This window comes from Polaribacter sp. (assembly GCF_051251875.1).
GTDB lineage: Bacteria > Bacteroidota > Bacteroidia > Flavobacteriales > Flavobacteriaceae > Polaribacter.
The window spans coordinates 1-57,051 of record NZ_JBPOGL010000030.1; the positions used below are offsets into that span (position 1 = coordinate 1).

Sequence of the window (57,051 nt, forward strand, 5' to 3'; positions counted from 1 at the left end):
AGTCGAAATAACAAACTGGATAAAACAACAATTGTCACTTCGAAGCATTGAGAAGTCCCATAACAGTGAGAACACAATATTGAGCAGCATTATGAGATTTCTCCAAAAAGTCGAAATAACAAACTGGATAAAACAACAATTGTCACTTCGAAGCATTGAGAAGTCCCATAACAGTGAGAACACAAGGTTGAGCAAGATGATGAGATTTCTCCAAAAAGTCGAAATAACAGACTGGATAAAACAACCATTGTCACTTCGAAGCATTGAGAAGTCTCATAACAGTGATAACGCAATATTGTGCAGGATGATGAGATTTCTCCTAAAAGTCGAAATAACAAACTGAACAAAACAACCATTGTCACTTCGAAGCATTGAGAAGTCTCATAACAGTGATAACACAATATTGAGGAAGATGATGAGATTTCTCCTAAAAGTCGAAATGACAAACTAGACAAAACAACAATTGTCACTTCGAAGCATTGAGAAGTCTCATAACAGTGATAACACAACATTAACCAGGATGATGAGGTTTCTCCAAAAAGTCGAAATAACAAACTGTTTAAAACAACAATTGTCACTTCGAAGCATTGAGAAGTCCTATAACAGTGAGAACACAAGGTTGAGCAAGATGATGAGATTTCTCCTAAAAGTCGAAATAACAAACTGGATAAAACAACAAATGTCACTTCGAAGCATTGAGAAGTCTCATAACAGTGATAACGCAAGGTTGAGCAAGATGATGAGATTTCTCCTAAAAGTCGAAATGACAAACTAGACAAAACAACCATTGTCACTTCGAAGCATTGAGAAGTCTCATAAAAGTGAGAACACAATATTAACCAGGATGTTGAGATTTCTCCAAAAAGTCGAAATGACAAACTAGACAAAACAACCATTGTCACTTCGAAGCATTGAGAAGTCTCACAACAGTGAGAACACAACATTAACCAGGATGTTGAGATTTCTCCTAAAAATCGAAATAACAAACTGGATAAAACAACATTTGTCACTTCGAAGCATTGAGAAGTCTCATAACAGTGATAACGCAACATTAACCAGGATGATGAAATCTCTCAAAAAAGTCGAAATGACAAACTGGATAAAAATCAGAAGGAATTATTAATAATTCTTATTTTTACCAAATGTTAAAAGTAAATAACCTGTCATTCTCATATCACAAAAACAAAACTGTTTTAAAAGATGTTCACTTCTCTTTACAACAAGGAGAACATTTATGCATCATGGGAGAAAGCGGTTGTGGTAAATCGACACTTTTAAAAGCCATTTATGGCTTAGTAGATTTAAATGAAGGAACTCTTTTTTGGAAAGATGAACAAATTTTTGGCCCTAAAAAACACTTGGTTCCAGGTTTCGAAAATTTTAAATATGTAGCCCAAGATTTTGACTTAATGCCTTATATTTCTGTAGCGGAAAATATTAAAAAATTTCTTTCACGTTTTTATCCAGAAGAAAGTGAAATTCGCACACAAGAATTGCTAGAAGTAATACAAATGACTGCTTTTGCAAACACAAAAGTAAAAAATTTAAGTGGCGGACAACAACAACGTGTTGCCATTGCTAGAGCTTTGGCAAAAGAACCAGAAGTACTATTGCTAGATGAGCCCTTTGGACAAATAGACAATTTTAAAAAAAATTCTTTAAGAAGAAATTTATTTCTTTATTTAAAAGAAAAAAACATTGGGTGTATTGTGGCAACACATGATAAAAATGATGCGCTTTCTTTTGCAGACACATTAATTGTTATTAAAGATCACAAAATAATTGCAAACAATTCGCCATTTGAAATTTACAACAATCCTACTCAAAAATACATTGCCGCTTTATTTGATGATGTTAACGAAATTACCATTGCAGGTAAAACGGTTTTAGTATATCCGCATCAAATAAAAATTGTAAAAAAATCTGCCATTAAGGCAACTGTATTAAACACCTATTTTAAAGGATCTTATTGGTTACTAGAACTTGATTTAAATGGACAACCAATTTATTTAAATCATGCTACTGAATTAGAAAAAGGAAAGAAAATTCAGCTTCATTTTCAATATTAAAACAGGCTTTTCCCTGTAGTTTTTTTGATTCAAAAAAACTAACTTTGCTAACGTGTTTGTGTATGAAAAGTTGCATTGTTAATGAACTAAAGTGCGTAAATAAAACACAAACTAAAAAGGTTTGCGAGGATTTTCGCAAGTAGGCGAGTACTAGCAATTTTTTTACACGTTATTGTAAACTCGTACTTTATATCAGACTTCGATTGAAATATTTACTTTTCCGCCAAGTCCTTTTTCTACGATGTCAAATAAGGTTTTTAAAGTCAGATTACTGCCATTATTTTCCACACGAGAAATGTAAGTCCGTTTTTTGTCAATTAATTCGCCAAGTTGTTCTTGAGTCAGATTTTTTTCCTCACGCGCATTTCGTAAAAGCAAACCGATTTTAAACGATTCAAAATCTCTGTCAAGTTCGTCTCTGCGTTCAGTTCCTTTTTTTCCGTAAACTGTGTCTTTTATGTCTTTCCAACTTTTAGTTTCCATTACCTTTGTTTTTTTCTTCGTAATACTCTTTCATTAATCGGACAGCTTTGTCAATTTCTTTTTTCGGTGTTTTCTGCGTCTTTTTAGTAAATCCGTTCAAGAGTATAACTAATTTACCTTTATCGAAGAAGCAAAAAACTCGCCAAATATTCGAACCTAATTTAATTCGAGCCTCAAATAATCCTTTGTGAGTTTTCATTGGTGCCAAATATGTTTTCGGCACATGCTGATAAGTTTCGATTATTTCAATGACCTTAAATATTTTGTCCTGAACCTTTTTCGGTTGAGCAAGTAGAAACTCCTCGAAATAATTTTTGTATTGAATTACTTGCCTAACTTTTTCCATTTCGACAAAGGTAACTTAAAAGTTACTATTTTCAAAATTTCAGAGTTTGAATTTTAAGTTCCGAGCGTTTTTGGGTATGTCTTACAACTACTGATATAAAACATTGAAACGATTTTATATTAGCGTTAAAGTTAGCAAATTTTCAAAATAGACATCTCATTTCCGTTAAAAACAATCCTGTCATTTTCTTTCTTACCCAACAACAATTTTCCAATAGGCGAAGCAATTGAAATTGCAAAATAATGTTCATTTTCAACAGAAATCTGTCCGGCACTTATCGATAAAAAATACCTTGCTTTTTCTGTAAAAACAATGCTTCCTAAATGTGCTACTTTCGAGTTTTTATCAAACTTTATTTTTTCTAAAACCGTTTTCATTTCTGAAATTCCGGTTAATTGCTGACTTGCCTTTTCCATTTCTAACTGCAACATTGCTCTGCCTGTTTCATGTTTATCTCCAGCAGAACTTTTAGTTTCTGATTGCAATCCTTTTTGGTTGTCTGCAATAATATCTTCAATGGTCTGTAAACGACTATTTACATAACTTTTACAAAGATTTAATAATTCTTCTTTTAAATTCATATTATTTTAAAATTGCAAAACCGCCATAATTTCCATGATGTGATGTGGAAAAAGAAGCGTCTATTTTTTCATCATTTATGCACGCAAACGGTACACCACAAGCATTTTTTTTAATTGATGTTGCTCCTGTAAAATAAGTCAACAATTGAGCATTTATTATTTTGGTTTGAGAAGATTTTAAATCAATAAAAAAAAGTTTTGAAACCATTTCTAAATTATTTTCAACAGTTGCAACAGAATGTATGTAATTATCTGATATTAAAGTTTTTATATAATAAATTTTATCACCTATAATTACTTGTCCTTCTGAAAAAGAAATTACTTTACAACTAAATTTTTTTGGTGCAAAAAAACGTTTTTGAAATTCTTGTACATAACATTTATATGCCGCTTCTTTCATACTCCAAAACAACCAAACCTGTAAAAATGGATTTGTAGCTTTATAAATTTCTTGTTGTTCTTTTTCTGTAAATTGTTTTTCTAAAAAACCTTTTCGTTGCCAATTGCTTTGGGTTTTAGCCAACTGCAAATCAACAATATCATTGCCTATCATTTTAATGTTGAAAGTTTGGTTTCAATAATTTCAATTGCTGCTTTTACAGTAAGCATTTTCTCCATAGAATCATTATCTATTTCAATCTTAAATTCATCTTCTACATCTAAAATTATATCTACTAAATTGGCAGAATTTATGTGCAAATCATTGATGAAATCTGTGTCTTCTGTTAAATTTTTAAACCCTTCTTCATTTTGAACATAAGGTTTTACAATGATTTTTAATTTTTCTATAAATTGTTCTTTCGTCATTTTTTTTGTTTTACGTCTTATGTATCTTCATTTAAAGACACGTTTTATAACACCTTGTTTTTAAATTGACTTTTATTAGAAAATACCAAAACACTATTTTTCCGAAGCAAAAATCAACCTAAAAAACCAATTAACAAATACATAACAGTGGTAATAACACCGCCAATAATAGCATAAGGTAATTGTGTTTTTACATGATCTATATGATCACTAGCAGAAGCCATGGAAGAAATAATAGAAGTATCTGAAATTGGAGAGCAATGGTCTCCAAAAATTCCACCACCTAAAGTAGCAGCCACCACCATTGTTAATTCTGCACCATGAATATTTGCCATTGGTATAGAAATTGCCAACATAATTGCAAAAGTTCCCCAAGAAGTTCCGGTAGAAAATGCAATAAACGAACTTATTATAAAGACAACCGCTGGCAATAATTCTGGAGACAGCCATTCTTTGGTAACATTGGCAACATAAACACCCGTTTCTAATTCTTTACAAGCGTTACCAATTGCAAATGCTAGCAACATTAACAAAGCCAAAGGCATTAATTCGCTAATTCCTTTTAACGTTAGATTCACAGCTTCTTTAGGCTTTAAAATTCCTTGAATAAAATACATGAACATTGCCACTAAAATTGCTGTAATTACAGCGTATAAAACTGATGATGAACCAGAACCTTTTCCTATTGCTTCTGCAGCGTGTTCTAAAAATGACGTTGAGTTTTCAACAGAGTTCCACCCAGTATAAATGAGATTTATAGGCATCATAAAAACCATAACCAAAAGCGGAACAATCATATTATACGCTCTTGCCGGAATTCCTTCTTTTGGCGGAAAAGAAGTAATTTCATCAGAAACCATTGGTTTAGAACCTTTATTCATCAACAACCCCGTTTCTTTGGTTCTTTTTTCCGCTTTTTTCATCGGTCCAAAATCTTTCTTTGTTAAAATAACAATGAAAACAATTGCAATGGCTATTAATGGATAGAAATTGTATTTAATGGAAGCAATCATCACAGAAAATGGATTTTCTATTCCTTGTGTTAATAAAAGCCCCATTATAAAAGCTCCCCAAGCATTAAAAGGAATTATTATGGACGATGGAGCAGAGCTAGAATCTGCAATATATGCTAGTTTTTCACGCGGAATATTTAGTTTATCAAAAATGGGTCTGTATAAAGTACCCACCGTTAAAGAACTAATACTGGTTTCTACAAACAATAATAAACCTGTAACTGTGGCTAAAATTTGCACCACTACCCTACTAAATCCCGCTTTTTTATTTTCAAGTTTTACCAATCTTCTATTAATAATATTGATAAACCCTTCTACACCTCTAGAGTATTGAATAAAAATTAACAATGCACCCACCAAAGCACTAAACATAATGGTTCTTGTACTTCCTTTATCGGTAAAGACATCTACCATACCTTCTACCATTGCAATGGTACCATCTAACGGATTCCAACCTTTAATAATTAACCAAGAAAACCAGATTCCGAACAGCAATGCAATATAAACCTGCTTAGTTCTTAACGCTAAAATGATGGCCACAATTGGTGGTATTACTGATAAAAAACCGTATTCCATAGAAAATAAATTTATTTTGGCTAAAGGTACTTAAATATTGATATAATTTTTACCTCATATTTTGTAAATTGCTATTTTTTAAAAAAGAAAACTTACATGTCAAAATTTTATACAAAACTCACCCCAAGACTTCAAAAATTTATTGCAGCACAAAAAATGTTTTTTGTTGCTACCGCACCAAATTCTGGACGTATAAATTTATCTCCAAAAGGGATGGATTCTTTTAGAGTTGTTGATGAAAACCGTGTATTATGGTTAAATGTTACAGGAAGCGGCAATGAAACTGCGGCACATTTACTAGAAAATAAGCGAATTACAATCATGTTTTGCTCTTTTGAAAAAGCACCAAATATTTTACGTTTGTACGGTAAAGGAACAGAAATTAAACCCAATGATGCTCAATGGACCGATTTAATATCCCTGTTTCCAGAAACTCCTGGCGCTCGTCAAATTTTTGATATTTCTATTGATTCTGCTCAAACCTCTTGCGGCATGTCTATTCCTTTTTATGAATATAAAGGAGAAAGAGATGCTTTAAATGAATGGGCAAGTGAACAAGGTAAAGAAGGCATTAAAAACTATTGGGAAGACAAAAATCAAACCAGTATAGATGGCTTGCCAACAGGTATTCTTTAAAATTAAGCAGAACGTTTCTAAAACTAGAATCCATTCAGCACAAGAACTTCTTTCTACTTTTTATCCTTGAACTAGAAAATAAAGACCTATCTTATTTAAAACCAATAAGGCTAGTCAAAATACTTTCTTTATAATCAAAAAAATACCACATAAATTTAGAAAATATTGCTTGTGCAACGTATTACTAAATCTATGTGGTACAATTATAGATGCTGTTAAGAAACTTTTTTCAATTTACAAAGTATGAATCTGACAGCACTTTATGTATGTAACAATTTTTATTACTTACCAGAATAAACAGTACAATACCGTTAATAAAATACAAATAGCTATAGAACCCATATTAAACAAAGGTGTTGTTTTAAACAAGTCTTTACTAAAAGTAATTCCTTTAGGATCATCTTTACCATTATTTTGCAGATGACTTAACACCATAATTATAATAATTGTTAATACAGTTGTAATTCCCATTTGATGCATCCAAGGCTCAAATACTGCAATTGGAATAAATTTTAACGCCAATGCAATTGGAATTGATAAAACGGCTCCCCAAATAGCTGCATTGTTTGTTGTTTTTTTCCAGAATAAACCTAATAAGAAAACACCTAAAATACCCGGACTTACAATACCTGTATATTCTTGTATAAATTGAAATGCTTGATCAATTCCTCCTAATAAAGGAGCTACAATAACCGCAATTATTAAAGCTACAGCTGCAGAAATTCTACCCATATTTACGGTAGCTTTATCATCTGCATTTTTGTTGATGTACTGCTTGTAAATATCCATAGTAAAAATGGTTGATGTTGAATTTAACATAGAAGCCAAAGAAGAAACAATGGCAGCAGCTAATGCAGCAAAAGCAACACCTTTAAGACCTGTTGGTAAAAATTGTAACAACCAAGGATACGCTTTATCTGCTTGTTCTGCAGACGGTACATTTAACATTCCTACTTCACCTAAGTTTGCCATAATAGAAGGATCATTTACCATTACATAAGCAGCAATTCCTGGTATTACAACTATTAAAGGAATTATTAACTTTAAAAAAGCCGCTAATAAAATACCCTTTTGAGATTCTTTTAAAGATTTAGCAGCCAAGGTTCTTTGAATAATATATTGGTTAAATCCCCAGTAATATAAATTTGCTACCCACAAACCACCAACCAGTACCCAAATTCCAGGTAAGTTTACGTAGTTATCATTAGATTCTTCTAAAATCATGTGAAATTTTTCTGGAGCTGCTTCCCAAACTTTAGAAAAACCTGCTAACATTCCTTCTCCTCCAGAAACGGTATTTAATGCCAAGTAAGTGGTTACTAAACCACCAAAAACTAAAAAGACAACTTGTATAACATCTGTCCACGCTACCGCAGATAAACCACCATATAATGAATAGGCTGCTGCAAAAAGTGCAAGACCAATAATAGCATACATCATATCTACACCCATAATGGTTTCAATAGCTAAACCACCTAAATAGAGTACAGAAGCAAGGTTTACAAAGACGTACAAGCCTAACCAAAATACTGCTAAAATTGTTTTAAGATTGGTAGAGAATCGTTTTTCTACAAACTCTGGAATCGTATATAATCCTTTTTCTATAAAAATAGGTAAAAAGTATTTACCCACTATAATTAAAGTTAAAGCGGCCATCCATTCATAAGATGCTATTGCAATACCTAGTGCAAAACCAGAACCAGACATTCCTATAAATTGTTCTGCAGAAATATTTGCGGCAATTAAAGAAGTTCCAATTGCCCACCAAGGCAATGATTTACTTGCTAAGAAGTAATCTTCCGCATTTTTTTGATGTCCCTTTTTATCTCGAGAAACCCATAATCCTACACCTAAAATTAAAATAGCGTAAGCAATAAAGACTACATAGTCCCACATTTCAAATCCTGCTTTCATTATTGTTTGTTTTTGTTTAGTTAATTATTTTGAGCCAAATATATGTATAAAAATTCAAAAAATGTATCTCTAAAGCCTAATAAATGTGCTTCTTAGTACATTTTTATCAAACCAGTAGGGTGAGGTAGGTTTTATTACAAATTTTTACATATATTTGTATTCAATTATGATAAAAATTAAAAATAAAATAGGGATTCCGAAATACAAACAAATTATTAATGCTGTAGAAAATGCTATTTCTAAGGGTTTGTTAAAAAAAGGAGATCAATTACCTTCCATCAATACTATTAAAACAAAAAACAAACTTTCTAGGGATACCGTTTTAACCGCTTTTAATGATTTAAAAAACAGAGGAATTATACAATCTATTGTTGGAAAAGGTTATTATGTAGCAAGTGAAAATATTTATGTAGAACAAAAAATATTTTTACTTTTTGATGAATTAAATTCGTTTAAAGAAGACTTATACAATTCTTTTTTAGAGAATTTAAACCCAAACATACAGGTAGACATCTTTTTTCATCACTTTAATGAAACTATTTTTAAAAAGTTGATAAGAGACAACACTGGAGATTATAATTATTATGTTATAATGCCTGCAAATTTTAAAAACACCCTTGATACAATTCAGCTTTTACCAGAAGAAAAAGTATATATATTAGATCATGTGCATGATGATTTAACGAACTACCCATCAATTTATCAAAACTTTGAAAAAGCGATGTATCATAATTTACTGAAAGCATCTGCATATATTGAAAAATATACTAAAATAAACCTAATTGTTTCAATTCAAAAACAACCCGAAGGCAGCTTAAAAGGATTTAAAACCTATTGCGAGCAAAAGTCAATCCCTTTCGAAATCATTTTTAATCAATTAAAAGAAGCACCTCTAAAAAAAGGAGAACTTTACATTTTATTTGATGATAAAAGCTTGCTTAGAGTTATTAAAAAAATGAAGAGTCAACAATTTGTTTTAGCAAAAGATATTGGTGTAATATCTTACAACGACACCTTACTTAAAGAAATAGTAGAAGGTGGTATTACAACCATCTCTACAGATTTTAATGAAATGGGAAAAAGGTTGGCAGAAATGATTTTAAACAAAGAACAAGTAAAAATAGAAAACCCAAGTAATTTAATTATTAGAAACTCAATATAACAAAACAGTGTATACAATAAACCACCACTTAGAAACTAATATTTTAGAAGTAAAAAATGCTGAAAACACTGTTTTTGGTAAAATTTATCTAAACCAAGGAGCTAGTTTGCAAGAATTAACTTTAGAAGGAAAAGCTGTAATTCAAGATTTACATCCGCTAACCTATGATTCTACGTATGCTTCTTCTATTTTATTTCCGTTTGCAAACAGAATTAAAGATGGTAGATATTCTTTTAATGATACTATGTATCAATTAGAAACCAATCAAAAAGAAGAACAGAATGCATTGCATGGTTTTGTGTACAATAAAACATTTAAAATACTAGCACAAGAAACAACTTCAGAAAGTGCTAAAATAACTTTAGAATATATAGAAAAGGCCAAAACAATCGGTTTTCCCTACACTTACGCAATACTAGTAACTTATATTTTTACAAATAACACCGTAAGTTTAGCTATTAATGTTAAAAATACCGATGCAAAAGTTTTTCCATTTACATTAGGCTGGCACCCTTATTTTATAAGTGATAACTTATCTAAAAGTTCACTAAATTTTGATTGTAATAAAAAACTAATTATTGGTGATAGAAATATAACTACCGGAATAGAAGAGGTAAAATCTGTGATTAATTTAGACATCGAAAAAAAACAGCTAGATGATTGTTGGGAATTAAGTAATGATAAAGTAGTATTTAACACACCAACGTATCAATTACATTTTGAATCTTCTTGTCAAGAAAATTTTTTACAAGCATATACACCACCAAGATTAAATACAATAGCAATAGAACCAACAACAGGAGTTTCTAATAGTTTTAATAATAAAATAGGATTACAAACTTTAAAACCTAATGAAGAACATTCTATTATCTGGAAAATAACAATTAACTAATCATTAACTAAGCAATTATGAGTGCAACATTAATTAAGGATGTAAAAGAAACATTCATCAAAGAATTTAAAACAACACCTTTACTAATATTTTCTCCAGGAAGAATTAATATTATTGGAGAACATACAGATTATAACGGAGGTTTTGTATTTCCTGCAGCAGTAAACAAAGGTATTGCAGCAGCTATTCAAAAAAGTGATACTGGTAAATGTACAGCCATAGCTTTAGATTTAGACAGCACAATAGAATTTGAATTAGACAAACTAAAACCCTCTAAAGAAGGTAGTTGGGAAAATTATGTTTTTGGCGTTGTTGCAGAAATTCAGAATAGAAATAAAATTATAGGCGATTTTAACATCATTTTTAAAGGAAATATTCCTGGAGGCGCAGGAATGTCTTCTTCAGCAGCGTTAGAAAATAGTGTAGTTTTTGGTTTAAATGAATTGTTTGAATTGGGATTAACCAAAACAGAAATGATTTTAATTTCTCAAAAAGCAGAACATAATTACGTAGGCGTTAATTGCGGAATTATGGATCAATATGCCAGCATGTTTGGTATTAAAGACAATGCATTGCTTTTAGATTGCAGAACTATTGAAGCAAAACCATATAAAATAGATTTTAAAGACCATCAATTAATGCTGATAAACACTAATGTAAAACATAGTTTATCTGATAGTGCATATAATGATAGACGCTCTGCCTGTGAAAGCATTGCAAAATTATTGGGAGTAGAAACTTTAAGAGATGCTAATGAAAAAGATTTGGAAAAAATTATAGATAAAGTTACTCCAGAAAATTACCAAAAAGCATTGTACGTAATTCAAGAAATAGAAAGAACTCAAAAAGCAGCAAAAGCCATAGAAGAAAATGATCTAGAAACCTTAGGTGCTTTAATTTATGCTTCTCACAACGGATTGCAAAACCAATACAAAGTAAGTTGCGATGAATTAGATTTTTTAGTAAGTCAAGCTAAGAAAAACAAACACGTTTTAGGCGCAAGAATGATGGGTGGTGGTTTTGGTGGTTGCACCATAAATTTAATTGCAAATAAAGAAGCAAAGGCTTTTGCAGAATCTGCATCCAAAGCTTATAAAACAAAATTTAATAATGAATGTTCTGTTTATTTTATAGAACTTTCAGACGGAACACATATCATAAACTAACTACAATATCCATAAAATGAAAAATACAGATTTACAAGATTACTCACATAAAAGATTTAACATCTTAACGGGTGAATGGGTTTTAGTTTCTCCTCACAGAGCAAAAAGACCTTGGCAAGGGCAAAATGAAGAAATTTCTAATGAAGTGAGACCATCTCATGATCCTAGTTGTTATTTATGTGCTGGCAACACAAGAATTAATGGAGAAATAAATCCTAAATATGAAGATGTTTTTGTTTTTACAAACGATTTTGCAGCTTTACAAAACGACTCTCCAACATTTAATGTAAACGACGGACTTTTAAAAGCACAAAGCGAAACTGGTATTTGTAAGGTAATTTGTTTTAGCCCAGATCATTCTAAAAGTTTGGCAGACATGAGTCCGGTTGATATAGACAAAGTAATAAAAGTTTGGCAAAAAGAGTATACAACATTAGGCGCATTAGAAAACGTAAATAATGTACAAATATTTGAGAATAAAGGCGCTGTTATGGGCTGTAGCAATCCACATCCACACGGACAAATCTGGAGTCAATCTACATTACCAAATGAAGTAGAGAAAAAAGACAATAACCAAAAAGCTTATTTCGATAAAAATAACGCAAGTCTTTTAGGCGATTATTTAACGCAAGAATTAGCTGCTAAAGAAAGAATTATTTTCCAAAATGATGATTTTGTGGTGTTAACACCATTTTGGGCAGTTTGGCCTTTTGAAGTAATGATTGCTCCTAAAAAACAATTTAAAGACATTACAGATCTTTCTGATTCTGAAAGCCTTGCTTTTGCAGAAGCAATATCTGTTTTAACCAAAGTTTATGACAAGTTGTTTCAGACTTCTTTTCCATATTCTTCTGGAATTCATCAAGCGCCAACAAATGGCGAAGACAATAAACATTGGCATTTTCACATGAGTTTTTATCCGCCTTTATTAAGAAGTGCTACTGTTAAAAAATTCATGGTTGGTTATGAAATGTTTGGTACACCACAAAGAGATATTACTGCAGAACAAGCTGCCACAAGATTAAGAGATTTAATATAAATACAACAAGGTTATTTCCCTATATATAACCTTACTACAATACCTCTAAAATTTTTAAAATTTTGGAGGTATTTTTATACAAAAAAAAGAGTTTCAACAACTTGTTAAAACTCTTTTCTACCTTGGTTAGTTAACTTTTTATTAGTCTACTAAAGGTGGTATTCTTAAAACCTGACCAGGATAAATTTTATCTGGATGTGACAACATAGGTTTGTTTGCCTCAAAAATTACAGGATACTTCATTGCATTACCATAGTATGTTTTTGCAATTTTACCTAAAGTATCTCCACTTTCTACCGTATGAAATTGCGCCAAAGCAGCCTCTTCAATAACTTCTACTTCTGCAACTGTTAAATTATCTTCTACAGAAGCAACACCGTTTGTATTTCCAGCAACTAAAACTACTTTTTCTTTGGTTGCTAAATCTGCAGCTTCACCCCATAGTTTTACAACATCATCATTTACTTCTATAGATAAGTCTGCTACTTCTAATCCTAAAGAAGTAATAGCCTCTCTTAATTTTGAAGATTTTTCTGCGCTTTCTTCCTCAGTTGTTTTTCCGATACCAAATACTTTAGCACCCGCATTTTTAATAAATGAAAAAATTCCCATTATTTTACTTTTTTTTTAATTAATAATTTGATTTTTGTGTGTTGCTAATATACAAATTTTAAACAATTCAATTACATTTGTAACTATATCTTATTAAAAATGATAGTACACCACATTTCAGAAAAAAACTCTATTCTTAATAAATTTATTGCCGAAATTAGAGACGTAAACATTCAAAAAGATTCACTTCGTTTTAGACGAAACATAGAACGAATTGGTGAAATTTTAAGCTATGAAATCAGCAAAGAGCTCTCCTATTCTGTTAAAAATATTACAACACCTTTGGGCAATAAAAGTATAGATTTACCAAAAAATGAGATTGTTCTTTGTTCTATTTTACGTGCAGGTTTGCCGTTACACCAAGGCTTATTAAATTATTTTGACAATGCAGAAAATGCTTTTATTTCCGCATACCGTCATCATCCAAAAAATAATGAAGAATTTGAAATTGTTGTAGAGTATTTTGCATCACCCTCTATAGAAAATAAAACCTTGTTATTGGCAGATCCTATGTTGGCAACTGGGCAAAGTTTAGTAGCGGTTTATGAAGCTATTAAAAAGTACGGAACCCCTAAAGAGTTGCATATTGTAGCTGTAATAGGCGCAAAAGAAGGAATTGAATTTATAAAAAATCATTTTCCAAAAGACACTCATTTATGGATTGCTACTATTGATGATACTTTAAATGAGTACGGATACATAGTTCCTGGTTTGGGAGATGCCGGAGATTTGGCTTTTGGTCCTAAATTATAATAAAAACTGACACAACAATATTGCTACTAAAAAAGTAATTAAGATGAGGTTTTTTATCAAACTACTTTTCACAAGTTCTAATCCGTTTGCCATAATTACGGAAGCTGGAAATATTAAAAAAAGTACTTCTGATGAATTTTTTTGAGCCATAAAAACCACATAAAAAATGGCAATTATAAAATTAATTATTAAAATAATCCAGTTTCTTTTAAATGAGTTATTTACAGAAAATGCTTTTGGAGATTTTGCTATAATAGCCACCAAAGAAAGACCAACAACAGCCACAAAAAACCAAATAGTACTATTTTCTAATGTGCTTAAAGAGCTATTTATGCCATTAAAACTAAAAAGTTGTGTAAAAAACTCCGTTTTATCATACCAAAAACAATAGGTAAAATAAATAATTAAAGGTGCAACAAAACCAATAATTGGCGCTAATAACACACTAATTATTGTTTTTCTTTGAAAGTAAATAGCAGCATACAATAGGAACATAAACACGCCTGTAAAAGGTTCTATTACAAAGGAAACACCTAGCCAAAAACCACTGTCAAATACCTTTTGTAATACATTTTTTTTAGACTTTAAACTATATATTTTACGCAAGTAAAAAAAATGTAAAACCATCAACACCAACTCCTTATAACCAATTAACGTAGGCAATAAAAAAATTGTTAAAAGCAGATAAAAGTAAAATGCATATAGGTTATCAAACGTTAGTCTGTTTTTAGAAACAATAAAATTATATAGAAAAAACAGCACTATAAAAAGCACTAATAGTACAACACTTTTAAATAAATTATTTGGGTCAAAAGCTTCTAAAAAAAAGGATGCATATACTGCAAAAGAAAAGAAGCAAAAGAAAAAACAAAAAAGTATTATAAAAATGATGGGCTTAGATTTCCCTAAAAAATTGGCTAGCATTGTTTCTTTTATTATTTTTGCAAAGTAAAGATACTTAAGTTATGATAGCAAGCAATATTTTTAGATGGATTGGTACATTATTTACCGATTTTTTATTTATCCCTTTCGATTGGTTTAGAAAAGGAGATTTTAATTGGTGGTCTGCAAATACCGTAAACTGGATTTTTATGGTGGTTTTATTGGTTTTGTTTGCTTATTGGATGAAAGAATCTTCTCGTTTTCTAAAAGACGGAACAGAAGATAGAGGTTAATTTTCACTTTTGGGAAGCAAAAACAAACTTAAACGTTTCAAGGAAAATGAAACGTTTACTAATGTTATTCAGCCCACTAGAGAAGAAGTTGTTACCAACTTTTCTTTAAAAGGCAAATGGCATACTTTTTTTAAAAACAACAATCCTATTGTTGTTGAGTTAGGCTGTGGTAAAGGAGAATACACCATAGCATTGGCAAGAAAAAATCCGGAGAAAAACTTTATTGGTATCGATATTAAAGGCGCGCGTTTTTGGCGTGGAGCAAAAACTGCAATTGAAGAAAACTTAGAAAATGTAGCTTTTGTAAGAACGCAAATAGAGTTGGTTGATTTTATTTTTGCCCAAAATGAAGTTTCTGAAATTTGGATTACATTCCCAGATCCACAAATAAAATTTCAGCGCACAAAACATAGAATGACAAATGCTAACTTTCTTAAAAAATACCATCATATTTTAAACGAAGAAGGAATTATGAATCTAAAAACCGATAGCGAATTTATGCACGGTTATACCTTAGGTTTATTGCATGGCGAAGGTCATGAAATTTTATACGCAAACCATACCGTGTATAAAAACGAAGGCGCTCCAAAAGAAGTTACTGAAACACAAACTTTTTATGAAAATCAATATTTAGAAGTAGGAAAACCAATTACTTTTATTCGATTTAGATTAAACTATTAGTTTTCAATTCAGAAAATTTCTGCATTCTATTTTCTTATAATATTCCTATCTTCACACAGTGAAAGACTCTGACAACTTTTTTGAAAAAGTGTACAAAGTAGCTCGTTTAATTCCTTACGGAAAAGTAACAAGTTATGGCGCAATTGCAACCTATTTAGGTGCAGCAAAATCTGCAAGAATGGTAGGTTGGGCAATGAATAAAGCCCATAATTTAGAAGACATTCCTGCTCATAGAGTGGTAAACAGAAAAGGTTTATTAACCGGTAAACATCATTTTGATGGTACCAATTTAATGCAACAATTATTAGAAAATGAAGGCATTGTTGTTATAGAAAACCAAATTCAAGAATTTGAAAACGTTTTTTGGAATCCTTTAGATGAATTATCATAAAGAATTAATTCTTACAAGAAAAATTCTGAAACACCCATATTACAAGAGCTTTACAAGATAGAAAACTAAAAATCTTCCGTTACTTTTTCTAATAAATTAATTTGATTTTGGGTTTCTTTTATGAACACATATAAATCTTCATACACCCATTTTCCGTTTGTTTTTATTCCTCTCACCACAATAGAGCCTACTCCTTTTGTTCCTTTTATTGCGATGGAAAAATCTATATCTCCATCATCATTATTCAAAGAAATATTTCCAGACGGGATTCCGTATTTTTCCAAATCATTACCCAAAGCTTCTTGAACTTCTAAATTACTAAAAGCAAGTTCTGTAGCATATTTAATTGGTGTAGCTTCATTAAATGCTTGTGAAATACCAAAAAATGCTGCACCTATTCCAAAAATAAATAGTAAAATAATTACAACGCAGCCGCAACCACAGCCACCAACAGGAACAGCCCACATCCAATTTCTTTGAAACCAACTTTTTTGTTTTATTTCTTCCATTTATCTATTTTTTGACAAGGTACTGGTTTTTATTTTTTTATAAATTTAAACATTTTAAATAAACATTAAATCTTTTAGAAATCTAAAGGGTCTCAATTAGAAAAAGTATCTTTGTATGCTACATAATACGCTGTTAAATAAATAGATTATATATCCAAAAATTATCTGATGCTGCATAAAACTCAGCATAATAAAAAATGAAACATCCTATTTCCATAACATCCATAGCATCTATTTCTGCTTTAGGTAATAATCCAACAGAAATTTGGCAAAATTATTTATTAGACAAGCATTTTCTTTCTGAAAAAGACACAAACGGACAACCTGTTTTTGTTGGTCAATTATCCAAAGAAAGCCAGCAAAAAATAACCGAATTAAAAAGTTCAGATGTAAAGTACAGAAGTTTAGATGATTCTGTTTTGTTTGCCATCTATGTTGCTAGAGAAGCCGTAAAAAATGCCAATTGGATTTCAGAAAAGCCGTTAACCAATACCCAAAAAAAAGATTTTGGGGTTAATTTTGGCTCTTCTAGAGGTGCAACATCACTTTTTGAGAAATATCATAAAGAATTTTTAGACACAAAAAAATCATCAACGTTAAGTTCGCCAACCACCACTTTGGGGAATATTTCTTCTTGGGTTGCACATGATTTACAAACTTCTGGTCCAGAAATATCACATTCCATTACCTGTTCTACAGCCTTACATTCTTTGTTAAATGGCGTTGCTTGGATAAACTCCGGAATGTCTGATACCTTTTTAGTTGGCGGAAGCGAAGCTGCTTTAACAGATTTTACCATTGCGCAAATGCAAGCTTTAAAAGTATATGCCAAACATAAAGTTGATATAAATGCAGAAAGTGATTCTAAGTTTGTAGAAAAATACCCTTGTAGATCTTTTGATTTAAACAAGAGAAAAAATACAATGGTTTTGGGTGAAGGAGCCGCTGCAATTTGTTTAGAAAAAGGAAGTGTAAAAAATGCGTTGGCCACAATTTCTGGTGTTGGTTTTGCCACCGAAGTTTTAAAACACAATACTTCTATTTCTGCGGATGCAACTTGTTTTCAAAAATCGATAAAAATGGCTTTAGGAGAAACAAACCCAAATGAAGTTGATGTAATTGTTATGCATGCTCCTGGTACTATAAAAGGAGATTCTTCAGAAATGAATGCAATATCAAAAGTATTTTGTAACAAATTACCTTTCTTAACTACTAATAAGTGGAAACTGGGACATACTTTTGGGGCTTCAGGAATGTTAAGTCTAGAATTGGCATTGCTTATCTTACAACACCAAAAGGTTATTGCTGTTCCGTTTGCAGAGCCACAAAATCATCCAAAGGAAATAAAAAAAATATTAGTAAACGCCGTTGGTTTTGGTGGAAATGCAGTTTCTGTTTTATTGACAAAATAAGTGCTCATATTCTGTCTAAAATCTTTATATTTATTCACTTAAAATTGCATTGTTATGATAGAATGGTTTCAAGAGTTAACGTCTTTTCAAAAGACCTATTGGATAATTACAGGAATTTCTACGCTTCTTTTTATTATTGTTTTAATCAGCACTTTTGTAGGTGCAGATACCGATGATATTGGCGATGTAGATGCAGAAATAGATGCTGACACAGGTGCCGGATTTCAGTTTTTTACACTAAAAAATTTAGTGGCTTTCTTTACCATTTTTGGCTGGAGCGGAATTGCAAGTATAGATGCTGGAAACTCTAAACCGGTAACCGTAATTATTTCGTTTTTTTGTGGTTTGGTAATGATGTTTATTATGGCAGCAATGTTTTATTACATTAGTAAATTAACTTCTAGCGGGACTTTAAAAATGAAAAATGCCATAAATGCTATTGGTGAAGTGTATTTAACTGTTGGTGCCAGAAGATCTAAAATAGGAAAAGTACAAATAAAAGTGCAAGGTGCTTTAAGAGAATTAGAAGCTCTAACAGACTATGATGAAGACCTAAAACAAGGAAATGTAATAAAAGTGATTGAAGTAACAAACAACGGAATATTAATAATAGAACCTCAAAAATAAAAAAAATGCTAAGTTTAATGATTTTACAAAGTAACCCTTTTGCGGGTTTAATAGGAATAGGAATTGCAATTCTATTCATTTTTATGTTAATAGTAGCCATGATAAAGCGCTACAAAAGGTGTCCTTCAGACAGAATTTTGGTAGTGTATGGTAAAGTGGGTGGAGGAGAATCTGCCAAGTGTATTCATGGTGGTGCTGCATTTATTTTTCCTGTAATTCAAGATTATCAATTTTTAGATTTAACACCAATTTCTATTGAAGTAAATCTAGTAAACGCACTTTCTAAGCAAAATATTCGTGTAAATGTACCAAGTAGGTTTACAATAGGTGTTTCTACAGAACCAGGAATTATGCAAAATGCAGCAGAAAGATTATTAGGTTTAGATCAAGATAGCATTCAAGATTTAGCCCAGGAAATTATTTTTGGACAATTGCGTTTGGTGGTTGCATCTATGGATATTGAAGAAATTAACAATGACCGTGATAAATTTTTAACCAATATTTCGCAAAGTGTAGAAACAGAGTTAAAGAAGGTAGGTTTAAAGTTAATCAACGTAAATATTACAGATATTGTTGATGAATCTGGTTATATAGAAGCTTTGGGTAAAGAAGCAGCGGCACACGCAATTAATGCGGCACGTAAATCTGTGGCAGAAAAAACAAGAGATGGTTCAATTGGTGTAGCAGATGCTGTACAAGATGAAAGAATAAAAGTTTCTCAGTTACAAGCAATGGCAAAAATTGGAGAAGCCAAAGCGGCTCAAAATGAAAGAACATTGGTTGCGGCTTCTATGGCAGAAGCAAAAATTGGAGAAGCAAATGCAAATCAGAATGAAAGAGTGCAAACTGCAAATGCTATTGCATTGGCAAAAATTGGAGAAGCAGATGCTTTAAAAGCAGAAAGAATAAAAACTTCAGAAGCAAATGCACATGCAATTACAGGAGAGAATACGGCTAAAATTTCTATTGCAGAATCAGATGCATTAAGAAGAGAAAGAGAAGCAGAAGCAGAAAAAAGAGCAATAACAACGGAAAAGGTACAAGCGGCAAAAGCATTAGAAGCGGCGTATGCAGCAGAACAGGAAGCAGAAAATGCACGTGCATCAAGAGATAAAGCTACAAAATATGCAGATGTTGTTATTCCGGCAGAAATAGCAAAAGCCAAAGTAGAAATTGATGCAGAAGCCCAAGCAGAAAATATTAGAAGAATTGCAAAAGGAGATGCCGATGCTATTTTCTTAAAGGCAGAAGCAGAAGCAAATGGGTTGTATGAAGTTTTAACAAAACAAGCAGCAGGTTTTGATCAAATTGTAAAAGCCGCGGGTAACAATTCTCAAAATGCAGCATTATTATTAATTGCCGATAAGTTACCAGAATTGGTAAAAACACAAGCAGAAGCAATTAAAAATATTAAAATTGATAAAGTTACTGTTTGGGAAAATGGTGGCGGAAAAGACGGAAAATCATCAACATCTAACTTTATCTCTGGTATGTATAATTCTGTACCACCATTACAAGAAATGTTTAACATGGCAGGCATGCAATTGCCAGATTATTTAAAAGGAAAAGAATTGCCTGTTGAAACCATAGAAGATGTTAAAAATATAACAGAAAAAGGTACAGAAGATAGTAAATAAGTCTAGCCCTGATTGAAGTGGCATCCTTTTTTTATTTTTCTTAAAAAAAGATATAACGGAAAGCAGGAAATAGCTTCTAAAAATAAATAAAAAACCAATTAGTTTCGTTATTTTTGAGGTATCAAATAACTTTTATTATGAGTGAGGTAAGACACAATTGGACGAAAGAAGAAATATTAGAAATCTACAATAAACCCTTAATGGAATTGTTGTATGACGCAGCAACTATTCATAGAAAACAGCACGACCCAAATGTTGTGCAAGTATCTACTTTATTATCTATAAAAACGGGTGGATGTTCTGAAGATTGTGGCTATTGTCCGCAAGCAGCGCGTTATCATACAGATATAGAAGGAAACGATTTAATGTCTGTAAATCAAGTAAAAGCACAGGCTTTAAGGGCTAAAGAAAGCGGAAGCTCTAGAGTTTGTATGGGAGCAGCTTGGAGAAACGTAAAAGACGGACCAGAATTTGATGAAGTTCTAGAAATGGTTAGAGGAATTAATAAACTAGACATGGAAGTTTGTTGCACCTTAGGAATGGTTACAGAAAACCAAGCAAAGCGTTTGGCAGAAGCTGGTTTGTATGCCTATAATCATAATTTAGATTCTTCTGAAGAGTATTATAAAGAGGTAATTTCTACACGTGGTTATCAAGATAGATTAGATACTATTGAGAATGTACGTAAAACAAATGTTACTGTTTGTTCTGGTGGAATTATTGGAATGGGAGAATCTGCAGAAGATAGAGCGGGAATGTTGGTTGCTTTATCAACTTTAAATCCGCAACCAGAATCTACACCAATAAATGCGCTAGTTGCTGTTGAAGGGACTCCGTTAGAAGATGAAAAACCAGTTGAAATTTGGGACATGATAAGAATGGTAGCAACCACTAGAATTGTTATGCCAGAAACACAAGTGCGTTTATCTGCCGGAAGAACTCAAATGAGTAGAGAAGGACAAGCAATGTGTTTCTTTGCTGGAGCAAATTCTATTTTTGCAGGCGATAAATTATTGACAACTCCAAATCCGGATGTTGATGAAGACATGAAAATGTTTAAATTATTAGGTTTGAACACACAAAAACCTTTTACTAAAAAAGTACAACCACATACGGTAGAAGCTAGTGATTCTCAATACCAAGCTTTAGGAGAGAAACCAAAATGGACAAGACCAGAGCATAAAATTGATAGAAACGAAGCGGCAAAACAAAAAGGGAAAGCTATAAAAGTGTAGTTTTACTTAAAATATTTATTTAAAAAACATCACCTAAAAAAAAGGTGATGTTTTTTTTAGTCAATAATACACTATTACATAACTGAATTACAACTACTTACATTTAAGTGAGATTTATTTTTAATATAAAAAGCATACAGAATTCTTTATCATTAAATTAATATTATTATTAATTTTTTAGATCAGTAATACGCTAATAATTTCTACATTTGACAAAACTAAACCTCCTCCACAAATGAAAGCTTGCCCAAAATGTAAATCTGAGTCTAGACATCGAATGAAAAGACTTGGTCTTGTAAAAATTATTCCAGGAACCAAATCATACGCTTGCGATAAATGTAACGCTCATTATACTTGGTTTTCTTTTATTAATAGAACTTTTAAAGTTTAAAAAAGATAATCACTTCAGATTATATGCTAACTAGAAGATATGCACAAAAAATCTGAAACTCTTTTAGTATAAATACCATATAAATCCGATAAAAGAGCATAGAATTACCTGGTCCATTTTTAATACATTACATGCATATTAAAATTGTAATGTGTATGAAAGCTTGCCCTACTTGTAAATCTACATCTAAACAAAGAATGAAAAGAAAAGCTATTATTAAATTAATACCTGGCACAAAATCATATTCTTGTGACAGATGTAACACAAATTATACTTGGTTTTCTTTTATCAATAGTTCTTTTAAAATTTAAAAAAGACACTTACTTTTAAAAAAAGTAAGTGTCTTTTTAATAAAATGTGCGTTATCTTATGTAGACGTTGCACAAAAAAATGGATTATTATTCTACATCTAATATTACGTCTACTCTATCTACAACATCTTGCAAGTGATAACGTGTAATAGTGTTTGATATTCTAGCGGCTGCTTTTTTAGCATCACGTTGTATGCGTTTTAATTCTCCTCTGGCTACAGATTTTATATCAGATTGATTTACTGTAATACCACTTCTTTTTACATAACCGCTATTTACGCCTTTTTGGTCTTTTGCTTTGTTTAACAAATAGTCTAACCTATCTAAATGCACTCTTTGTAAGTTTCTTCTATACGTACCTATAGCACTATTATTATAGATTTCTGACCAAACACCTTTGCGTACATCACTCATCATGTCAATTAAAGAATAGGCTTCTTTATTATTTATGGTTTCATTCTCAATCATTCTAGCCATTCTTCCAGCATCTAAAATATTGTTAAGTGTTCTTGCTTGTAAACCACGAATGCGTTCTACAGATCCCGAAAATTCTATTTTTTCGAAAATCTTTTTATCTAACAACCAGTTGGGTGTTTTAAATAATTCTTCAATTACAAATTTAAGTGCTTCTTTTTGGGTAGCTTTATCTACATGCGTATAAACAGGACCTTGTTGATCAGATGTTTTATAATTTTCATAGACACCACCAACATTAGCAGAAACGTGTCCCATATATCTATTAAACTGACTTAATATTTGACCATACATGGTTGCTAACTCATCATAATTTTCACCTTTTTCTGAAGTCCATTCTTCTAATCTTGGTAAAATTCTTTGTAGGTTTTTAATTCCGTAAGCAGATGCTTTCATTGCATTATCACCTAAATCTTCTGTTTGAGAGCTTGGGTCTACAACACCACTAGCTTGTTGATGTCCGAAGCGATACATTAAATCACCTGCATGTTTTAAAATCCAAGAATCTAAAATTGGTTTTTCATCTTTAGCATCTGTGTCTAAAATTGGTTTATATCCCCAAGAAATTGCATATTTATCATAAACTCCAATATTTGGCATTAATGCAACTCCTTTATCTTCTGGCTGTGCAATATAATTAAAACGAGCATAATCCATAATAGAAGGAGCTGTTCCGTATTTTTTTGTAAAGGATGCAGAACGTAAAGAATCTACAGGATAGGCAGTAGAACTTCCCATATTATGAGGCAAACCTAAAGTGTGACCTAACTCATGAGAAGACACAAACTTAATTAACTCACCCATTGTTTCTGTTTTAAAATTGTTTCCTCTAGCATCAGAATTAATTGCTGCAGTTTGAATAAAAAACCAATTGTGTAACAAACTCATTACATTGTGATACCAATTAATGTCTGATTCTAAAATTTCTCCAGAACGAGGGTCACTAACGTGAGGACCGTTTGCATTTGGTATTGGAGAAGCTAAGTAACGTACCACAGAATAACGAACATCTTCTGGACTGTAATCTGGGTCTTCTTCTTTAGTAGGTGCTCTTTTTGCAATAATTGCATTTTTAAATCCGGCTGCTTCAAAAGCAACTTGCCAATCATTTACACCTTGTATAATATAAGGCACCCATTCTTCTGGAGTTGCTCTATCTACGTAGTACACAATTTGTTTTTTAGGTTCTACTAATTCTCCCCTTTTAAATTTTTCAATATCTTCATCTTTTACCTCTAAACGATACCTGTCTAAATAGGTAACCGACTTACTTTTTTGAGCATCTAAACCGTAATCTGTTTGACTACGAGTAAACCACCCAACGCGTTCATCAAAATACCTGCGTTTCATTGGTATTTTTGGCAGTAAAACCATAGAATTACTCATTTCTAAGGTTATAGAACCTAGGCTAGCATTAGAAGGTGCATTGCTTGCAGCATACGTTTTTACATGACGAATTTCTATATTCTGTGGATAACTGCTTATTCTATCTATATAAGAACGGTCTTTATCCATTCTGGTAACTTTATACCTTTTTCTATAAAATTCTGGAAATCCTAATGGTTTTATATCTGTAGAAAACAACTCTGTTGCATCTATTACTGTTGCTGTAGAATCTTTACTAAATGCCTTTATTGGAAAGGAAAATAAAATAGGTTCTAAATTTGAATTAACAACCGCCTCATGAACAGGTAATATAGTATCTGCAACTACGCTATGAGATACAATACGCAATAAAATATTTTTATGTTTTTTTTCCCAGCGCAAAACTTGAGTATTTGTTTTTCCGCCACCAAAACCAATACCATTTGCGGTTTTAGCAATTCTTGTTACCATTAATAATTCTCTTGTTAACAAAGAATCTGGAATTTCAAATAAATAAGAGTTGTCTTTTTTATGTACTTTAAACAACCCATCATCTGTAGTATGGTCTTTGGTAACCACTTTTGCGTAGGGCTGAATTTCTCCTTTTTTGGGAGTTGTTTTGGCTGGTGTTTCTGTTTTTTTCTTTTTCTTTTTCCAGAATTGTGCGTCTGCATCAAGAGAAAATCCTAAAATAAAAGTAATTAAGAAAAGTTGTGAAAGTAGTTTTTTTATAGTCATAAAAATTTGATTTGAATAATTTTTAAATTTACGCAAACCTTTACTAGTCAATCCTTAAAAAACTGTTAAAGAGAGTGTGTAATTCTACCCTATATTTAACAAAAAATTCCTTCAAAAAACAAGGTTTTTGAAGGAATTTAATACACTAAAATAGTATATTTTAAAGCTTAAATGCCTCTTTAACAACAGCTACATAATCTAACTTCTCCCAAGTAAACGTTTCTACTTCTTCAGAAACAGTTTCTCCCATTGGGTTTGTAAATGTTACGGTCTTTACTTCTGGCGTTCTACCCATGTGACCATAAGCAGCAGTTTCAGAATAAATAGGCGTTCTTAATTTTAAACGTTTTTCAATAAAATACGGTCTCATATCAAAAATACCTTCTACTTTCTTACTAATTTCTCCGTCTGTTAAATTTACCGTAGCAGTACCATAAGTATCTACATTTATACTTGTTGGTTTTGCAACACCAATTGCGTAAGAAACTTGCACTAAAACTTCTTTACACAAACCTGCTGCAACTAAATTTTTAGCAATATGTCTTGTTGCATAAGCGCCAGATCTATCAACTTTACTTGGGTCTTTTCCAGAAAAAGCACCACCACCGTGAGCTCCTTTTCCTCCATAAGTATCTACAATAATTTTTCTTCCTGTTAAACCAGTATCTCCATGAGGACCTCCAATTACAAAGATTCCTGTTGGATTAATGTGATAGGTAATATTATCTGTAAATAATTTTTGAATTTGAGCTGGTAATTTTGCAACTACTCTTGGAATTAAAATTTCTACAATATCTTTTTTAATTTTTGTTAACATTACTTCTTCAGAAGCATCAAAATCATCATGTTGTGTAGAAATTACAATAGCATCAATTCTTTGTGGCACATTGTCATCAGAATACTCAATAGTTACTTGAGATTTAGCATCCGGACGCAAATAAGTAATATCACTATTTTCTCTTCGTAATGCTGCTAATTCTATCAACAATCTGTGCGATAATTCTAATGCCAATGGCATGTAGTTTTCAGTTTCATCCGTTGCATAACCAAACATCATTCCTTGGTCTCCTGCACCTTGTTCTTCTGGTACAACTCTATCTACACCTTGATTAATATCTGGAGATTGTTCATGAATTGCAGACAAAACGCCACAAGAATTTCCATCAAACATATATTCTCCTTTTGTATAACCAATTTTGTTAATTACATCTCTAGCAATTTTTTGAACGTCTAAATATGTGTTCGATTTTACTTCTCCTGCCAAAAATACTTGGCCAGTAGTAACCAAGGTTTCACAAGCTACTTTGCTTGTTTTGTCAAATGCTAAAAAATTATCAATTAAAGCATCAGAAATTTGATCTGCAACCTTGTCTGGGTGTCCTTCAGAAACACTTTCTGAGGTAAATAAATATGACATAATAAATCTTCTTTTATAATATTAAAAATGATTCCTTTATCAAAAGCATAAAGGTTTCCTTAAAATTTGTCGTTCCTGTGAAAATAGGAATCAAGAAAAATGAAAAGAGATTGCAAGAGTCGCTGAAAGTAGTAGAAAATTACTGCTTTAGCATTTTTTTATTCTAAACTTGTTTCAAAATCTTAAAATAGAAATTTATTTTCAAGTTAGGTACTGAAATACATTCAGTACAAGAGGTTGCAATCAGTTCAAATTTTTCCTCTAAAATTCTTTGCAAAGTTACATCTTAAATTCTAATAACATAACTTTTCGTCATAATATTTTATTTTGGTATCATCAGTAAAAGTAAAATTGCAGTTTGTAGATTACATAAAATTGATAAAAAAAAAGGTTTTTAATATGATATTATTATTTAAATAAAAATAAATTGATTTTTTCTTGGATATTAAATTTTTCTAAACATATATTTGCATTCACAAAGTTCAAATAACTTATTGACAATGTTATCAAGAAAGGTGAAGGGATTAGACCCGTTGAAGCCTTAGCAACCCTTTAGAGATAAAGAAGGTGCTAAATTCTACCCAATGCTAAATTTATTTTAGTATCTCTACAAAGAGATTGGATAGATAACAAAAAAGAAATTTACTGTTCCGGAAATTTCTATTTTCTTCATAACATTTTTCTAGTAAGTACATCATACAAAATGATGCATTAAACTTTTGGTTTTATCTCAAACAGGTTCATAATAGTAAATATTTTGTATCTTTTGAAAACGAATTTCCTGTAAAATAGGAAACTAAATTAACTAAAAAAAAATAGAAAAATGAGTACGCACAAATTAGCAACAAACGCATTACACGCAGGACATGACGTAACACAAAATGGAGGTACTAGAGCAGTGCCTATTTACCAAACAACATCGTATGTTTTTAACAATTCAGAACATGCTGCAAATCTTTTTTCATTAAAAGAATTAGGTTTTATTTATACACGTTTAAACAACCCAACAAACCAAATTTTACAAGATCGTTTGGCGGCTGTAGAAGGCGGAATTGCAGCCGTAGTTTTTGCCTCTGGTACAGGTGCAATTGCAACAGGTTTATTAACACTTTTAAAAGCTGGTGACCATATTGTTGCTTCTAGCAGTTTGTATGGAGGAACTTACAATTTATTAAGCGTAACCTTACCAAGGTTGGGTATTACCACTACTTTTGTAGATGCTTCAAATCCAGATAATTTTGCAACAGCTGTACAAGACAATACAAGAGCATTTTTTGTTGAATCTTTAGGGAATCCAAAATTAGATGTGTTAGATTTAGAGGCAATTTCTGTACAAGCTAAAGCTGCAGAAGTACCTTTTATTGTTGATAATACAGTGGCAACACCAGCGTTATTAAATCCTATTAAACACGGAGCAAATATTGTAATTCATTCTCTAACCAAATATATTGGCGGACAAGGAACTTCATTAGGAGGTGCAATTATTGATGCCGGAACTTTTAATTGGGCAAACGGAAAATTCCCTGAATTTACAGAGCCTTCTGCAGGTTACCACGGTTTAAAATATCATGAAGCTTTAGGTGCAGCAGCCTTCACTTTTAAATTAATTTTAGAAGGTTTACGTGATTTTGGCGCAGCTTTAAGTCCAACAAACGCATTTAATATTATTCAAGGTTTAGAAACCTTACCTGTTAGAATAAAACAACACTCAGAAAATGCTTTGGCATTGGCAACTTGGTTAGAAGCGCAAGAAGAAGTTACTTGGGTAAATTATCCTGGATTAGCAAGTAGTAACTACAATACTTTAGCAAAAAAATATTTACCAAAAGGACAAAGCGGATTGGTAACTTTTGGGGTAAAAGGCGGTTTTGAAGCAGCAAAAACAATTGCAGATAATACCAAACTATTCTCTTTATTAGCAAATATTGGTGATACAAAATCATTGATAATTCACCCAGCAAGTACAACACATCAACAATTAGATGAGACAGCACAAGCTAGCGCAGGTGTAAGTCAAGATTTAATTAGATTGTCTGTTGGTATTGAAGATTTAGAAGATTTAAAAGCAGATTTAAAAGCAGCTTTTTCGAAGATATAATTTTTATTAAAATGAATTCTGCAAGGGACTTCAGTCCCTTGTTACAACATGAAAGAAGTACTACAACATATCAAAATTAAAAATTTTACCACAGAAGTTGGTGCATCAATTTCTGAACTGAATTTGAGTTACCAGGTTTTCGGAAAAGAGTTAGGTATTGCGCCTATAATTTTAGTAAACCATGCACTTACAGGAAACTCAAATGTTGCTGGAAACAATGGTTGGTGGCAAGACATAGTTGGTAAAAACAAAGCCATAAACACAGACGTTTATACTATTTTATCTTTTAATATTCCCGGAAATGGATTTGATGGTTTTTTAATTGATACCTATAAAAGTTTTATTGCAAGAGATGTTGCAAGGATATTTTTACAAGGATTAACAGCATTAAAAATTAATAAATTATTTGCTTTAATTGGTGGTTCTTTAGGCGGCGGAATTGCTTGGGAAATGATGGTTTTAAACAACAAATTAACCCAACATTTTTTACCCATTGCCACAGACTGGAAATCTACAGATTGGTTAATTGCCAATTGCCAGATTCAAGAACAATTTTTGGTAAATTCTAGCAATCCTGTGCATGATGCACGTATGCACGCCATGTTGTGTTACAGAACTCCAGAGTCTTTTAAAGAACGTTTTCATCGCTCTAAAAAAGTAAATTCAGACATTTTTGATGTGGAGAGTTGGTTGTTACATCATGGTAAAAAACTACAAGAACGTTATCAATTATCTTCCTATAAATTAATGAATCAATTATTAAAAACAATTGATGTTACCATAGGAGGAAAAAAAGATATTGAAATTCTAGATAAAATTGATGCTCATATTCACATTATAGGTGTAGATTCTGATTTGTTTTTTACAGCCGAAGAAAACAGAGAAACACACAAAAAGTTAGCATTAACAAAAGAAAACGTGACCTATAATGAAATTAATTCTGTGCACGGTCATGATGCTTTTTTAATGGAATACAGCCAATTAGAAAAAATAATAGAACCCATTTTTAATAAAGATTACAGAGAAAAGAAGATGAAAATTTTAAAGTTTGGAGGAAAATCTTTAGCCAACGGCAAAGGCCTAGAAAATACTATAGATATTATTGTAAATAAACATAAAAACAACGAAAAAATTACGGTTGTTCTTTCTGCTCGTGGTAATTCTACCAATGAGTTAGAGTCCATTTTACAAAAAGCAGCATCAAAAAAAGAATATAAATCTAAGTTTGAAAAATTTAAAGAATACCAACTAGTACCTAATAACTTAGTAGATTTATCCGAAGAATTTTCAACCTTAGAAACCATTTTTGAAGGTGTTTCTTTATTGGGAGATTATAGCCAAAAAATAAAGGATGTAGTTTTAGCACAAGGCGAATTATTATCAGTAAAATTATTGGCAAGTTTGTTAGAAAAATTACAAGTTTCTGCAAATGCTGTTGATGCAAGATCTTTAATTATAACCGATGAAAATTTTGGAAATGCACAACCAATAACTTCAGTTTCAAAAGAAAATGTAATCAATTATTTTAAGAAAAATAACGATACTATAAATATTGTTACGGGTTTTATAGCATCCAACAAAAAAGGAGAAACCACTACCCTAGGTAGAAACGGAAGTAATTATACAGCAGCTTTATTGGCAAATTATTTAGATGCCAATGAATTGCAAAATTACACACATGTTAGCGGTATTTACACGGCAAACCCAGATTTGGTTGCAGATGCTAAAAAAATTGAACAATTATCCTATTCTGAAGCAAATGAATTGGCCAATTTTGGAGCAACCATATTGCATGCAAAAACCATTATTCCGTTATTAGAAAAAAACATCAATCTTCGTATTTTAAATACCTTTAACAAAGAAGATAAAGGAACTTTAATAACCTCAGAATCATCAACAAAAGGCATAAAATCTATTTCTACTATAGATAATGTTGCTTTGTTAAATTTTGAAGGAAGAGGTTTGTTAGGTAAAATTGGTGTAGATGCGCGTATTTTTAGAGCTTTAAGTGATAAAAACATCAACATAAGCATTATTTCTCAAGGTTCTTCAGAAAGAGGAATCGGATTAATAATTGATGCAGATAGAGCAACAGAAGCAATTACAGCATTAGAAAAAGAGTTCGAAAATGATTTTTATTCTCAAGATGTAAATCAGGTTTCTGTTGTACAAAATGTATCTGTAATTTCTATTATTGGCCAAGATTTGAGTGAGTTTCATCACGCCTATAATGCTTTAATAAAAAATCAAATTAAACCTGTTTTATTCAACAATACCGTTTCTGGTAAAAACGTTAGTTTGGTGGTAAAAAAAGAAGATTTATACAAGGCTGTGAATGTAATTCACGGACAAGTTTTTGGTGTTACCAAGAAAATAAACATTGCCATTTTTGGAAAAGGTTTGGTTGGCGGAACCTTAATTGATCAAATTATAGAAAATACCCAATCTGTTTTAGAACGCAGAAAACTTCAACTGAACGTTTTTGCTGTAGCAAACTCTAAAAAAGTGCTGTTAAAAAAAGATGGTGTTTCTAAAAATTGGAAAAAAAATCTGTTAGAAAATGGTGAAGAAAATATAAAAGTTGATGATATTATTGCATTTGCGAAAGCCAATCATTTTGAAAACTTAATAGCCGTAGACAACACTGCAAGTGTTCATTTTGTAAGCAATTATATTCCTTTAATTGAAGCAGGATTCGATTTGGTTTCTTGTAATAAAATAGCCAATACCTTGTCTTTTGAATTTTACAAAGAAGTAAGAGCTAAATTAAAAGAATACAAAAAACAATACTTGTACGAAACCAATGTTGGCGCAGGGTTGCCTTTAATTGACACCATAAGATTATTACATGAATCTGGAGAAAATATCACCAAAATTAGAGGTGTTTTTTCTGGATCATTAAGTTATTTATTCAATAATTTTTCTGCTAAAAACGCAGCTTTTTCAGAAATATTACAAGAAGCAATTGACAAAGGATTTACAGAACCAGACCCGCGTGAAGATTTAGGTGGAAATGATGTTGCCAGAAAATTATTAATTTTGGCAAGAGAATTAGAATTAGAAAATGAATTTAATGAAGTTGAAATTAAAAATTTAATTCCAGAAAATTTAAGAGAAGGTTCTGTTGATGAATTTCTTAGTAATTTAGCACTTTTAAATGATGAATATCAAACCCTAAAAGACAGCCAAAAACCAAATCACGTTTTACGTTATATTGGAGAATTAAGTGGAGATTTATCTCAAAATAAAGGAAAATTAGAAGTAAAATTAGTTTCCACAGATAAAAGTACTCCTTTAGGATCGTTAAAAGGTTCTGATGCAATTTTTGAAATTTACACAGAATCTTACGGAGAACAACCCATTGTAATTCAAGGTGCTGGCGCTGGCGCAAGCGTAACAGCAAGAGGAGTTTTTGGAGACATTTTAAGATTAGCAAAACATAATAACTAGATTATTAAAAGATTGAAAAAATTAAAAATTCAATCAACCAATTATTCAATTTTTTAATCATTTAATTTTTCAATAAAAGATGAAAAAACATTTCGAAACAGAAGCCATCAGAAACCAAACAGAAAGAAGTCAGTTTTCTGAACATTCTACACCTTTATATTTAACCTCTAGTTTTGTTTTTGATGATGCAGAAGACATGCGCTCATCCTTCGCAGAAGAAAAAGAACGTAATTTATACAGCCGATTTACAAACCCTAATACCACAGAATTTGTAGATAAAATTGTGGCTATGGAAGGTGCAGAAGCTGGATATGCTTTTGCTACAGGAATGGCAGCTATATTTTCATCATTTGCAGCTTTATTAAGTGCCGGAGACCATATTGTTTCTTGTAGATCTGTATTTGGATCTACACATGGTATGTTTACCAATTATTTGCCAAAATGGAATATTGAAACTTCATATTTTAAAGTTGATGAAGTAGATTTGATAGAGAGTTTAATTCAAGAAAACACAAAAGTTCTTTATATAGAAACACCTACAAACCCTGCTGTAGATATTTTAGATTTAGAATTAATTGGTAAAATTGCCAAAAAGCACAACCTTATTTTTATTGTTGATAATTGCTTTGCAACACCTTACATTCAGCAACCCATAAAATTTGGTGCAGATTTAGTAATACATTCTGCCACAAAATTAATTGATGGACAAGGAAGAGTTTTAGGTGGCGTAACGGTTGGTAACGCAGATTTAATGCGAGAAATTTATCTTTTTGCAAGAAATACTGGTCCTGCTATGTCTCCTTTTAATGCTTGGGTTTTGTCTAAAAGTTTAGAAACTTTATCTATTAGAGTAGAAAAACATTGCGAAAATGCTTTAAAAGTTGCTCAGTTTTTAGAGGAAAATGAACAGGTGAAATTTGTAAAATATCCATTTTTAAAATCGCATCCACAGTACAAAGTAGCTAAAAACCAAATGAAATTAGGTGGTAATATTGTTGCTTTCGAAATTAAAGGAGGAATAGATGCTGGTAGAAACTTTTTAGACAACATAAAAATGTGTTCATTATCTGCTAATTTAGGAGATACTAGAACCATTGTTACACACCCATCTTCTACAACACACGGACGTTTATCTTTAGAAGATAGATTAGAAGTTGGTATTACAGATGGTTTGGTTAGAGTTTCTGTGGGCTTAGAACATGCAGATGATATTATTGCAGACTTACAACAAGCATTAAGTAATTAAAAAAAGAATTTTTTTGGCTCTTTGTTGTTTGTAAATGATAAATGAATGTAAACGTTATTGCTTTTCCATACAGTTTGTTACTCGTAGGCGTTTTGCATACTATTAACTAAATCTTGCGTGAGACTCCTACGGAGTGACAAACAAGGTGGTTATGAAAACGAAAAATTCAAGAAAAAGGTGTCTATTTTTATAAACATCCTTTTTTTTTAAAATAACCTAGCCACTATAAACAACATAGACCCCTATTTTTTCTTATTTTTAGCGTACTTTTTATAAAAATGAAATTATGAAGTTATTAAATATTGCTTTTACTTGTTTGATTTTTATAGTTCTTTGTAGTTGTAGTTCTAATGATTCTAATGAAGAAGAGGTATCAGAAAACATATCTTTATCTTCAATTTCAGAATTTTCTGCAAACCAAGAAACACAAACTGTTCTAGTAACTTCTAATTTAGAGTGGACAGCTAGTGTGAACACCAATTGGATTACAATTACGCCGTTAAAAGGTACCAATAATGGAACAATAAACATTTCAGTAACCGCAAACACTACAAGTGCTAAACGTGCAGGTTTAATAACCATTACAGGAGGAGATATTTCAAAAACCTTAATAGTTTCGCAATTAACAAAAGTTAATAAAACTCCCTCAGAAAATTTTGATTTATCTACCTGGAATTTAAGTATTCCTGTAAACAATGGTAATGGCACAGCAACAACAATTACTGTTCTTGAATTAAATAACACCTATGAAAATGATGCTTATTTTTATTCTGAAGATGATGGAGGAATGGTTTTTAAATGTCCAGTATCAGGATTTAAAACATCTATAAATACAAGTTATACAAGAGTAGAGCTTCGCGAAATGTTACGAGGTACAAATACTAGTATTAGCACACAAGGAGTTAATAAAAACAATTGGGTTTTTGGTACTGCGCCGCAAGCGGATAAAAATGCTGCAGCAGGTTTTGATGGCGAAATGTCTGCGACTCTTTCTGTAAATCATGTTACAACTACCGGTGATTCTGGTCAAGTAGGGCGCGTTATTGTTGGGCAAATTCATGCAAATGATGATGAGCCGGTTCGTCTTTATTATCGGAAATTAAAAAATAATTCTTTAGGATCTATCTATTTTGCACATGAACCTACAGAAGGCAATGGAAGTGAGCAATGGCATGAAATGATTGGTTCTAGAAGTAGTACTGCATCTAATCCATCAGACGGCATTGCGCTTAATGAAAAATTTAGCTATACTATTAAAGTTGTTGGAGATGATTTAACAGTTAGCATCATTAGAGAAGGAAAAACAACTATTGTTAAAACCGTAAATATGGAAAATAGCGGGTTTAATGTAGGCGGACAATACATGTATTTTAAAGCTGGTGTTTATAATCAGAACAACACTGGCGATGCTACAGATTATGTACAAGCCACTTTTTATGCTTTAGAAAAATCGCATACTACAAATTAATAAAGTATTCACTTTTATTTTTTATTTCCGTTCATTAAAATTAATGAATTTTTGAATTTATATCAATTTTTAAACGGATGCGCTGCAAATCAAGAGCTTCTTTTTACTTAATTCTAGTTTTTTAAATCAAAAAACTTTATCCTACTATTTTAGTATGGTAATTGTATTAAATTGTGTAATTTTGTTAAATGCTATCAAAAAAGACAAAATACGGAATAAAGGCCCTTACCTATTTGGCAAGACTACAAGATAAAGAACCCGTTTCTATTGCCACGATTTCTAAAAGTGAAAATATTTCTTTAAAGTTTTTAGAAAGTATTTTATTAACCCTTCGTAAAAACGGATTGTTAGCTTCTAAAAAAGGAAAAGGTGGTGGCTATTATCTTTTAAAAGAACCAGAAGATATTCAAATGACTACTATTATGAGAATATTAGAAGGGCCAATTGCTATGATTCCTTGTGTTAGTTTAAACTTCTACGAAAAGTGTGATGACTGTCCTGATGAAAACCTCTGCGCTGTAAATAAGCTAATGATACAAGTAAGAGATAGCTCTTTACAAATTTTTAAAAATACTACTTTGGCAGATTTGTGCAACTGTTAATAAACTTATTTCGAGTAATAATAAGGGAAACAATTGCCATTATTAAGATTGAAACAATCTCTTTAGTTTAGTTTATATGTACTAGTACTACTTGTTGTTTGCGTGCATTAGAATTACCCAAAAATTACCTTAAATTATTTAGCAACTAAATCCTTATAGTGATTTCATATTCGCAAATTATTTGCCTTTTTTTTATTAATCTACTAAATCTATAGGGTTTTACTAATTTTTAAGATTTAATCTTTACTTTTTGTATAATAATGATGTATGTTTGCATACCCTACTAAAGCAGTAGGATAATTATTTGAATTAATTTTTTTTATGATTTTAGACCAAATCATTTTTAGCAAAAAAGCACAGACTAAAGGTTTTGAAGAAGATAAAACTTCTGAAAAACCTTTACGAAGTGTATTAAAAGCATTAAGCTGGAGAGTTATAGGTACCTTAGATACTTTAATAGTATCGTACATATTAACAGGAGAAATTGCCTTGGCAACCTCAATAGCTTCAGTAGATTTTTTAACAAAACTAGTTTTATACTTCTTTCACGAAAGAGTATGGAATAAAATAAAATGGGGAAAGTAATGAGCGTGAACCTAGAACAAATAAACGAAGACCTTAAAAGTAAAAGTCCAGCAGAAATTATTGCTTGGGCTATTTCTTTTGCAAAGAATCCTGTAATTACAACCAACTTTAGACCTTATGAAGTTGCAATTTTAAAAGCTGTTACAGACGTACAAAAAGACATTAAAGTAATTTGGTGCGATACAGGTTACAATACTGTACAAACCTATAAACATGCAGAAGATATTATAGAAAAATTGAATTTAAACATTCATTTATACACTCCAAAACAAACAGCTTCTCATAGAAACGTTGTTTTAGGTGTACCTTCTGTAGATGATCCTAAACATGTACTATTTACTGAACAAGTAAAATTAGAACCATTTGCAAGAGCTATGAAAGAACATACACCAGATGTATGGTTTACAAACTTAAGAAAAGGACAAACCGCTTTTAGAAACAGTATAAATGTTGTTTCTCAAAGTAAAGATGGTATCATAAAAGTGAGTCCGTTTTATAACTGGTCAGATGAACAATTAGATGCTTATTTAGTAGACCAAAATTTACCAAATGAGTTTACATATTTCGATCCAACAAAAGTAGAAAGTAACCGCGAATGTGGTTTACATATTTAATTAGAATAATATTAAGTAAATACTCTTAAAACACCCGAGTAAGAGTTCCTTCCCGTTGGGAAGGTTAGGATGGGCTTATAATTATGAGTCAAGAAACAATACAAGTAGATGCTTTAGAAAGTGAAGCAATTTTTATTTTTAGAGAAGTAGTAGCGCAGTTTGAAAAACCTGTTTTATTATTTTCTGGAGGAAAAGACAGTATAACTTTAGTGCGTTTAGCGCAAAAAGCATTTTATCCTGCAAAAATTCCTTTCCCTTTAATGCATATAGATACAGGACATAACTTTCCTGAAACCATAGAATTTAGAGACAGATTAGCCAAAGAATTAGGTGTTGAGTTAATTGTAAGAAATGTACAAGACAATATAGATTCTGGTAGAGTAAAAGAAGAAACTGGTAGATATGCAAGTAGAAATATGTTGCAAACAGAAACTTTATTAGATGCCATAGAAGAGTTTGGTTTTGATGCTTGTATTGGTGGCGCAAGAAGAGATGAAGAAAAAGCAAGAGCTAAAGAAAGAATCTTTTCTGTAAGAGATGATTTTGGTCAATGGGATGAGAAAAACCAACGTCCAGAAGTATTTGATATGTTAAACGGACGAATAGATTTAGGACAAAATGTACGTGTTTTTCCAATTTCTAACTGGACAGAATTAGACGTTTGGTCTTATATAGAACAAGAAGATATTGAAATTCCATCAATATATTTTGCCCACAAAAGAAAGATTTTTGTAAGAGATGGAATGATTTGGTCTGCAGATGATGAAGTTGTTTTTAGAGATAAAGAAGAACAAGTAGAAGAAAGAATGGTTCGTTTTAGAACTGTTGGAGACATGAGTTGTACAGCAGCCGTTTTATCCGACGCAGTCGATATTGCAAAAGTTGTAGAAGAAATTAGAGATTCTTCCATTTCAGAAAGAGGTGCAAGAATAGATGATAAACGTTCTGAAGCAGCAATGGAGAAAAGAAAACAACAAGGGTATTTCTAAATGCCCCTTTTTCCCCAAAGGGGAGAACAACGGAATCGTATTCTAAAAAACTGCTTCTTAGAAGTTTCAAAAACATCCTGCAAGGTTCTTGTGCTGAACTTGTTTCAGTATCAAAAACCTTGATAGGTATATTAAAAATAAAATTAATAATACTCGGTATGGGTTCCTTCCTTTAGGGAAGGTTAGTATGACCTTATTATGGAAAAAATAAAAACACAAACAAACTCAACTCCTTCCCCTTTGGGGAAGGCTGGGTTGGGGCACTTAAAAATAGCAACAGCAGGAAGTGTAGATGATGGTAAAAGTACCTTAATTGGTCGTATTTTATACGATACAAAATCATTGACTGATGATAAATTAGAAGCAATTGAAGAAAAAAGTAGACAACGTGGCTTTGACTATTTAGATTTTTCTTTGGCAACAGATGGTTTGGTTGCAGAACGCGAACAAGGAATTACTATTGATGTAGCACATATCTATTTTTCTACACCAAGTAAAAGTTTCATTATTGCAGATACTCCGGGTCATATAGAGTATACAAGAAATATGGTAACTGGTGCTTCAACTGCACAAGCTTCAATTGTTTTAATTGATGCAAGAAATGGAGTTATAGAACAAACATACAGACACTTTTTTATCAATAATTTATTGAGAATTAAAGATGTTGTAATTGCAATAAATAAAATGGATTTAGTTGATTTTTCTGAAGAAAAATACAACACTATCAAAGGAGAAATAGAATATTTAGCAAGTAAAAGTGAGTACAAAGGTCAGAATTTAACATTCATACCAATGTCTGCTTTACAAGGAGATAATGTAGTTCATAAATCTGAAAATACGCCTTGGTATAAAGGAGAAACGTTAATGCATCACTTAGAAAGATTAGATGTAGAAGATATTGCAGATGACTCTCAAGTTCGTTTCCCTGTACAAACTGTAATTAGACCAAAAACAGAAGAATACCATGATTTTAGAGGCTACGCTGGTAAAATTTACGGAGGTGATTTAAACGTTGGAGATGATATTGCAGTATTGCCATCTCAAACAAAATCAAAAATTAAAAGCATAAATTTCTTCGAAAAAGAATATCAAAAAGCAAAAAGAGGAAGTTCTGTTACCATTACGTTAGAAGACAATGTAAATGTTAGTAGAGGAGATATGTTAGTAAAAGTAAATGAAGAACCAACCATTGCAAAACAATTAGAAGCAACTATTTGTTGGATGGATAAAGAGCCTTTACAAGCATCTCAAAAATATTACATCAAACATGGTGTAAATGATGCACAAGCAAAAATTACTCAAATATCAAGCATTATAAAAACTGATTTTTCTGGTATCGAAGAAAATCCATCAGAATTAGTGCTAAATCAAATAGGAGATATACAATTAAAATTAAGCAAACCTTTATTGTTTGATTCATATAAAGACAATAAATCTAATGGATCATTCATCTTAATTAATCCAAAAACCAACAATACCGTTGGTGTAGGTTTTATCAAGTAAAAAAGATTAAAGAATAAGGTAGCTAGTACAAAGTAAAATTTATTGTAGAAAAGTGGAAGAATTAAGAAATTTATTACTTCATACCAACTACTTAATACTAAGAAAGAATGCAAAGTTTTAGAACAGAAATAGAAAACCAAGTTGTAGAAAAAGATATTATTGATTTAGCAGATAAAATTGCAAAATTTAATAATCTACAAATAGATGAAGAAAAATTTAGAAGTTTACGTTTAGCAAGAGGTATTTACGGTCAGCGCCAAGAAGGTGTGCAAATGATTCGTATTAAATTGCCTTTCGGTAAAGTATTAACAAATCAATTACGTAGAATTTCTGAAGTTTCTGATGAATATTCTATAGGAAGATTACACATAACAACGCGTCAAGATATTCAAATTCACTTTGTAGACATCAACAGAACTCCAGAACTTTGGTCTGAGTTAGAAAAAGATGAAGTTACCATACGTGAAGCATGTGGTAATGTTGTAAGAAATGTAACTGCATCAGAAACGGCAGGTATCGATTTAAACGAACCTTTTGATGTTTCTCCGTATGCAGATGCTATTTTTAAATTCTTTTTACGTAACCCTATTTGTCAAGAAATGGGACGTAAATTCAAGGTTTCTTTTTCTTCTTCAGATGAAGATACAGGGTTGTCTTATTTACATGACATTGGTTATATCGCTAAAATAGAAAACGGCGTTAGAGGTTTTAAAGTAATGGTTGCAGGAGGATTAGGTTCTCAACCAAGACATGCAGAAGTTTTATATGACTTTTTACCATCAGACAGAATTATTCCGGTAATGGAAGGTGTAATTAGAGTTTTTGATAGATATGGCGAGCGTAAAAGTAGAGCCAAAGCAAGAATGAAATTTTTATTAAAAGACATTGGTTTAGAAGCTTTTAAAAATTTAATTGAAGAAGAACAAAATGCCATAGAATTTAAATCTATTGCCATAGATGCAGATAGCTATGTTGCTTCAACACCCGTTGCTGTAAAAGCACCAGAAGCAAAAATAAAAGACCAAGCAGCATTTGATTTATGGAAATCTACCAACTTAATTCCTCAAAAGCAAGCAGGTTATGTGGCTATCGGAATTAAAGTTTTATTGGGAGATTTTTATACAGATAAAGCACGTTTATTAGCAGATTTAGTTGATAAATATGCAGCAGGAGAAATCCGTTTAACGCTACGTCAAAACATTGTAATTCCTTTTGTAAAGGAAGATTTAGTTCCTTATTTCTACCAAGAATTAGAAAAATTAGGATTTGTAGAAGCTGGGTACAACAAAGCTGTAGATATTACCGCTTGTCCTGGTACAGATACCTGTAATTTAGGAATTGCAAGTAGTACAGGAATTGCTGTAGAATTAGAAAAAGTAATTGCGGCAGAATATCCTCAGTATTTAAAAAATGAAGATCTTGTTATTAAAATTAGTGGTTGTATGAATGCTTGTGGACAGCATAATATGGCAAACATTGGTTTTCAAGGAATGTCTGTTAGAACACCAGATAAATTAGTTGCGCCAGCCTTACAAGTTTTATTAGGTGGTGGAAACTTAGGAAACGGAAATGCATTATTTGCAGATAAAGTAGTAAAAGTACCAAGTAAAAGAGGTCCGGAAGCTTTACGTAGAATCTTAAATGATTTTGAAGAAAACGCAAACGGAAAACAATTTATAGACTATTATAAAGTTACCGGAGAACGTTATTTTTACGACTTATTAAATGACTTGCAAGATGTAACCAACTTAACGCAAGAAGATTTTATAGATTGGGGAGAAGCAGAGAAATATGTAAAAGAAATTGGTATTGGAGAATGTGCAGGTGTTGTTATTGATTTAATTGCAACCTTGTTTTTAGAAAGCGAAGAAAAAATAGACAACGCAAAAGAAGCTTTTGAAAACAACGTATATTCTGGTGCAATTTACTATGCATACCAATCTTTAGTGAACTCTGCAAAAGCATTATTATTAGCAGAAAATAAGAAAACAAATACACATGCTGGTATTATTTCTCAATTTGATGAAGTGTTTATTGCATCTGGAAAAATAGATTTAGGAAGCTCATTTGCTGATTTAATTTACCAAATTAATAAATTTGCTCCAACAGCAGAATTTGCAAAAGAATATATTGAAAAGTCAATCAAACTTTTACAAAAAGTAAGAAAGTTTAGAGAAGCCGAAACCACAGTTTCTGCATAAGTTATAAAAAGAATGAAATTAAAAACACCAAAATTAACGGTTGTAGGTGCCGGTCCTGGAGACATAGACTTAATCACAGTAAAAGCCATTAAGGTTTTAAAAACTGCTGATGTAGTATTATACGATGCTTTGGTGAATGAAGAATTATTAGCGTATATAAACCCAGAAGCCGAACAAATTTTTGTAGGAAAACGAAGAGGATGTTACAAATATCAACAAGAACAAATTAATGAGTTAATTGTTGAACAAGCAAAATCTAGTGGGCATGTAGTTCGTTTAAAAGGTGGAGATCCATTCATTTTTGGAAGAGGTGCAGAAGAAATGGAATATGCAGCAAGTTTTGGTTTAGAAACAGCCGTTGTGCCAGGAATTTCATCTTCATTAGCTGTAGCTGCTTATCAAAACATACCCTTAACAAAACGCGGTAGTGCAGAAAGTTTTTGGGTAATAACAGGAACCACAAAAGATCATAAAATTTCTAATGATATTGAGTTGGCTGCAAAGTCTAACGCCACTATTGTAGTTTTAATGGGGATGAGCAAATTGCCTCAAATTGTGAAATTGTTTCAAGCAGAAGGTAAAAATAATGTACCTGTTGCAGTCATTCAAAGAGGAACTACACCTGAAGAAAAACTAGGAATAGGAACCGTAGATACCATAGAAAAAATTGTAGCAGATAATGATTTAAAAAACCCCGCAATTATTGTTTTGGGTGAAGTGGTTAAACATCGTCAGGCAATTTTAGATATTCAAGAACAGTATGCAAGTACTTTAAAAGAATAACAAAATGGAGAAGAACGAGTTATATCCAATCTTTTTAAAAACACAGCAGTTAGAAACCTTAATTGTTGGAGGCGGTTTTGTTGCACTAGAGAAATTATCGTTTTTATTAAAATCGAGCCCAAAATCAAAAGTAACATTGGTTTCTCCTTTTTTTAGAGAAGAAACTATTGAATTGGCAAACAAGTTTGATCTTAAAATGATTGTTGATCAATATCATAATTCTTATTTAGAAAACAAACATATTGTAATTGCCACAACAGATAATATTGATGTAAACATACAAGTTTACAAAGATTGTAAACAACAAAATATATTGGTTAATGTTGCTGATAACCCACCATATTGCGATTTTTATATGGGCGGAATTGTAACCAAAGGAAATGTAAAAATAGCCATTTCTACCAACGGAAAATCGCCAACAACAGCCAAAAGATTACGTCAGTTTTTTGAAGAAGTAATTCCAGAAAACATAGATGATTTAGTTAAAAATTTAAGTGAATATAGAAAAACACTCAAAGGAAATTTTGAGGAAAAAGTAGAAACATTAAACGAATTTACGAAAGGACTTTTAAAATAGTTTAAAGACCCTTCAAGTTTTAAAAAACTTGAAGGGTCTAAAATAGAAAGATTATGATTACAACAGACATACTTATTATTGGAGCAGGACCAACAGGATTATTTACAGTTTTTGAAGCTGGTTTATTAAAATTAAAATGCCATTTAATTGATGCCTTACCACAACCAGGTGGGCAATGTTCAGAAATTTATCCAAAGAAACCTATTTATGATATTCCTGCATATCCAGAGATTTTAGCAGGAGATTTAACGCATAAGTTAATTGAGCAAACAAAGCAATTTGAGCCTGGTTTTACTTTAGGAGAAAGAGCAGAAACCATTGACAAACAAGACGATGGAACTTTTATTGTTACCACAAATAAAGGTACAAAACATCATGCTAAAATTGTTGCTATTGCCGGTGGTTTGGGTTCTTTTGAACCTAGAAAACCATTAATACCTAATATTGCAGATTTTGAAGATAAAGGTGTTGAATACATTATTAAAGAACCAGAATTCTATAGAGATAAAAAAGTAGTAATTTCTGGAGGTGGAGATTCTGCTTTAGATTGGGCTGTTTTCTTGTCTGATGTAGCTTCAGAAGTAACTTTAATTCACAGAAGAAACGAATTTAGAGGCGCTTTAGATTCTGTTGAAAAAGTACAGGAATTAAAGAATTTAGGAAAAATTAGAATGATTACTCCTGCAGAAGTAAAAGGAATTATTGGTACAGATAAAGTAACAGGCGTTGCTGTTGAGAAAAAAGGAGAAGATGCTTTTATTGTTGATACAGATCATTTTATTCCTTTATTTGGATTGTCTCCAAAACTTGGTCCAATTGGTAATTGGGGATTAGAGATAGAAAAAAATGCCATTAAAGTAAATAACGCTTTAGATTATCAAACCAATATTCCAGGAATTTATGCAATTGGTGATGTAAACACCTATCCAGGAAAATTAAAATTAATTTTATGTGGATTTCACGAAGCTACTTTAATGTGTCAGAGTGCATATAAAAGAATTTTTCCAGATAAAAAATATGTAATGAAGTACACAACCGTTGGTGGCGTACAAGGATTTGATGGAACTAAAAAAGAAGCTCCAAAGGCCGTTGTAAAAGCGATTCAATAAATTGTAAATAGTTGTTGGTGCGTTATGCCTATTACTTGTGAATTCAAAGATTTGAATAATTATTAGCATAACCAAAAGCACACAATTATTCTTTTTGTGATCAAATAAAAAAACCTTCAGTTTCTATTAAATAATATTACTGAAGGTTTTTATAGAAGAACAAATCCTGATTTTAAAAGATTTTTATATATATCTTTGGTTTCAAATAAAGAAACTCGTTCAATGCTATATTTAGCAGTAAGATTTATTTTTATTTCCGACGAAATATCAGAAGATTTAATAAAAAAATAAAATAGCAAAAATGCTATTTAGATTAATAAAATCATTAAAATAACAGGTAGTTACTATTACATAACTACTAAAAATTAATCCCTAGTTAGATGCAAGACATCAATATAAAAATAACTGATAGAAATGGTGTAACACATGATGTAGTAGCACCAACAGACATGGCAATGAACCTTATGGAGGTTGTTCGTTCGTACGAATTAGCAGAAGAAGGTACCATAGGTATTTGTGGCGGAATGGCCATGTGTGCTTCTTGTCAATGTTACGTAAATTCAGATCATGAATTACCAGAAATGACGGATGATGAAGACCTTATGTTAGCCGAAGCATTTAATGTAGAAGACAATAGTAGATTAGGTTGTCAAATTCAAATGACACCAGAAATGGATGGACTAGAGGTAGTATTAGCCCCAGAAATGTAAAAGCTAAAATGAAAGAAGTAGAACAAATAGTTACGTTTAAAAACTATAGCATGTGTTTAAGAGATGCTGTAGCACTTTTTACCAAACAATTAATTAATAATTTGTTTGATGAAAACCATTTGTCTGAAAGCGGCCCGCAAACGAAAATAAAATTTTTAAAGATTTTAGAACGATTATCTATTGAAAATGGTCAAGATTTGTGGAATGATTTTGAAAATTCTTTTATAACCATTAGACAGAAATTAGATTTAGATGCTGCTGCTGCTGAAAAAAACGATCCGGCTGCTAAAAGTTTGGAAGAAATTTATTTAGCGTATCCTGGTTTTTATGCAATTGCGGTGCATCGTTTAAGTCATCAATTACTAAAACAAGAAGTACCTGTTTTACCAAGAATGATGAGCGAGTTTGCACACAGCACAACAGGTACAGATATTCATCCAGGTGCAGAAATAGGAGATTCTTTTTTTATAGATCACGCAACAGGAATTGTGATTGGAGAAACTACCATTATTAAAGATAATGTGCAGATATTTCAAGGAGTTACTTTGGGCGGAATTCAAGTAAAAAAGAGTTTAGCATCAACCAAAAGACACCCTACAATAGAAAGTGGCGTAATCATTTATGCCAATGCAACTATTTTGGGTGGTGATGTTGTTATTGGCGCAAATTCTGTTATTGGTGCCAATGTTTGTATTACAGAAACTATTCCTGAAAAGTCTGTTGTAACCGTGCAATCAGAAAATAATATTTTTCAAAAAAGAAATTAAAATGAAAACAAAAAGTATCATAGATTTTGTTGGAAATACACCTCTTGTAGAAGTACAAAATATCTTTAAAAAAGAAGGAGTAACTTTACTCTTAAAGCTAGAAGGAAACAACCCTGGAGGAAGCGTTAAAGATAGAGCTGCTTATTATATGATTTCTGAAGCCATCAAAAGAAAAAATATAAGAAAAGGAGATACTTTGGTAGAAGCAACAAGTGGTAACACAGGTATTGCATTGGCTTTAATGGCAAAGGTTTTAGGTGTAAATATGGTTATTACCATGCCAGAAAACTCTACCATAGAAAGAGTAAAAACAATGCGTGCTTACGGTGCAAAAGTAATTTTAACTCCTGCTGATAAGGGCATGGAAGGTGCCATTGATTATGCATTAAAATTGAAATATAAAAAAGGATATTTTCGCTTAAATCAATTTGATAATTTTGACAACCCAAAAGCTCATTTTAATACAACTGGGCCAGAAATTTGGAGAGATACAGAAGGTGAAGTTACTCATTTTGTTTCTGCCATGGGAACCACAGGTACCATAACAGGTGTTTCTGATTATTTAAAAAGTAAGAATAAAAACATTACCATTATTGGAGCGCAACCTAAAGATGGAGCTAAAATACCCGGAATTAGAAAATGGTCTGAAGAATATATGCCTGCTATTTTTAAAGCTAACAAAATAGATAAAGTATTAGAAGTAAGTGAAGAAGAAGCTAGAGAAATGACTATTCGTTTAGCAAATGAAGAAGGTATTTTTGCAGGAATGAGTAGCGGAGGTGCTGTAGCAACAGCTTTAAAAGTAGCTAACTCTATAGACAAAGGTGTTGTTGTTGCTATTATTTGCGACAGAGGAGATCGTTATTTATCATCAGATATTTTCGAATAAAACTAATTGCTATCATTATTTAATTTTTCAAAAAAGAACGCGTTAAAATTTATATCGATTATCTTTACTTTTTAAAAACATATTTATGAGTCAAATAATTACATTCGGAGAAGTTTTAATGCGCATTTCACCTTTAGGAAATAAAAAGTTTATACAATCTAACGCTGTTGAATTCTATTTTGGAGGAACAGAGCTAAATGTAGGAATCTCACTTTCTAATTTTGGCGGTCATGTAAAACACATTTCTAGCATTTCTGATGATTTTATTGGAGATACAGCTATCTCTTACCTTAATAAATTTGATTTAGACACCTCTTCAATTATCCGATCTGCAAGACCTTTAGGAGTGTACTTTTTAGAAGTTGGCGCTGTTATGAGAGCCAGTTCTATATCTTATAATAGATCTCATTCTTCTTTTTCAGAAATTGAACCTTCTTTGGTAAATTGGGAAAAAGCACTAGAAAAAGGTAAATGGTTTCATTGGACCGGAATAACACCAGCTTTGCATAAAGGTGCCAAAGAAACTTTAAAAGAAGGGTTAATTGCTGCAAGAAAAAAAGGAATGATTATTTCTGCTGATCCAACTTATAGAAGAGGATTGTGGAAATACGAAGAAAATCCTAAAGAAGTTTTATCAGAACTGATAAGCCTTTCCACTATTTTTATTGGTGGTATTGATGAAATGAATGAACTTTTAGGTACAAATTACAACTATTCGAATGAAGATTTTATAGCTGCTTCTAAGCAATTAATAGAAAAATTTCCTTCCATAGAAAAAGTTTTTGATAAAATTAGAACTTCTATTAATTCTTCTTGGCATAAAATTAGAGCCAGAATGTGGAATGGCAAAGAGTTTAAAGAAACCCAAGATTTAGACATTACACATATTGTAGATAGAATTGGTACTGGTGATGCTTTTGCTGCCGGAATTATACATGGATTAATGAATTTTGATGATGAAAAAGCCATTGAATTTGCAACCGCTGCTTGTGCTATTAAACACACTTATTTAGGTGATGTAAATTACGCCAATGAAAAAGATGTAATGACAATTTTAGGAGGAAATACAACTGGTAGATTAAATAGATAATTTTATTGATTACAACTCTTTAAAACTCCTTTTAAAAACTCATTTTCATCAAAATTAAGCAACCCAAAACGTACAATTACCATTTCGTTATCTGGTAAAACATACACTCGTTGTCCCTGAAAACCATCTGCAAAATACATGGTTTTAGGCACATCTTTAAATTTATTTTTTGCATTTAACCAAAATTGTGCGCCATAAGTTCCGTTAGAACCAGGTGTTGGTGTTGTTACGTAATCTACCCATTGTTTTGTAAAAAGTTCCTCACCATTCCAGTTTCCATTATGCAAGTATAATAGCCCAAATTTTCCCCAATCTCTAGCGGTTGCCCAAGAATAAGAAGAACCTACGTAATTACCGCTTAAATCTGCCTCTAAGACCATAGAATTCATTCCTATTTTATCAATAAAATCTGTGTACCAAAAATCTAAGTATTCTTGATGGGTTTTAAATTGACTTCTTAAAATTCCGGATAATAAATTTGTAGTGCCAGAGGAATAATTCCAAGTATTATTTGGGGTACCAACCAAAGGTTTATTTTCTTGCATTTTTGTCATATCTCTCTCTAAAAAGAGCATTTTTGTAGCGTCAGATATTGTTTCATAATTTTCATTCCACTCTAAACCAGAATTCATTTGTAATAAATTATGAATAGTAATATTTTTTCGTTCATCATTTTTCCAAGATGCAATAGGTGCCTTGTCATCTACATTTAGTTTCCCTTGATGCTGCATAATTCCATATACAGTACTTAAAATACTTTTGGTCATAGACCATCCTAAAATTTTCGAATTCTTATCAAATCCATCCGCATATTTTTCTGAAATAATTTGATCCTTATACACAACCAGAACTGCTCTTGTTTTATGAATTGAATCAAACAAAAAATCTACAGATTTCTTTAATTGTTGATAATCTATATTTTTAAAAATGGTATCTTTTTGTGAAGTATTTCCATAAGGATACGCCAATTCATTCTCTACAAACAACCTTTTAGGTGTTAAATATGGTGCTGTTTCATCTTCTTCTGTTAACATTAAAACACTTCCCAAACCTTCTCTGTAAATTGCCTTTCTTGTTAACAGGCCAAACGCAGAAGATGTTGCTATTTTCTTTTTATTATCAACTTTATTCGAAGCCAAGTTAACCGGAGAAAAATTATTGTCTGTTTTGTCTGTAAAAGCTACCGTTCTATTTGCAAGAAACACGGAAGATGCAGTATTTTTTGCAGAATAACCCGCTAAAAGATTCAACTTTGGATAATTATAAATAATTACCACTGTTAGTACAGCAAGGATTAAAAGTAAAATTCGTTTAAAAATTTTCATCAATTGAGAGTTTAGTTTTGTAAAAATAAGAAAATCATTTTCAGTTTGACAAAACTTTAAAAATACATCCTTTATCTTTGTACTTTAAATTGATTTGTATGATAAATGTTGATAAAATTCGTAAAGATTTTCCGATTCTAAAAAGAACAGTTCATGGAAAGCCATTAGTGTATTTTGATAATGCTGCAACTTCGCAAACGCCTCAAATAGTAATTGACTCTATTGTAGATTATTATAGTAACTACAATGCAAATATACACAGAGGTGTTCACACGTTAAGTCAAGAAGCTACAGATAAGTATGAGGAGGCACGTATTAAAATTCAAAAACATTTTAACGCAAAACATGCTTTCGAAATAATTCTTACTGCTGGTACAACACATAGTATTAATATGGTTGCCGCTGGTTTTGCAACACTTTTAACCAAAGGTGATGAGATAATAGTTTCTGCTCTAGAGCATCATTCTAATATTGTTCCTTGGCAAATGCTTTGTGAAAAAACGGGTGCAATTTTACGTGTAATTCCTATGGATGAAGATGGTTCTTTACGCATGGATTTGTATCATGAATTATTAACTAACAATACAAAACTTGTTTTTTGTAACCATGTTTCTAATGCATTGGGCACTGTAAACCCAGTAGAAGAAATTATACATGCTGCTCATAAATTTGGAGCTGCGGTTTTAATTGATGGAGCACAAGCAACACCTCATATAAAACCAGATGTACAAGACTTAGATGTAGATTTTTATGTAGCATCTGCTCATAAGTTATGTGGACCAACCGGCGTTGGACTTTTATACGGAAAACAAGAGTGGTTAGAAAAATTACCTCCTTATCAAGGTGGAGGAGAAATGATAGAAACAGTTACTTTCGCCAAAACAACATATGCTGGTTTGCCCCATAAATTTGAAGCTGGCACACCAAATATTTGTGGAGGAATTGCATTTGGAGTAGCTATAGATTATATGAATTCTGTTGGTTTTGAAAATATAGCTTCTTATGAAAATGAACTTTTAGAATATGGTACTCAAGAATTACTAAAAATTGAAGGTTTAAAAATTTTTGGAACTACTAAAGAAAAGACAGCTGTTATTTCTTTTAATGTAGGTGCTTTACATCCTTATGATATTGGTTCTATCTTAGATAAACTTGGTATTGCTGTTAGAACAGGGCATCATTGTGCACAACCAATTATGGACTTTTATAAAATACCCGGAACCATAAGAGCTTCCTTCTCTTTTTACAATACTAAAGAAGAAATTGATGTTTTAGTAGCTGGCGTAAAAAGAGCTACTATGATGTTGTCTTAATTCCCATTGCGAATCTGTCTATTGTAAGCTACAAATTTTCATGTATTACTTTCAAGTAATTATGTTCTATAATATAAAAAAAGGTTGAGAATTTAATTCTCAACCTTTTTTTATGTACATAATTGTATTCTATTATTGCAACGCTGGAGAATAATTGGTAGGATAATTTCCTGCTTTTGCTAAACCATCTGTAGCCAATCCAAAGTTAGAACCAAATTTTGTGTCGGTAGCTGCTAAAATTTTATTTGCCATTAAAGCATAACCTCTTGCTGTTAAATGCACACCATCTAAACTTACTAACCCACCAGTAACTAAACTTGTTGTTAAGGTATAACCATCAAAAGAAACACCTGTAGAAGCCTCTTCTAAAAGGCCTTTAAAATCTACCAAAGCAACGTTATCATTAGAAGCTGCAACCGCCTCAATAGTTGTGTTATAAGCATCTGTTGCAGTTTTAATAGCCAATTGTTCTTGAGGAGTTAATACCCATTTATCTGCTAATGGAACAGAAACACCATTAATTAATTGTGCATTACCACCCACTGTTGTTCCTAAAAAAGAAGAACTAGTAAGTACTAATAAATCATCAGAAGTAGCTTGTCTCATATTTGTCAATGAAGCATTTATCAACGTTAAATCTGTTAAATCTTCATCTAAAATTAATACTGCATTTTGCCCACCTGCAAAATTAACTTGTCTTTTATCCACTTCTGCTTGATCAAAATTTGCAAGTAACGCTAATAAGTTAGCAGGTAATAAACCTGCATTCTTTGCATTTAAAAGATCTTGAAGCCCTTGGTTATAAGCTGCAAAAGCACCATTTAATTGGGTAGCAGTACCAGGTGCTAAAGGAATAGCATTGTAAGGTACTGTTGTAAAATGTGCTAAAGAAGTAATATAAGGCACGTTTGCCACTACTCCTTTTGCGCCACCTGCGGTTAAAGCAGAAACCAGACCAGAAAATACTTGGTTAAAAACCAATGGGTTTGTAATGTCATTATTTCCGTAAGATGCTGGGTTTAAGTTTCCTGTTGGATTTCCTGCGGATGGAGATTGATCTACTCCGGCACCTCCTGAGGTTGCGTACCCTAATACATCATTCCCTCCTATTTCTGATAAGGTAAAAAATGTAGGTGATTGCGCCAAAGCATCTCCTAAAACAGTGGCTGTTGGTGAAGACGCCATTCTTCCAAAATAAGGGTTTAAAAAACCATAACCTGCAATTCCCAAATGAAAACTTTTTGCACCAGGAACTCCCATATTATTAAAGGAACCTGTTAAGACTGAGGTAGCTTCTGTTGTAGGTGTTGCTGGTAAAGAAACTGGCCCAGAACCATTAAAATACAATCTTGATCTAAAACCTCCATTAGGATCTAAAGCTCCTCCAAAAAGCATTCCTCCTATATTATCATTCATTAAAGGCTGTTTAAAATCTGTAGAAACGCCAAATTTACTAGCCAAAATATTTGGAAAAGAGTTTTCTTGTGCCGCTTTAAATAAAGCATTGTCTGTAAAGCCAGCAGTAAAAGAAGCTCCAACAGCTACGTAACTAGAAAAATCTAATCCGTTTGTGTTTAACGCCACTTCCGCAGCAACTTCTTCTGAAATTGCATCTAATTCATTATTTACATCACATGACGTAAACGCGATTGATAAAAGAAACAATCCTATATATTTATAATTCTTCATGAAATTTTGTTTTTTTAATTATTAATTGTCCAAGAAACGTAGTACTGAGAACCTATTGCACCTACACCTGGTGCGCTTAAATATTCTTTACCTGTTAAATTTGAACCACCTAATTTTACGATAGATTTCCAACTAGGAATTCTGTAATTTATTTGAGCATCTAACATTGTTCTAGCTTCAATAGTTGCATCATGGAACGTAGATTCCCATCTGTACTTATCTTGCCATCTTGCGTTAATATTAAAACCAAAGTTTTCAAATAAATCTGTATTCCCAAATTGTAATTTAACTTTGTGTTCTGGTGTATTAAAACCTGCTTCGAAATCTGGATCTGATGCTTGATCAAAATCAAATTTTGCATAGGTATAATTTACACCAATATTAAAATCATTAAAAAACTTGGTGTTTAAACCTATGGTTGCTCCGTAAGAATTTATATCTGCTGCAGAATTAGTGTATGTTTGAAAAGCAGCATAATCTCCACTACCCAAAGCTACAATAGAAAGAGGTATTTGTGCTCCGCCAGGACCTACTGGTGCCGTTTGGGTAAGATTTACATCACCATAAAAAGGGACTACAACATTTTTACCCGAAATAAAATCGTTATATTGATTATAATACAAACTTAAATCTACGGTAATACTTTTACCTCCGGTAGGTACAATTCCTCTATAACCAATCTCATAAGCAGTTACTTTTTCTGGTTTTACTAGTACAACATTTGCATTTGTTGGTGCAGCCACTTTTCCTGCTGCAAAATCTTCAACTGAACTTGCAGAAAAAGCATTTTCATAAGCCAATCTACCAGAAATTGAAATGGTACTAGAACCTGTAAAATTTTGTCCATTTCCACTAACGGTTAATGGGCTTGTTGTATATCTGTCTAAGTTATCTGGTGCAGAACCTACTAAAAAACCTCTACCAGCATTTAACCCAATATATTGGTCTTGCGTGGTTGGATTTCTAAATCCTGTTTGAAAAGAAGCTCTAAAGTTTTGGTTTTTATTATCTCCGCCTGCATACGCAAAAGAAACTCTTGGAGAATAACTACCATCAAAATTTTGTGCTTTATCATAACGGACAGAAGCGGTAAGTTTTAAACGATCATCTTCTAAAAATTTCTTTTGCATTTGTGTATATACGCCGTACTCATCATAATCTATTGGACCATTAGTATCTGTAAAAATACTTCCCATAGAATTCAATTCATAAACTCTGTAAGAACCACCTATTTGAAACTCTGCCCAATCTATTACATCTTGAAAATTATAATTCGCATCTGCATGGTACAATTTTGTTTGGTCTTGAAATCTAGAACCAGTTACTAAATCCGGGTCTTCAATAACTTTATTAAAGGCCGCATTAAATTCTGTACTTCCTGGTAAAAATCTTCCATTTTCAGCTGTTTGTCTTCCTACTGCATGTGCTTGATCTGAGTTTAAACCAGCTAAAGTTCCTTGCACATAAGCACCAACATATTCGCCAAACCATGTATTGTCATCTTTCCAAGCTCTATTTACATTAATAGCCGCAAAACGTGTGTCATAAGATTTACCTGCGTCTTCATCTGTTAAATATCCTCTAACCATAAAGTTTTTTCCTCTAAACTCAAGTTTATGTTGTTGCATTAAGAAGTCTTTAATATTGTATCTATTTGTACCTTGATAAATGGTATTTCCTTTACCTACTTTAGAGTTCCAAATTACCTCTAATCGATCATCACCAAACGGACGGTAATTTAAAGATGCACCAAATTTGACACTTTTTGCTTCATAAGACATTAAGTCTCTTTCATCATACCCTGTTCTACTTACACTTTCACTTGGTACTAAAGCAGCTGCACCATTTGGTAAAATACCTAAACTTTCTAAGGTTTCTGCAACACCTCTTAGATTGGTAGAAACCTCATCTCCATACACATTTAAACCATCATAATTTCTATCTGATTGTCTATCACCAGAAACATATTCTCCATCTGCTGTATTTCTATAATCTGTAGCAAACCATTCTGTACCATCTAAATATGATAAAGTTGCTTTGGCAGCAAGTTTATTAGAAAAAGCATGAGCCATTCTAATGCTTACATCGTAAAATTGATTGTCTCCTGCAGCATCTTGACTGGTAAGTCCATGTTTATAAGAAACACTAATTCCTTGATCTTCAAAAGGATTTTTACTAGTCATAAACATAATACCGTTAAAGGCATTTGCACCATATAGTGCAGAAGAAGCTCCTGGTAATAACTCTACAGTTTTAACATCTAACTCAGACATTCCTAATAAATTACCCAAAGCAAAATTTAATGCTGGAGACGAATTATCCATTCCATCTACCAATTGCATAAATCGTGTATTTGCAAAGGTTGCAAAACCACGCGTATTTACAGACTTAAAAGTTAAACTATTTGTGTTTATATCAACACCTTTTAAGTTTTCTAAACCGTCATAAAATGAAGGCGCAGATGTATTTTTAATTTCTCTAGAATCCATCCTTTCTATAGTTACAGGAGATTCCATAATTCGTTCTGGAGTTCTAGATGCAGAAACAACAATTTCATCTAAAGAAGTTGCATTTTCTTCTAAACCAATATCTACTTTTTGATTGTTTTTTGTAATTTCAATTTCCTCTATTTTGTATCCTAAAATAGATATTTCTAAGGTAAATGGTGGTTTGTCTGTAACTGTTAACACAAAATTTCCATCAAAATCTGTGTTTGTACCAACAGCTTTTCTAGAAACTTTTATGTTTGCGCCCGGAAGTGTTTCTCCTGTTTTTGCATCTGTAACTGTACCAGTAACAGTAGTTTGAGCCACCATTGCCACGCTACTGAAAGCAATACATGCAAAAAGTAAAATTTTTTTTATCATAATTTGAATTATTTGTTAACTACTATGCAAAATACACATTTTTTTGAATTATTGATTATTTCTGTGTTAAATTTATAATTTGACAATAAAACTATCTTATAATTATGAATACAATACTGTAAAATGGGATTCAACTTTCTATAAATTAACCTATAGAAATTGTACATTTGTACGATAACTAATTTTCTTTTTATTGATTACTATTCACAATTTTTCTAATTTTTCTACCAAAGAAAAAACATTTGTTACCATTGGCACTTTTGATGGTGTACATTTTGGACATCAAAAGATAATTGATAAACTAGTTTTAGAAGCTAAAAAAGCAAATAAAAAATCTGTGCTTCTTACTTTTTTTCCACACCCTAGAATGGTGTTGCAAAAAGACAATTCTTTAGAGTTAATTAACACCATTGAAGAACGTGCAGAGTTGCTTAAAAAAACAGGTTTAGATTATTTAATCATTCATCCTTTTAGCAAAGATTTTTCTAGAATGACTGCTTTAGAGTTTGTGCGCGATGTTTTGGTTAATAAACTTAATATTTCGAAATTAATTATTGGTTACGATCATCATTTTGGAAAAAATAGAGAAGGAAATATTGTGCAATTAACTGAATACAGTCACTTATATGATTTTATTGTTGAAGAAATTCCGGCACAAGATATTGATGATGTTTCTGTTAGTTCTACAAAAATTAGACGCGCCTTGGCCGCTGGAAATTTAAAAACTGCCAACAATTATTTAGGGTATAATTTTATGTTATCTGGCAATGTTGTTAACGGAAAACAATTGGGTGGAAAAATTGGGTATCCTACCGCAAATATTGATGTAAAAGAAGCGTACAAACTAATTCCTAAAACAGGTGTTTATGTTGTAAAATCTACTCTTGAAAATGAAGTAGTCTTTGGAATGATGAACATTGGTAACAGACCAACTGTAAATGGAAATCATCAAACAATTGAGGTTCATTTTTTTGACTTTAACCAAAATTTATACAACCAATATTTAACCATAGAATTGCTGTATTTTTTACGAAATGAAGAAAAATTTGATTCTATTGATGCATTAATTTTTCAGATAAAAAAGGATGAACAAACTGCAAGGGATTATATTCAAGAAAATCTTTAAGTTTTTACATCGTTTTTTATTTCGACGCAGTTTTGTCATTTCGACCCTTTTGGGAGAAATCTCATAAAGTTGCTAAACGTTGTAGTAGCTATTTTATGGGATTTCTCCTTACGTCGAAATGACAAATTGGGTGTGTAGGTTTGTGTTATCACTGTTATGAGCCTTCTCAATACTTCGAAGTGACAATTATTGTGGTTTATTTTTGTGTCTTCATCTGGTTTGTCATTTCGACCCTTTTTTGGGAGAAATCACATAAAGTTGCTCAACGTTGTAGTAGCTTTTTTATGAGATTTCTCCTAACGTCGAAATGACAAATTGGGTGTGTAGGTTTGTGTTATCACTGTTATGAGTCTTCTCAATTCTTTGAAGTGACAATTGTTGTGGTTTATTTTTGTGTCTTCATTTGGTTTGTCATTTCGACCCTTTTTTGAGAGAAATCTCATAAAGTTGCTCAACGTTGTAGTAGCTATTTTATGGGATTTCTCCTAACGTCGAAATGACAAATTGGGTGTGTAGGTTTGTGTTATCACTGTTATGAGTCTTCTCAATACTTCGAAGTGACAATTGTTGTGGTTTATTGTTGTGTTTTCATTTGGTTTGTCATTTCGACCCTTTTTTGGGAGAAATCTCATAAAGATGCTCATGTTTATGGTATCAATGCTATGGGATTTCTCCTTACGTCGAAATGACAAATTGGGTGTGTAGGTTTGTGTTATCACTGTTATGAGCCTTCTCAATACTTCGAAGTGACAATTGGGGTGGTTTATTTTTGTGTCTTCATTTGGTTTGTCATTTCGACCCTTTTTTGGGAGAAATCTCATAAAGATGCTCATGTTTATGGTATCAATGCTATGGGATTTCTCCTTACGTCGAAATGACAAATTGGATGTGTAGTTTTGTGTTATCACTGTTATGAGTCTTCTCAATTCTTTGAAGTGACAATTGTTGTGGTTTATTTTTGTGTCTTCATTTGGTTTGTCATTTCGACCCTTTTGGGAGAAATCTCATAAAGTTGCTCAACGTTGTAGTAGCTGTTTTATGGGATTTCTCCTATCGTCGAAATGACAAGTGTAGCTGCTTAGGTTTATGGTATCAATACTATGTGATTTCTCCTAACGTCGAAAAGACAAATTGGGTGTATAGTTTTGTGTTACCACTGTTATGAGTCTTCTCAATTCTTTGAAGTGACAATTGTTGTGGTTTATTTTTGTGTCCTCATCTAGTTTGTCATTTCGACCCTTTTGGGAGAAATCTCATAAAGTTACTCAACGTTGTAGTAGCTATTTTATGGGATTTCTACTAACGTCGAAATGACAAGTGTAGCTGCTTAGGTTTATGGTATCAATACTATGAGATTTCTCCTTACGTCGAAAAGACAAATTGGGTGTGTAGTTTTGTGTTACCACTGTTATGAGTCTTCTCAATACTTCGAAGTAACAATTGTTGTGGTTTATTTTTGTGTCTTCATTTGGTTTGTCATTTCGACCTTTTTGGGAGAAATCACATAAAGATGCTCAACGTTGTAGTAGCTATTTTATGTGATTTCTCCTAACGTCGAAAAGACAAATTGGGGAGTGTAGTTTTATGTTACCACTGTTATGAGTCTTCTCAATACTTCGAAGTGACAATTATTGTGGT

Annotated in this window: 49 protein-coding genes and 1 riboswitch; of the genes, 34 read left to right on the top strand and 15 right to left on the bottom strand. The window is 31.8% G+C overall.

The window, feature by feature from the left end; genetic code table 11:
* Positions 1-1,142: 1,142 nt before the first annotated feature.
* Positions 1,143-2,069, top strand: a complete 927-nt coding sequence (locus tag ACSHW5_RS12825) for an ABC transporter ATP-binding protein (RefSeq protein WP_435676540.1) — start codon at positions 1,143-1,145, stop codon at positions 2,067-2,069.
* Between the two features lie 192 nt (positions 2,070-2,261).
* On the opposite strand, the gene ACSHW5_RS12830 is transcribed toward ACSHW5_RS12825, so the two are convergent.
* The 6 genes from ACSHW5_RS12830 to ACSHW5_RS12855 form a co-directional block, all read right to left on the bottom strand.
* The gene (locus ACSHW5_RS12830) at positions 2,262-2,552 is read right to left on the bottom strand and encodes a helix-turn-helix domain-containing protein (RefSeq protein ID WP_042247315.1); all 291 of its coding nucleotides are present in this window, start codon (positions 2,550-2,552) and stop codon (positions 2,262-2,264) included.
* Positions 2,542-2,898, bottom strand: a complete 357-nt coding sequence (locus tag ACSHW5_RS12835; protein WP_042247318.1) for a type II toxin-antitoxin system RelE/ParE family toxin — start codon at positions 2,896-2,898, stop codon at positions 2,542-2,544. Before ACSHW5_RS12835 ends, ACSHW5_RS12830 begins: the two co-directional genes overlap by 11 nt.
* Positions 2,899-3,029: 131 nt before the next feature.
* Positions 3,030-3,479, bottom strand: coding sequence for a 3-oxoacyl-ACP synthase (locus ACSHW5_RS12840; RefSeq protein ID WP_435676541.1), 450 nt, complete (start codon positions 3,477-3,479; stop codon positions 3,030-3,032).
* A gap of 1 nt (position 3,480) precedes the next feature.
* Positions 3,481-4,032, bottom strand: coding sequence for a 4'-phosphopantetheinyl transferase family protein (locus tag ACSHW5_RS12845; RefSeq protein ID WP_435676542.1), 552 nt, complete (start codon positions 4,030-4,032; stop codon positions 3,481-3,483).
* Positions 4,029-4,286 (bottom strand): acyl carrier protein, encoded by a 258-nt coding sequence (locus tag ACSHW5_RS12850; protein WP_435676543.1) that lies wholly within the window; start codon positions 4,284-4,286, stop codon positions 4,029-4,031. Before ACSHW5_RS12850 ends, ACSHW5_RS12845 begins: the two co-directional genes overlap by 4 nt.
* 113 nt (positions 4,287-4,399) lie before the next feature.
* Positions 4,400-5,875 carry a Na+/H+ antiporter NhaC family protein gene (locus ACSHW5_RS12855; RefSeq protein WP_435676544.1) on the bottom strand — a complete coding sequence of 492 codons (1,476 nt, stop codon included), beginning with the start codon at positions 5,873-5,875 and terminating at the stop codon, positions 4,400-4,402.
* Between the two features lie 96 nt (positions 5,876-5,971).
* Between ACSHW5_RS12855 and ACSHW5_RS12860 the strand changes: the two genes are divergently transcribed.
* Complete coding sequence (locus ACSHW5_RS12860) at positions 5,972-6,511, top strand: pyridoxamine 5'-phosphate oxidase family protein (RefSeq protein ID WP_435676545.1); 540 nt, start codon at positions 5,972-5,974, stop codon at positions 6,509-6,511.
* Positions 6,512-6,796: 285 nt separating this feature from the next.
* Here ACSHW5_RS12860 and ACSHW5_RS12865 read toward each other — a convergent pair whose 3' ends face one another.
* Positions 6,797-8,425 carry a sodium/sugar symporter gene (locus ACSHW5_RS12865; protein ID WP_435676546.1) on the bottom strand — a complete coding sequence of 543 codons (1,629 nt, stop codon included), beginning with the start codon at positions 8,423-8,425 and terminating at the stop codon, positions 6,797-6,799.
* A gap of 166 nt (positions 8,426-8,591) precedes the next feature.
* On the opposite strand from ACSHW5_RS12865, the gene ACSHW5_RS12870 reads away from it, so the two are divergent.
* From ACSHW5_RS12870 to ACSHW5_RS12885, 4 genes are read left to right on the top strand one after another with little or no spacing between them, the layout of a single operon-like run.
* A complete protein-coding gene (locus ACSHW5_RS12870) occupies positions 8,592-9,587 on the top strand; it encodes a GntR family transcriptional regulator (RefSeq protein WP_435676547.1) in 996 nt (331 codons plus the stop codon).
* A gap of 7 nt (positions 9,588-9,594) precedes the next feature.
* Positions 9,595-10,479 carry an aldose 1-epimerase gene (locus tag ACSHW5_RS12875; protein WP_435676548.1) on the top strand — a complete coding sequence of 295 codons (885 nt, stop codon included), beginning with the start codon at positions 9,595-9,597 and terminating at the stop codon, positions 10,477-10,479.
* A 17-nt stretch (positions 10,480-10,496) separates the two neighbouring features.
* The gene (galK, locus tag ACSHW5_RS12880; RefSeq protein ID WP_435676549.1) at positions 10,497-11,645 is read left to right on the top strand and encodes a galactokinase; all 1,149 of its coding nucleotides are present in this window, start codon (positions 10,497-10,499) and stop codon (positions 11,643-11,645) included.
* Positions 11,646-11,661: 16 nt separating this feature from the next.
* Positions 11,662-12,684 (top strand): UDP-glucose--hexose-1-phosphate uridylyltransferase, encoded by a 1,023-nt coding sequence (locus tag ACSHW5_RS12885; RefSeq protein WP_435676550.1) that lies wholly within the window; start codon positions 11,662-11,664, stop codon positions 12,682-12,684.
* A gap of 141 nt (positions 12,685-12,825) precedes the next feature.
* Here ACSHW5_RS12885 and lysM read toward each other — a convergent pair whose 3' ends face one another.
* Positions 12,826-13,296: a peptidoglycan-binding protein LysM gene (gene lysM / locus ACSHW5_RS12890; protein WP_435676551.1), complete on the bottom strand. Its 471-nt coding sequence runs from the start codon at positions 13,294-13,296 to the stop codon at positions 12,826-12,828.
* 99 nt (positions 13,297-13,395) lie between these two features.
* On the opposite strand from lysM, the gene upp reads away from it, so the two are divergent.
* Positions 13,396-14,049: a uracil phosphoribosyltransferase gene (gene upp, locus ACSHW5_RS12895; protein WP_435676552.1), complete on the top strand. Its 654-nt coding sequence runs from the start codon at positions 13,396-13,398 to the stop codon at positions 14,047-14,049.
* Here upp and ACSHW5_RS12900 read toward each other — a convergent pair.
* Complete coding sequence (locus ACSHW5_RS12900) at positions 14,044-14,973, bottom strand: DUF6427 family protein (RefSeq protein WP_435676553.1); 930 nt, start codon at positions 14,971-14,973, stop codon at positions 14,044-14,046. The genes upp and ACSHW5_RS12900 overlap by 6 nt on opposite strands.
* Positions 14,974-15,014: 41 nt before the next feature.
* Here ACSHW5_RS12900 and ACSHW5_RS12905 point away from each other — a divergent pair, with 41 nt between their 5' ends.
* From ACSHW5_RS12905 to ACSHW5_RS12915, 3 genes are read left to right on the top strand one after another with little or no spacing between them, the layout of a single operon-like run.
* Positions 15,015-15,224 (top strand): DUF6341 family protein, encoded by a 210-nt coding sequence (locus ACSHW5_RS12905; RefSeq protein ID WP_435676554.1) that lies wholly within the window; start codon positions 15,015-15,017, stop codon positions 15,222-15,224.
* A gap of 9 nt (positions 15,225-15,233) precedes the next feature.
* A complete protein-coding gene (gene trmB / locus ACSHW5_RS12910) occupies positions 15,234-15,905 on the top strand; it encodes a tRNA (guanosine(46)-N7)-methyltransferase TrmB (RefSeq protein ID WP_435676555.1) in 672 nt (223 codons plus the stop codon).
* A gap of 58 nt (positions 15,906-15,963) precedes the next feature.
* A complete protein-coding gene (locus ACSHW5_RS12915) occupies positions 15,964-16,296 on the top strand; it encodes an MGMT family protein (protein WP_435676556.1) in 333 nt (110 codons plus the stop codon).
* A gap of 65 nt (positions 16,297-16,361) precedes the next feature.
* Here the strand turns inward: ACSHW5_RS12915 and ACSHW5_RS12920 are convergent, their stop codons facing one another.
* Positions 16,362-16,805 (bottom strand): cytochrome c oxidase assembly factor Coa1 family protein, encoded by a 444-nt coding sequence (locus ACSHW5_RS12920; RefSeq protein WP_435676557.1) that lies wholly within the window; start codon positions 16,803-16,805, stop codon positions 16,362-16,364.
* Positions 16,806-17,002: 197 nt separating this feature from the next.
* Between ACSHW5_RS12920 and ACSHW5_RS12925 the strand changes: the two genes are divergently transcribed.
* The 4 genes from ACSHW5_RS12925 (at position 17,003) to bioB (ending at position 21,716) form a co-directional block, all read left to right on the top strand.
* Positions 17,003-18,217, top strand: a complete 1,215-nt coding sequence (locus tag ACSHW5_RS12925; protein ID WP_435676558.1) for a beta-ketoacyl synthase N-terminal-like domain-containing protein — start codon at positions 17,003-17,005, stop codon at positions 18,215-18,217.
* Positions 18,218-18,271: 54 nt separating this feature from the next.
* The gene (locus tag ACSHW5_RS12930) at positions 18,272-18,844 is read left to right on the top strand and encodes a hypothetical protein (RefSeq protein WP_435676559.1); all 573 of its coding nucleotides are present in this window, start codon (positions 18,272-18,274) and stop codon (positions 18,842-18,844) included.
* 17 nt (positions 18,845-18,861) lie between these two features.
* The gene (locus ACSHW5_RS12935; protein ID WP_435676560.1) at positions 18,862-20,481 is read left to right on the top strand and encodes a flotillin family protein; all 1,620 of its coding nucleotides are present in this window, start codon (positions 18,862-18,864) and stop codon (positions 20,479-20,481) included.
* A 137-nt stretch (positions 20,482-20,618) separates the two neighbouring features.
* A complete protein-coding gene (bioB, locus tag ACSHW5_RS12940) occupies positions 20,619-21,716 on the top strand; it encodes a biotin synthase BioB (protein WP_435676561.1) in 1,098 nt (365 codons plus the stop codon).
* Between the two features lie 789 nt (positions 21,717-22,505).
* On the opposite strand, the gene ACSHW5_RS12945 is transcribed toward bioB, so the two are convergent.
* Positions 22,506-24,995 carry a zinc-dependent metalloprotease gene (locus ACSHW5_RS12945; protein WP_435676562.1) on the bottom strand — a complete coding sequence of 830 codons (2,490 nt, stop codon included), beginning with the start codon at positions 24,993-24,995 and terminating at the stop codon, positions 22,506-22,508.
* 160 nt (positions 24,996-25,155) lie between these two features.
* Positions 25,156-26,412, bottom strand: coding sequence for a methionine adenosyltransferase (gene metK, locus ACSHW5_RS12950; protein WP_435676563.1), 1,257 nt, complete (start codon positions 26,410-26,412; stop codon positions 25,156-25,158).
* 500 nt (positions 26,413-26,912) lie between these two features.
* A riboswitch (SAM riboswitch) is annotated at positions 26,913-27,045 on the top strand.
* A gap of 190 nt (positions 27,046-27,235) precedes the next feature.
* On the opposite strand from metK, the gene ACSHW5_RS12955 reads away from it, so the two are divergent.
* From ACSHW5_RS12955 to ACSHW5_RS13040, 18 genes are all read left to right on the top strand, one after another.
* Positions 27,236-28,510, top strand: coding sequence for an O-acetylhomoserine aminocarboxypropyltransferase/cysteine synthase family protein (locus ACSHW5_RS12955; protein ID WP_435676564.1), 1,275 nt, complete (start codon positions 27,236-27,238; stop codon positions 28,508-28,510).
* Between the two features lie 48 nt (positions 28,511-28,558).
* Positions 28,559-31,960 (top strand): bifunctional aspartate kinase/homoserine dehydrogenase I, encoded by a 3,402-nt coding sequence (thrA, locus tag ACSHW5_RS12960; RefSeq protein WP_435676565.1) that lies wholly within the window; start codon positions 28,559-28,561, stop codon positions 31,958-31,960.
* Between the two features lie 79 nt (positions 31,961-32,039).
* On the top strand, positions 32,040-33,206 hold the full coding sequence (locus ACSHW5_RS12965; protein ID WP_435676566.1) for an O-succinylhomoserine sulfhydrylase: 1,167 nt from the start codon (positions 32,040-32,042) through the stop codon (positions 33,204-33,206).
* Between the two features lie 286 nt (positions 33,207-33,492).
* Complete coding sequence (locus tag ACSHW5_RS12970) at positions 33,493-34,674, top strand: polysaccharide lyase family 7 protein (protein WP_435676567.1); 1,182 nt, start codon at positions 33,493-33,495, stop codon at positions 34,672-34,674.
* A 188-nt stretch (positions 34,675-34,862) separates the two neighbouring features.
* On the top strand, positions 34,863-35,276 hold the full coding sequence (locus ACSHW5_RS12975) for an RrF2 family transcriptional regulator (RefSeq protein ID WP_435676568.1): 414 nt from the start codon (positions 34,863-34,865) through the stop codon (positions 35,274-35,276).
* A 321-nt stretch (positions 35,277-35,597) separates the two neighbouring features.
* A complete protein-coding gene (locus ACSHW5_RS12980) occupies positions 35,598-35,861 on the top strand; it encodes a DUF2061 domain-containing protein (RefSeq protein ID WP_435676569.1) in 264 nt (87 codons plus the stop codon).
* Complete coding sequence (locus ACSHW5_RS12985) at positions 35,861-36,475, top strand: phosphoadenosine phosphosulfate reductase family protein (protein ID WP_435676570.1); 615 nt, start codon at positions 35,861-35,863, stop codon at positions 36,473-36,475. The genes ACSHW5_RS12980 and ACSHW5_RS12985 overlap by 1 nt, the downstream gene beginning before the upstream one ends.
* Before the next feature lie 83 nt (positions 36,476-36,558).
* Complete coding sequence (gene cysD, locus ACSHW5_RS12990; protein ID WP_435676571.1) at positions 36,559-37,464, top strand: sulfate adenylyltransferase subunit CysD; 906 nt, start codon at positions 36,559-36,561, stop codon at positions 37,462-37,464.
* Between the two features lie 198 nt (positions 37,465-37,662).
* Complete coding sequence (locus ACSHW5_RS12995) at positions 37,663-38,967, top strand: sulfate adenylyltransferase subunit 1 (protein WP_435676572.1); 1,305 nt, start codon at positions 37,663-37,665, stop codon at positions 38,965-38,967.
* A gap of 107 nt (positions 38,968-39,074) precedes the next feature.
* Entirely contained in the window at positions 39,075-41,168 is a 2,094-nt protein-coding gene (locus ACSHW5_RS13000; protein ID WP_435676573.1) for a HEPN domain-containing protein, read from the top strand.
* A gap of 12 nt (positions 41,169-41,180) precedes the next feature.
* The gene (gene cobA / locus ACSHW5_RS13005; protein ID WP_435676574.1) at positions 41,181-41,951 is read left to right on the top strand and encodes a uroporphyrinogen-III C-methyltransferase; all 771 of its coding nucleotides are present in this window, start codon (positions 41,181-41,183) and stop codon (positions 41,949-41,951) included.
* A 4-nt stretch (positions 41,952-41,955) separates the two neighbouring features.
* Entirely contained in the window at positions 41,956-42,528 is a 573-nt protein-coding gene (locus ACSHW5_RS13010) for a precorrin-2 dehydrogenase/sirohydrochlorin ferrochelatase family protein (RefSeq protein ID WP_435676575.1), read from the top strand.
* Between the two features lie 53 nt (positions 42,529-42,581).
* A complete protein-coding gene (locus ACSHW5_RS13015) occupies positions 42,582-43,637 on the top strand; it encodes an NAD(P)/FAD-dependent oxidoreductase (protein ID WP_435676576.1) in 1,056 nt (351 codons plus the stop codon).
* 135 nt (positions 43,638-43,772) lie between these two features.
* Positions 43,773-43,928 carry a four helix bundle protein gene (locus tag ACSHW5_RS13020; protein WP_435676586.1) on the top strand — a complete coding sequence of 52 codons (156 nt, stop codon included), beginning with the start codon at positions 43,773-43,775 and terminating at the stop codon, positions 43,926-43,928.
* A gap of 89 nt (positions 43,929-44,017) precedes the next feature.
* Positions 44,018-44,347: a 2Fe-2S iron-sulfur cluster-binding protein gene (locus ACSHW5_RS13025; RefSeq protein WP_435676577.1), complete on the top strand. Its 330-nt coding sequence runs from the start codon at positions 44,018-44,020 to the stop codon at positions 44,345-44,347.
* Positions 44,348-44,355: 8 nt separating this feature from the next.
* The gene (epsC, locus tag ACSHW5_RS13030; RefSeq protein ID WP_435676578.1) at positions 44,356-45,114 is read left to right on the top strand and encodes a serine O-acetyltransferase EpsC; all 759 of its coding nucleotides are present in this window, start codon (positions 44,356-44,358) and stop codon (positions 45,112-45,114) included.
* A 1-nt stretch (position 45,115) separates the two neighbouring features.
* On the top strand, positions 45,116-46,003 hold the full coding sequence (gene cysM / locus ACSHW5_RS13035; protein WP_435676579.1) for a cysteine synthase CysM: 888 nt from the start codon (positions 45,116-45,118) through the stop codon (positions 46,001-46,003).
* 85 nt (positions 46,004-46,088) lie between these two features.
* A complete protein-coding gene (locus ACSHW5_RS13040; protein WP_435676580.1) occupies positions 46,089-47,093 on the top strand; it encodes a sugar kinase in 1,005 nt (334 codons plus the stop codon).
* Positions 47,094-47,095: 2 nt separating this feature from the next.
* Here the strand turns inward: ACSHW5_RS13040 and ACSHW5_RS13045 are convergent, their stop codons facing one another.
* Positions 47,096-48,418, bottom strand: a complete 1,323-nt coding sequence (locus ACSHW5_RS13045; RefSeq protein WP_435676581.1) for a serine hydrolase domain-containing protein — start codon at positions 48,416-48,418, stop codon at positions 47,096-47,098.
* Positions 48,419-48,516: 98 nt separating this feature from the next.
* Here ACSHW5_RS13045 and ACSHW5_RS13050 point away from each other — a divergent pair, with 98 nt between their 5' ends.
* Positions 48,517-49,731 carry an aminotransferase class V-fold PLP-dependent enzyme gene (locus ACSHW5_RS13050; protein ID WP_435676582.1) on the top strand — a complete coding sequence of 405 codons (1,215 nt, stop codon included), beginning with the start codon at positions 48,517-48,519 and terminating at the stop codon, positions 49,729-49,731.
* A 132-nt stretch (positions 49,732-49,863) separates the two neighbouring features.
* Here ACSHW5_RS13050 and ACSHW5_RS13055 read toward each other — a convergent pair whose 3' ends face one another.
* Positions 49,864-51,420: an SGNH/GDSL hydrolase family protein gene (locus tag ACSHW5_RS13055; RefSeq protein WP_435676583.1), complete on the bottom strand. Its 1,557-nt coding sequence runs from the start codon at positions 51,418-51,420 to the stop codon at positions 49,864-49,866.
* 14 nt (positions 51,421-51,434) lie between these two features.
* Positions 51,435-54,287, bottom strand: coding sequence for a TonB-dependent receptor (locus ACSHW5_RS13060; protein WP_435676584.1), 2,853 nt, complete (start codon positions 54,285-54,287; stop codon positions 51,435-51,437).
* A 193-nt stretch (positions 54,288-54,480) separates the two neighbouring features.
* On the opposite strand from ACSHW5_RS13060, the gene ACSHW5_RS13065 reads away from it, so the two are divergent.
* Positions 54,481-55,413, top strand: coding sequence for a bifunctional riboflavin kinase/FAD synthetase (locus tag ACSHW5_RS13065; protein ID WP_435676585.1), 933 nt, complete (start codon positions 54,481-54,483; stop codon positions 55,411-55,413).
* The last annotated feature ends 1,638 nt before the right edge of the window (positions 55,414-57,051 follow it).

Bases quoted from the DNA above. Each gene is read 5' to 3' on its own strand.
- ACSHW5_RS13015 (WP_435676576.1), top strand. From the start codon at position 42,582: ATGATTACAACAGACATACTTATTATTGGAGCAGGACCAACAGGATTA.
- cysM (WP_435676579.1), top strand. From the start codon at position 45,116: ATGAAAACAAAAAGTATCATAGATTTTGTTGGAAATACACCTCTTGTA.
- ACSHW5_RS12935 (WP_435676560.1), top strand. From the start codon at position 18,862: ATGATTTTACAAAGTAACCCTTTTGCGGGTTTAATAGGAATAGGAATT.
- ACSHW5_RS13000 (WP_435676573.1), top strand. From the start codon at position 39,075: ATGCAAAGTTTTAGAACAGAAATAGAAAACCAAGTTGTAGAAAAAGAT.
- ACSHW5_RS12865 (WP_435676546.1), bottom strand. From the start codon at position 8,425: ATGAAAGCAGGATTTGAAATGTGGGACTATGTAGTCTTTATTGCTTAC.
- ACSHW5_RS12945 (WP_435676562.1), bottom strand. From the start codon at position 24,995: ATGACTATAAAAAAACTACTTTCACAACTTTTCTTAATTACTTTTATT.
- ACSHW5_RS12970 (WP_435676567.1), top strand. From the start codon at position 33,493: ATGAAGTTATTAAATATTGCTTTTACTTGTTTGATTTTTATAGTTCTT.
- epsC (WP_435676578.1), top strand. From the start codon at position 44,356: ATGAAAGAAGTAGAACAAATAGTTACGTTTAAAAACTATAGCATGTGT.
- thrA (WP_435676565.1), top strand. From the start codon at position 28,559: ATGAAAGAAGTACTACAACATATCAAAATTAAAAATTTTACCACAGAA.
- ACSHW5_RS12870 (WP_435676547.1), top strand. From the start codon at position 8,592: ATGATAAAAATTAAAAATAAAATAGGGATTCCGAAATACAAACAAATT.
- ACSHW5_RS13045 (WP_435676581.1), bottom strand. From the start codon at position 48,418: ATGAAAATTTTTAAACGAATTTTACTTTTAATCCTTGCTGTACTAACA.
- ACSHW5_RS12840 (WP_435676541.1), bottom strand. From the start codon at position 3,479: ATGAATTTAAAAGAAGAATTATTAAATCTTTGTAAAAGTTATGTAAAT.
- ACSHW5_RS12965 (WP_435676566.1), top strand. From the start codon at position 32,040: ATGAAAAAACATTTCGAAACAGAAGCCATCAGAAACCAAACAGAAAGA.
- ACSHW5_RS12920 (WP_435676557.1), bottom strand. From the start codon at position 16,805: ATGGAAGAAATAAAACAAAAAAGTTGGTTTCAAAGAAATTGGATGTGG.
- ACSHW5_RS12850 (WP_435676543.1), bottom strand. From the start codon at position 4,286: ATGACGAAAGAACAATTTATAGAAAAATTAAAAATCATTGTAAAACCT.
- ACSHW5_RS12835 (WP_042247318.1), bottom strand. From the start codon at position 2,898: ATGGAAAAAGTTAGGCAAGTAATTCAATACAAAAATTATTTCGAGGAG.
- ACSHW5_RS12975 (WP_435676568.1), top strand. From the start codon at position 34,863: ATGCTATCAAAAAAGACAAAATACGGAATAAAGGCCCTTACCTATTTG.
- ACSHW5_RS13050 (WP_435676582.1), top strand. From the start codon at position 48,517: ATGATAAATGTTGATAAAATTCGTAAAGATTTTCCGATTCTAAAAAGA.
- lysM (WP_435676551.1), bottom strand. From the start codon at position 13,296: ATGGGAATTTTTTCATTTATTAAAAATGCGGGTGCTAAAGTATTTGGT.
- ACSHW5_RS12830 (WP_042247315.1), bottom strand. From the start codon at position 2,552: ATGGAAACTAAAAGTTGGAAAGACATAAAAGACACAGTTTACGGAAAA.
- ACSHW5_RS13010 (WP_435676575.1), top strand. From the start codon at position 41,956: ATGGAGAAGAACGAGTTATATCCAATCTTTTTAAAAACACAGCAGTTA.
- ACSHW5_RS13040 (WP_435676580.1), top strand. From the start codon at position 46,089: ATGAGTCAAATAATTACATTCGGAGAAGTTTTAATGCGCATTTCACCT.
- ACSHW5_RS12955 (WP_435676564.1), top strand. From the start codon at position 27,236: ATGAGTACGCACAAATTAGCAACAAACGCATTACACGCAGGACATGAC.
- metK (WP_435676563.1), bottom strand. From the start codon at position 26,412: ATGTCATATTTATTTACCTCAGAAAGTGTTTCTGAAGGACACCCAGAC.
- ACSHW5_RS12900 (WP_435676553.1), bottom strand. From the start codon at position 14,973: ATGCTAGCCAATTTTTTAGGGAAATCTAAGCCCATCATTTTTATAATA.
- ACSHW5_RS13055 (WP_435676583.1), bottom strand. From the start codon at position 51,420: ATGAAGAATTATAAATATATAGGATTGTTTCTTTTATCAATCGCGTTT.
- ACSHW5_RS12980 (WP_435676569.1), top strand. From the start codon at position 35,598: ATGATTTTAGACCAAATCATTTTTAGCAAAAAAGCACAGACTAAAGGT.
- ACSHW5_RS12985 (WP_435676570.1), top strand. From the start codon at position 35,861: ATGAGCGTGAACCTAGAACAAATAAACGAAGACCTTAAAAGTAAAAGT.
- ACSHW5_RS12825 (WP_435676540.1), top strand. From the start codon at position 1,143: ATGTTAAAAGTAAATAACCTGTCATTCTCATATCACAAAAACAAAACT.
- ACSHW5_RS12860 (WP_435676545.1), top strand. From the start codon at position 5,972: ATGTCAAAATTTTATACAAAACTCACCCCAAGACTTCAAAAATTTATT.
- ACSHW5_RS12930 (WP_435676559.1), top strand. From the start codon at position 18,272: ATGATAGAATGGTTTCAAGAGTTAACGTCTTTTCAAAAGACCTATTGG.
- cysD (WP_435676571.1), top strand. From the start codon at position 36,559: ATGAGTCAAGAAACAATACAAGTAGATGCTTTAGAAAGTGAAGCAATT.
- ACSHW5_RS13025 (WP_435676577.1), top strand. From the start codon at position 44,018: ATGCAAGACATCAATATAAAAATAACTGATAGAAATGGTGTAACACAT.
- ACSHW5_RS12925 (WP_435676558.1), top strand. From the start codon at position 17,003: ATGAAACATCCTATTTCCATAACATCCATAGCATCTATTTCTGCTTTA.
- galK (WP_435676549.1), top strand. From the start codon at position 10,497: ATGAGTGCAACATTAATTAAGGATGTAAAAGAAACATTCATCAAAGAA.
- ACSHW5_RS12855 (WP_435676544.1), bottom strand. From the start codon at position 5,875: ATGGAATACGGTTTTTTATCAGTAATACCACCAATTGTGGCCATCATT.
- cobA (WP_435676574.1), top strand. From the start codon at position 41,181: ATGAAATTAAAAACACCAAAATTAACGGTTGTAGGTGCCGGTCCTGGA.
- ACSHW5_RS13060 (WP_435676584.1), bottom strand. From the start codon at position 54,287: ATGATAAAAAAAATTTTACTTTTTGCATGTATTGCTTTCAGTAGCGTG.
- upp (WP_435676552.1), top strand. From the start codon at position 13,396: ATGATAGTACACCACATTTCAGAAAAAAACTCTATTCTTAATAAATTT.
- bioB (WP_435676561.1), top strand. From the start codon at position 20,619: ATGAGTGAGGTAAGACACAATTGGACGAAAGAAGAAATATTAGAAATC.
- ACSHW5_RS12845 (WP_435676542.1), bottom strand. From the start codon at position 4,032: ATGATAGGCAATGATATTGTTGATTTGCAGTTGGCTAAAACCCAAAGC.
- ACSHW5_RS12885 (WP_435676550.1), top strand. From the start codon at position 11,662: ATGAAAAATACAGATTTACAAGATTACTCACATAAAAGATTTAACATC.
- ACSHW5_RS12905 (WP_435676554.1), top strand. From the start codon at position 15,015: ATGATAGCAAGCAATATTTTTAGATGGATTGGTACATTATTTACCGAT.
- ACSHW5_RS12995 (WP_435676572.1), top strand. From the start codon at position 37,663: ATGGAAAAAATAAAAACACAAACAAACTCAACTCCTTCCCCTTTGGGG.